Here is a 57,671-nt window from a genome sequence, read left to right as displayed (position 1 = left end):
TCCACGGCAAACTAGTGGTAAATATTAATCATAACGATCCCGTCAACTTACATCGGCCCAGTATCGATATAATGTTTGAATCTATAGCAAAAACTTCCGGTAAACGAAGTATCGGTGTTATATTGACCGGTATGGGCAGTGATGGAGTAAATGGATTACTTCAAATAAAGCGAAATAACGGAATTACTATCGCTCAAGATAAAGAATCCAGTGTGGTTTGGGGAATGCCTGGTGCTGCTATTGCATCCGATGCTGTATCTAAAGTCATTTCACTGAACAGGATCGCTGATGCGTTGGTTCGTATGAATCACTAACGCTAAAATGTTCATTTTATACGGTTTATTCTTGCGTAATTACACTTATATTCTATCATTAACAACAGGTGAACTAATCTAGAAGCCTTGTGTATGGCGAGGTTTGGAAATGTTTGTCAAAAAAGCACTTTAGCTGTAGGTAGTACCGTCACGTATAGCTTTAATAACGACCTGTTGATACATTTGGAGAACACATTTATGGCAGTAACCAGCTCAAACTCCGGTTCAGAGTTGAACATTAAAATAACCGGTAAGTTCGATTTTAGTTGTCATCAGGATTTCAGGGCTACTTACGAAGATTTGACGGATAAACCACAAAGATTTGTGATTGATTTGTCAGAAACAACCTATCTCGATTCTTCAGCATTGGGCATGCTCTTATTGTTAAGAGATTACGCTGGAGGAGACTCTGCCAAAGTTGTGATTGAAAACTGTAATCCCGAAATTAAAAAGATACTATCCATTTCTAATTTTGAACAGTTATTCTCGATCAGCTAATCGAAATGCAATATACCGATTCAATACTCTGGCGCTTTTAAACAAGCGCTTATGCGTGTTTGAAACGATTAATATGAAGTGTCGAATAATCATGTTTAACAGACTTGCTGTGTGATTGACTCTTAAAAACGCCTCCAATGAACCTTCTATTTATCACATCTCTCCTATCATTCGATCATAAGATTAAGCCATTGTGAAAATACTAATTGCGGAAGACAATTTTACCGATCGGCTCATTTTGCGCAAAATAGTTGAGCAGCAGGGCTATCAGGTGTGTGAGGCAGAAAATGGGGTGGAAGCCATTGAGGTATTTAATAAAGAACAACCGGATTTGATATTACTGGACGCATTGATGCCTAAACTTGATGGCTTTAATGTTGCCAGAAAGTTGAAAGCTGACCATCCTGAAGCATATATACCCATAATTTTTATCACTTCATTAACTGAAACTGAATCTTTGGTTAAATGCATTGAAGCCGGTGGTGATGACTTTTTTACCAAGCCATTCAATCGCGTAATTTTACAGGCAAAAATAACCGCTTTTAAACGCGCTAAAGCGCTTTATCAAACAGTGCTCGATCAAAAGCAGGAAATAGAGTTTCACACCCAACATATGATGCAAGAGCAACAAATTGCGAAACGTATTTTCGACAATATTGCGCATAAAGGTGCCTTGGGTGATCCTTGTATTCGCTATTCGGTTTCGCCCATGTCGGTATTTAATGGCGATATTTTACTTGCTGCAAAGCGACCGTTGGGCGGTATGAATGTATTTTTGGGCGATTTTACCGGGCACGGCTTATCGGCATCCATAGGTGCATTACCCGTTAGTGATATCTTTTTTGGTATGACAGCAAAAGGGTTTGAACTGTATGAAATAGTAAAAGAGTTAAATAATCGATTAAAATCCGTCTTACCAGTAGGCTTTTTCTGTTGCGCAATTGCAGCTGAAATTGATTTTGAAGATAATAATATTAAAGTCTGGAATGGTGGGCTGCCCGATGCTTATTTAATTAATAAACATACCGCTGAAGTAGAAGAAATTAAATCGAACCATTTGCCACTGGGTATAATTGGCGAAGAAAAATTTCAGGCTAAAATGGATGTTCGTCCGTTCAATGACGGCGATAGCCTGTTTTTATATTCCGATGGTGTTATTGAATCTGAAAATGAAGCTGGAGAGCTATTTGGCCTTGATAGACTGCTTGTTTCAATATGTGATGGCGCAAGCCGCGGTGAAGCCTTTGATACGGTGACTGAAGCCGTGAAAGCTTTTAGAAAAACAACAGAGCAGGGCGATGATATCACCTACATGGAAATTAAAAATCATAAGGAACGGGATGTTCAGGCCTATGAAGAAGTGGACGAAGTGTTTAGAAATGACGGCCCCAGTGATTCCTGTTTAAATATGGAACTTGGTCCTCGCTCACTTAAAAACTACAATCCTTTGCCCAGTATTTCACAGCACCTGATGGAAATTGGTAATCTGCGAAGTTATCGCACACAGGTAATGACCATTATCACTGAGCTGTATTCGAATGCGCTTGAGCATGGTGTACTAGGACTTGGATCTGAGTTGAAAAAATCAGCCGATGGCTTTGCTGAGTATTACCGCCAGCGAGAGGATAAGTTAACAAAGCTGGAACATGGGTATATTAATATCAAGGTGACCCATAAGAATCTAGACTCAGGTGGGCAGCTTGAACTGATTTTTGAAGACAGTGGCCAAGGGTTTGATTATAAAACGATGCAAGATAAAGCATCCTCTTCTAAATTAAGTGGACGAGGATACCCTTTGGTCATAAGATTGGCGGAATCTGTGGAGTTTTTTAATAATGGTTCCAGTGTCAGAGTAATATTTAGCTGGAAAGCAACAGGAAGTAAATAGTATGAAAGAAACCATTGAGCAATTGAAAGAGTTATTAGGTGATGATTTCAATGAGTTGGTTGTGGCTTTTGATCAGGACAATCGAAAACACCTGAGTAATATTGCTGAGCACATTAAATCGGCAAATCATGAACAGGTTGCCCATGAAGCACACAGTATAAAAGGGGCAAGCAGCAATCTGGGGGCTGTTGAACTGGCGGCCAAATGCGAGGCTTTGGAACACTCTGCGCGAGAGGGCGATCTGTCTCAGGCTAGCGAGCTGCTCACAGCTATTGAACATCACTTCGAATTAGCGGTTAAAGAGCTTAAATCGGCATAAGCCAAGATTTATAGTAATAAACACGCTTTAATATTTGAGCGCATGACTCTATATTGGCACCCGTATTGCACTATCTAAGTCATTGATAGACTTATGAGGCAGTACAGTGTCACAAACTATTCTTCAATCAACCTCTGTTACCAGCAATACAGCTCGTGATAAAAGCAATGAGACCAGCGCTCAGGGCAGTGCTAATTCTTTGAAATTTAAAGGAATAATGTCTGGCGTTAAGGATGGAGGGCAATCTGGCAATCAGCACGATGCAAGCTATAAAGTGCGGTCTAAAGAAGAGATGTCTGAAGGCCAGATAAGCGGCAAAAATATGCCGTCCAGAGAGGCTTCTGACTCAAATAATACTATTTTCGATAACGCTGCTTTCGATGAACTTTCTAATGGAGCGGATTCAGGGGTTAATACGGAGCAATTACAATCACCTAAATTAACCAAGCAAGCATTTATCGAGCAACTGTCCTCTGAGTTTGAACAGCAAAGTAATAATGTAATTGTTAGTCCTTCACTGAAGAGTCAAGTGGAAGCAGATGCAGTAGTAGATAGCAAAACTGCCCTTGATCCGAATAACGCTAAGGGGAATCAAAGTGCTCACTGGCCAAATCTACCTGGCCTGTTATCGGCAAACCTCAACTCAAGTCAATTATCGGGTAACCTGACTGGCAACTTGAGTCAGCCCTTAACTGCTCAGGCGCAAGCCAATGATTCGGGTAAACATCAATTCAATGTCAATCAAACCAATGGTCAGTTTCTCAATGATACTGTATTGAGTAATAACCTATTAAACACTCAGAAGCATTTATTCAGTGACTCTATGTCGCTAACATTTGGTGATCCCATGGCGGCTGATGATAAACATAAACTTGCATCAATCGTTCAGGGAAGTTTGAACAGTGATAAACCGTTAAAACTATCGGAACAAAAAGCGTCAATTAATTTTTCTTCATTAATTAGCGGTGAAACTTCAGGAGATGAGGTTTCCAAATTGTCTCGGCTTGAGTCGGGATTGCTGTTTGACGCAGAAAAACCCTTTGCAAATCTTAAATATTCATCGTTATCTGCAGGCCAAAATACTACTGCGTTTGAGCAAAGCAGTTTGGCAGCTAAGTCCATGTCCACTAATACATCAATGCATCCAGTGCTTTCATCCGAAAGTAATCTTGATGGTAAATCTACCGTGAAAGAGTCGACACTGAATTCATCACCTTTGGTACTGCACAGTAAAAACTGGCAATCTTCATTTACGCAAAAAATCAACTGGATGCGAAGTGGCGCACTTGAGCGAGCCGAAATTCAGTTGGACCCAAAGGAGTTGGGCCCACTTAATATTCGGGTCAGTCAGTCAAACGGTGAGCTTCAAATCACGGTACAAACTTCACACAGCCAAACCAGAGAATTGTTTGAGCTTAATCAGGAACGGTTAAAAGAAATGTTGCAGGAGCAGGGGATGAATCTCTCGCATTTTGACGTACAAAGTGAGCAACAAAACGCTGAATCTGATGATTCACTGTCCGAGAACGGTGAGCAAAACTCACCGTTGGCGAACAGCGATGTTGACGTGAATGAAGAACAATCGAAAACCATCCAAACCACTCAACTATCTCTGGGCCAGCTCGACTTCTTTGTATAACGATGCTGGCTTGGGCTAAAACGCCTGAGCACTTATGTGGCTCAGGTATTTCTGCTCAAATCAATTCTTATAGGCTTTTAGCAACCTGGTTTTTATTTAGGTTTCTTGTTAAATCCTTTATTGCACGCTAGTAAAAACCAGCCAATCTCATCAGCTAATCACACCAGTTAATCACCCTCCACTCACTCCATAAAATCACAATAAATTCTTAAGTTAATGAGTGTCGGAATTTTGTCACTTTTATTCAATAATAGTTTAAGCGATGTTTGAATCATCTTGTGAGTGCATACAATAGCTTTCTAATATACTGATATTAAAGGGAATATATTTAAAGTGCCTTTGGTGGCACTATGTTTGCATTCTTAGCCGCAGGTACCTTTTGTTTACGAAAATGAAAACGAACAATCGCCATGATTATTACAACAGGAGAGTCACATGGCTGAAGAAGAACAAGAACTCGAGTTAGATGTTGAAGAAGGTGGTGGCAGTAAAAAGAAGCTGATCATCATTATTGCTGCGGCTGTATTACTGCTGGGCGGTGGTGCTGCGTTTTTCTTTATCGGGGGAGACGATACAGCGGCCATAGATGAGCAAACCGAAGAGCAAACAGAGCAAGAAGCCAAGTTACCCGCTATTTATGTCGGTGTGCCCGGTGCGATTATTTCGCCAATTAAAGGCGAACGCAAAGATCGCATGGTGCAAATTAAAATGAGTTTTGTCGTACGTGGCCCTGAGTCAGAAGACAAAGTGAAAAAACATATGCCACGACTCAAAAATGACCTGTTAACACTGGTCAGTCAGTCTAAAGCCGATGTGATTATCACGCCAGAAGGTCGTAATAAGTTACAGCAGGATTTACTCACTGTTGTGCAACAAACCATGACCCAACTTGAAGGCGACAACCACATTGAAAAAGTTTTGTTCGTTAGCTTTGTGATGCAATAGTTATGGTTACTGACTTATTAAGCCAAGACGAAATTGATGCCTTATTACACGGTGTTGATGACGGTGATATAGACGTTGATGAATCTGAGGGAACGCCCGGAGAGGCGACACCCTATGACTTTACTTCGCAAGACCGCATTGTTCGCGGTCGCATGCCTACACTAGAAATGATCAATGAACGATTTGCCCGTCATATGAGGATTAGCCTGTTTAATCTGATGCGTCGCAGTGCTGATATTTCTATTAACGGCATCCAGATGATTAAATTTGGAGAATATGTACACAGTCTGTTTGTACCAACCAGTTTAAATATGGTCCGCGTTCGTCCGTTACGCGGAACCGCACTGTTTACTCTTGAAGCAAAACTTGTATTTATACTTGTGGATAATTTTTTTGGTGGAGACGGACGCTTCCACGCAAAAATTGAAGGACGAGAATTTACCCCAACAGAACGACGCATTATTCAAATCTTACTGGAACAATCCTTTATAGATTTAAAAGAAGCCTGGTCTCCGGTAATGAAGGTTGATTTTGAATACATGGATTCAGAAGTAAATCCTGCGCTGGCAACCATCGTTAGCCCATCTGAAGTAGTGGTTGTGTGCAGTTTTCATATTGAGCTTGACGGTGGTGGTGGAAACTTTCATGTCACCATGCCGTATTCAATGATTGAACCTATTCGAGAAAAATTAGACGCAGGTGTGCAGAGTGATCGGGACGATATTGATTCACGCTGGAGTGAAGCTTTAAAAGAAGAAGTGATGAGTGCAAAAGTGGGGTTATCGTCTACCTTGCTCGAGAAAAAAGTAACCTTAAGAGATGTCATGAAATTTAAAGCAGGCGACATCATTCCTATCGAGATGCCTGAAAAAGTCGTGGTTGATGTGGGTGGGCTGCCTTCTTTCAGAGCCCGTTATGGTCAATCGAAAGATAAAGCGGCTTTACAAATAATTGAAGATATACCACGCGGTCATATCACTAAAAATTTGATTGAGGATACTGAAGATGAGTGAAGAAAATGATGTAAATCAGGATGAAATGGCTGATGAGTGGGCGGCTGCAATGGATGAGCAAGATGACACTGAGTCAGCACCACTGGATGACTTAAAAGATGAAAGTAAAGGCGGTGGTCTTAATAACGAAAACCTGGATGTGATTTTAGAAATTCCAGTGTCTTTATCTATGGAAGTGGGTCGTACCAATATAGCTATTCGTAACTTATTGCAGTTGAATCAGGGATCGGTTGTTGAACTCGACAGGTTAGCTGGTGAGCCTCTGGATGTGTTGGTAAATGGAACACTGATTGCGCACGGTGAAGTTGTTGTGGTGAATGAAAAGTACGGCATTCGCCTGACCGATGTTATGAGCCCTAGTGAACGAATTAAAAAATTAAAGTAATCACCATGATATTTCGATTATTCGTTTTGTTTACAGGTTTAATGCCCTTATCTCTAAGTGCTGTTGAAAAAACCAGTGAAAAAATCACCAAAGTGCCATCGATGGCTGGTTCGGTGATGTCGGTAGTCATAGCGTTGATATTTATTATTATTGTAATTTTGGTATGTGCCTGGTTATTACGACGTCTTGGTGGTAATCAATTTCATGGCAACAATGCAATAGAAGTGAAAGCCAGTCATATGTTAGGCACCAAAGAGCGGCTGGTGATTATAAAAGTTGATGGTCGTCATTTATTACTGGGTGTCACCCCACAAAATATTCAACGCCTCGATGAATTATCTGACACTTGTATCCCTGTAAAATCTGACGCGCCTGTATCCTTTCAGCAAGCTTTTTCCAGTCAGGTAAAAAAAATGATGGGGAAAACTGATGAGCAGTAAACGAATAATTCAAGCCATCACTTTATTAGTGATGGTAGTAATTGGATCATCAGCTGCTTTTGCTCAAGAAGCATCGGGCGCATTACCAGCGCTTAAGGTGATCAATACTGCAGACGGAGGACAGGAATATTCCGTTACACTGCAAATATTAATCTTAATGACCATGCTGACGTTTTTGCCAGCCATTGTCATAATGATGACCAGCTTTATTCGTATCTCAGTGGTATTTGCCATTTTAAGACAGGCACTTGGTTTACAACAAACGCCTTCAAACCAAATATTGGTAGGACTGACTTTATTTTTAACCTTTTTTATTATGGCGCCGGTAATTTCACAAGTAAATGACACTGCCGTTCAGCCTTATTTGAATGAAGAGCTAACATCTATGCAGGCGATTGAAGAGGCAAAGAAACCTTTTCGCCAGTTTATGTTGTCACAAGTTCGTGAAAATGACTTGATGATGTTCTCTGATATAGCCGATGTCACCATAGAAAATAATGATTACAGTGTGGTGCCATTTTCAGTATTGGTGCCTGCTTTTATTACTAGCGAACTTAAAACGGCTTTTCAAATTGGTTTTTTGGTGTTTATTCCATTTTTGGTGATCGATCTGGTTATCGCCAGTATCTTAATGGCCATGGGTATGATGATGTTGTCGCCCATGATCGTTTCTTTACCCTTTAAAATTATGTTATTCGTATTGATCGATGGTTGGTCACTAATCATTGGTACTTTGGCTAGCAGCTTTGGCTAGTGCTATGAATTACTTTTTATCAACAACTGAATCAATAGAGGGGGTTCTATGACGCCAGAAATTGTTGTTGATGTATTCAGTCAGGCGTTTGCTTTGGTAATAATGTTAACCGGTACCATAGTATTACCCGGATTGATTGTTGGTCTTATCATTGCCATTTTTCAGGCAGCAACCAGTATCAATGAACAAACTCTAACTTTTTTACCGCGTTTGTTAATGACATTATTGGCCTTGTCATTTTTAGGCCACTGGATGGTCGGTAATCTGGTTGAGTTTGCTACTTCTCTTTATCTCAGTATACCAGAGCTTATCGGCTAATGGTCATTGAGTTTTCCGCCATTAATGATTGGTTGGTGCATTATATCCTTCCTTTTTCCCGGATCGCAGGCATGATTTTAGCCATGGTGGTTATTGGCACTCGCTCGGTATCACCTCGAATTCGATTGTTTTTAGCGCTTAGTGTAACTGTTGTTGCAGCACCAATGATTAAAACAGATGTTGCCTTGGATTTATTTAGCTTTCAGGCAATTATTCAAGTGATAACGCAAACCTTGATTGGAATAGGAATTGGGTTTGTTACTCGTGTTGTATTTGAAACTTTCGTGATTGCTGGTCAGGTGATATCAATGCAAACTGGTCTGGGCTTTGCATCGTTAATTGATCAGAATACAGGCGTCAGTGTTCCGGCACTTGGTCAAATGTTCGTGATGATGGCTACGCTAATCTTTTTAGCACTTGATGGGCATTTACGATTAATCGAATTGATGATTTTAAGTTTTGAATCATTACCAATAAGTGAGTCACATTTGTTTTTTGTGCAACTGGATAAATTTGTTTACTGGGTGGAAATGATTTTTTCGACCGCTTTTATGATGGTTTTGTCTGCCATTGTTGCATTATTAGTCATGAATTTAAGCCTGGGTGTTATGACACGTTCGGCGCCTCAACTTAATATTTTTGCCGTAGGCTTTCCAATCATGACTGTTGTCGGAATGACGATAATCTGGCTGTTATTAAAAAGCTTTTTGCCTCACTTTATCAATCAGATCGACCGCGGTAATCAAGTGGTCTGTCAATTACTGCTGCTGGAGTGTTAGATGGCTGAGCAAGACAGTGGTGAACGTTCCGAAAAGGCAACGCCCCGGAAAGAACAACAGGCAAAAAATAAAGGACAGGTTCCCCGATCAAAAGAGTTGACCACTGCTTTTGTGCTTATTATCAGCCCATTGGCATTGATGATGACATCCGGTGCGATCGCTAAAGGCTTTGTAAAAGTGGGTGATATTTCTATGTCCGTTGGTCGCAACCACTTATTTAATGACCAATATTTAATGGATGCATTAGCCGCAAGCATGTGGGCCGTTTTTTCTGCTTTGATAATTTTCTTTGCGGCTGTTTTTATAATGTCATTAGTAACACCTGTATTATTGGGTGGTTTTACCTTCAGTGTGGGATCGCTTGCTTTAAAAGGCAATCGACTATCTCCAAAAGCAGGTTTTAAACGTATGTTAGGTCCAACCGCTGCTATGGAGCTGGCAAAAGCCGTTGGCAAATTTTCTTTGGTCGCTTTTATTGCGTTTTTAATTATTGATTCAAACTTTAACAAATACATGCAGCTTGGACGATCAACACCACATCAAGAAGTGGTTGAAGCGATTAATTATATTTTGGTTGGCTTATTGTTGATTTCTTGTTCTCTTATCATCATTGCGATTATTGATGTACCGTTTCAAATGTGGAACCACTCCAAACAATTAAAAATGACCAAGCAAGAAATTAAAGATGAGTACAAAGAAACAGAAGGGCGGCCGGAAGTTAAAAGCAAAATAAGACAAACACAACGTGAAATGTCTCATCGTCGAATGATGGAAGCCATTCCTGAAGCTGATGTTGTAGTGACCAACCCGGAGCATTTTTCGGTCGCTTTAAAATACGATCAGTTTAGTGGCGGAGCACCCATAGTGGTTGCCAAAGGGGCGGATGAAGTGGCGTTTAATATTCGTAAAGTAGCTAATGCGCATCATGTACCTATTATGCAGGCACCTCCTTTAGCACGAGCTATTTTTTACACCACTAAACTTGATCAAGAGATCCCTGGCGAATTGTATTTAGCGGTGGCTCAAGTACTCGCCTATGTACTGCAATTAAATGAATATAAAAAAGGTAAAGCGGCACGACCCAAACCTATCCGTGATTATCCTATACCTGACTCTATGAAGTACTAGGAGCTGATGTGGCAGAATTAACCCAAAATAAATTGCGAGCATTAACGCCCAAAGGTGCCGGTACACCAATCTTGGTACTGATGATTTTGGCAATGATGACATTGCCATTGCCAACAATAATGCTGGATTTGTTTTTCACCTTTAATATCACTCTGGCATTAGTGGTAGTACTGGCAACGGTTTACACATTGCGTCCTTTAGAGTTCGCCGCATTTCCAACGGTATTACTGGTGACTACATTATTAAGACTGGCGCTTAACGTTGCTTCTACTCGTGTTGTTTTATTAAACGGCCATACCGGGCCAGGTGCTGCTGGTAGCGTTATTGAATCCTTTGGGGCTGTGGTAGTAGGCGGAAATTACGCCGTTGGCCTTGTGGTGTTTGCTATTCTGGTCATTATTAACTTTGTGGTTGTCACCAAAGGTGCCGGACGAATTTCCGAGGTTAGTGCCCGATTTACATTAGATGCCATGCCCGGTAAACAGATGGCAATTGATGCTGATTTAAACGCAGGCTTATTAACTCAGGAAGAGGCTCGTGATAGACGTGAAGAAGTATCAAAAGAAGCCGACTTTTATGGTGCAATGGACGGTGCATCAAAGTTTGTTCGTGGTGATGCTGTTGCCGGCTTATTAATTTTATTTATTAATATTCTTGGTGGTGTTGCCATCGGTATGAGTCAGCACGGACTGGATTTTGGTACCGCTATGCAGTTTTACGCGTTGCTGACCATTGGTGATGGTCTGGTTGCTCAAATACCTTCGCTGCTTCTTTCAACTTCGGCTGCGATTATGGTGACTCGTCAAAACAGTTCCAACGATATGAGTACTCAGGTTATCGGTGAACTGTTTACCAAGTCAAAAGCGTTATGGATCGCAGCAGCCATTCTTGGCGTTATGGGGATTATCCCGGGCATGCCCCATTTTGCATTTTTATTGTTAGCGATAATCGCGGCGGGTGTGGCTTATAATATTGATCAAAAGAAAAAGCGTATTGCCGATGAAGAAGCGCAACAAAAAATTGAAGAAAAACAGGTACCATCAAGCGAACCCGAGTTGAAAGAATTGAGTTGGGACGATGTGCCACCGGTTGATCCTATTGGGCTGGAAGTGGGTTATCGTTTAATACCGCTGGTTGATCAAGCTCAAGATGGCAAATTAATGGGGCGGGTGAAAGGTGTTCGTAAAAAACTGTCTCAGGAGCTAGGTTTTTTAATTCCGCCGGTACATATTCGAGACAATCTTGAACTGTCTCCTAATGCTTATCGCATTACTCTAATGGGCGTTGCCGTTGGCGAAGCCGAAGTGCATCCTGATCGTGAAATGGCTATTAATCCCGGCCAGGTGTTTGGAGAAGTACAGGGAATTAAAACGAAAGATCCGGCATTTGGATTAGACGCTGTCTGGATTGAAACCAATCAAAAAGAGCAGGCGCAATCGATGGGCTATACGGTTGTTGATTGCAGTACGGTTGTTGCAACCCATTTAAGTCAGTTGGTGCAAAGTCATGCCAGCGAATTATTAGGGCATGAAGAAGTTGAGCATTTATTGAAAAAGCTGTCCAAGTCGGCACCCAAACTGGTGGAAAATCTGGTACCCGATTCACTGCCTCTGGGCGTTGTCGTCAAAGTACTGCAAAACTTGTTGCTTGAGCAGGTACCTATCCGTGATATGAGAACGATCGCCGAAACTTTGGCGGAGTATAGTGTGCGGAGTCAAGATCCCGCCGCTCTAACATCGGCGGTCAGAATTTCATTAAGTCGCTTAATTATACAGAATATCAATGGGTTAGAAGGGGAGCTTCCGGTTATTACGCTCGATCCAAATCTGGAACAGATATTGCACCAGTCATTACAGGCGAGTAATGATGAGAGCGTTAACATAGAGCCCGGCCTGGCAGAAAAGCTGCAACGATCACTGAAAGAAGCGGCTGAAAAACAGGAGGCCGCAGGAAAAGCGGCAGTATTGTTAACCTCACCAGGCTTAAGAACCAGTTTGGCTCATTTTGCTCGATTTGGAATACCAGGACTGCATGTACTGAGTTTTCAGGAAATTCCGGATAACAAACAAATACGAGTGGTGGCAACGGTTGGGCAGTGACCCTTGTTAAACAGTAACGCTTAACGCCACTAAATAACTGAGATTAGAATAAGTATGAAAATACGTCGATTTTTTGCCAAAGATATGCGAACGGCTCTGAGCCAGGTGTCGGCCGAGCTGGGATCCGAAGCAGCCATTCTATCCAGTAACAAAGTCTCTGGTGGGGTTGAGGTGGTTGCCGCTACCGATTACGAAGAGGCGCTTGAGCACAGTCGACAGCCGCTTTCATCGACCCGTGGTTCGGCCAGCCAGACAACTGGACAGTCAACCGAACAATCCACTGGTGCTGCACAAAACCAATCAGCCCATAATCGATTGTCGAATAATTCATTGTCGCAAAATCCAATACATAATCAGACATCGGTTCATCAAGGTACGGCAGAGCAGCATGGGCTTAATCGTCAGAGTGACCTATATAACCCACTTCAAGATGATTCGTCAGCAGCTTCTACGCTGGCTAATGCAACCACTAATCACCTTAAACGCTTTCTAAATAAGCAGTCGGCTGGCGCTAAACAACGCGTAACGCCTGAGCCTTCTTATTCTGAATCTGAGCAAACTAATGTGAAGTCTATGCCTCAGGCACCAATACCTGAGCAACAACAATCATTTCCGAATATCGAGTGGTCTCAGGAGCCAACACTGGTTGCCATGCGCGAAGAACTCAACTTATTGCGTAATTTACTGGAAGAGCAGGTGTCTCAAATCGCCTGGGACAAACAGTCGCAGGCTTCACCGGTTAAAGTTGCATTAACTCGAGAATTTAAGCGAATGGGGTTAAACGAATCGATTTACAACGATATTTTTGCTCAGTGTGAAAATGAGCGTGATTACGAGTGCGCTTGGCAAAAAGCCCTGGCTTTATTATCAAAAAAGGTGATGGTGGGTGAAGATGAAATATTAACTCGCGGAGGTGTCGTGGCATTTGTTGGGCCAACGGGAGTCGGTAAAACAACGACTTTGGCAAAAATAGCCGCTAAGCAGGTTGTAAAGCATGGCGCAGACAGCGTTGCCATGATTACCACCGATAACTTTAGAATTGCAGCCCACGAGCAAATCCGCACTTTTGGTCGTATATTACAAGTGCCGGTTCGAATGGTGGACGATGAGCAATCATTGCGTGATGCACTTAATCATTTTGCCGATAAAAAGTTGGTATTAATTGATACCGCGGGAATGAGTCAACACGATGAACGAATGAATCAATTAATGCAGTGTCTGGCTCACGACAACATTAATATTCAACATTATCTGGTGTTGTCTGCCACGTCCCAGTCATCGGTATTAAAAGATGCCATTAAACTATTCTCGCCGTTACAACTGAGTGGCTGCATGATCACTAAGCTTGATGAAGCGGCCAGTCTCGGTGAAGTTATATCGACTATAATTGAACATCAACTGAATGTTATCTATACCACCGATGGCCAGCGAGTGCCCGAAGACATACGTGTTGCACGAGCGCACCATCTGGTTTCTAAAATGGTATGGTTGACGCGCAACCGACAACAAACTGAACAATTGGCCACAGGAACGCATTAGTGTTTGAACCGAATCAGAATCCGGATCCCAAAACTATGAATGACCAGGCAGCAGGATTAAGGTCAATGACAAGCTCAAAACCGGTAAAAGTAATCGCCGTGACCGGCGGTAAAGGTGGTGTTGGTAAAACTAATCTTTCGGTTAACCTTGGCGTTTATTTAAGCTCGCTTGGCCGAAATGTGATGTTACTGGATGCTGACTTAGGCCTCGCCAATGTTGATGTTATGCTAGGACTCAGGGTCGAGCGTAATCTAAAACATGTTTTAAACGGTGAGTGCGACTTAAGAGATATCGTGGTTACCGGGCCCTCTGGGTTAAAAATCATTCCTGCATCATCGGGCACCCAAAAAATGGCTGAACTTAGCCCGGCTGAACACGCGGGTATCATCAGAGCTTTCAGTGACCTGGGTCAAAATCTTGACTATCTAATCGTCGATACATCGGCTGGCATAACCGATAATGTGGTGTCTTTCACCCGTGCTTCGCAAGATATCTTAATGGTGGTGTGTGATGAGCCTACCTCTATAACCGATGCCTATGCTTTAATGAAAGTGCTTAATCGAGATCATCAGATTGAGCGTTTTCGTATTGTTGCGAATATGGTACGAAGTCCTCAGGAAGGTCGTGAAATATTTGCCAAGTTAACAAAGGTGACTGACAAATTTCTCGATGTAATGTTAGATTACGTAGGCAGTGTGCCATTTGACGAAAATGTTCGTAAAGCCATTAAAAAGCAAAAGCCGATTTTGGAGCTGTTTCCGCGGACGCCCGCATCGGTTGCGATAAAGTCGGTTGGTAAAAAAATTGAAACCTGGCCCATACCAATGAATGCAAGCGGTCATATAGAGTTTTTTATGGAGCGACTGGTTCACCAGGGAGCCTATTGACAAAACCAGCAGAGGATTACTTGTGTCTGGCATAGATACATACAAAAAAATGGGTGCTCAACAGGACGTGACGGTTCGTTATGCGCCTTTGGTTAAGCGTATTGCGCACCATTTAATGTCACGATTGCCATCAAGTGTGCAGGTAGAAGATATGATGCAGGCTGGCATGATTGGTCTGCTTGAAGCCTCTCGTAACTTTGATGCCACTAAAGGAGCCAGCTTTGAAACATTTGCTGGTATCCGTATTCGTGGTGCCATGATTGATGAAATACGCCGAGGTGACTGGGTGCCTCGTTCGGTTCATCGCAATACACGAAAAATAGCTGAAACCATCGCTAAAATTGAACAACAGACAGGGCGTGACGCTCGAGATACCGAGGTGGCTGAGGCGCTAGACGTTGAAGTGGAAGACTATCGGATCATGCTGATGGAGTCATCCACCGGTCATATGCTCGATTTTGAAGATCTCGGATTAACCGAAGACTATTTTAGTGAAGGTTTGTCCGATTCATCGCCGGGTAAAAATCCTTATGAAGGGTTACAGTCAGAAGATTTTAGAAACTGCCTTGCAACGGCCATTGGCGGCTTACCAGAGAGAGAACGACTGGTGCTGGCGTTATATTATGATGAAGAACTGAATTTAAAAGAAATCGGCGAGGTTATGGGAGTAAGTGAATCCCGTATCAGCCAAATAAACAGCCAGGCCATGATTCGTTTACAAAGTCGTTTAAGAGATTGGCGTAAATAGATAATTTTGACTAACTTTATCTATATCTGGCAGTAAGAATTTCCGCAATTAACGTAATAATATTAAAAGCCTGACACTAGGGGAGGTTTTTCTTGGACAAAGAAATGAAAATACTCATTGTTGATGATTTTTCAACCATGAGGCGTATTGTTAAGAATCTGCTAAGAGACCTTGGGTTTACCAATACTCAGGAAGCTGATGACGGACAAACCGCATTACCCATGTTACAGGCTGGAGACTTTGATTTTTTAGTAACAGATTGGAATATGCCGGGTATGCAAGGTATCGATCTGTTAAAAAACGTCCGTTCTGATCCTAATCTTAAAGATCTTCCTGTTTTAATGGTGACCGCTGAAGCCAAGCGTGAGCAAATAGTTGAAGCTGCTCAGGCAGGCGTTAATGGTTACATCGTTAAGCCATTTACCGCAGGCACTCTGAAAGAGAAAATCGACAAGATATTTGAAAGAATCGAAGGCAGCTAACGGAGCATCAGAATGGATACACAAGACAAACTGATGGCCGATGTTACGCTCGATCAGGCTCGCCATCTTATTAAATGCCTGGAATCTGGAAAAGTTGAAGAAGCGCGAGAAGCCATCGATGGCTTGTCTCAAATTCGGGAAGCCAGCCTATTCTGTGAAGTGGGAAAATTAACCCGACAACTGCATGAAGCCTTGTCGAATTTTCAGCTGGATAACAAGTTAACTGGCTTAGCTGCGCAAGATATTCCAGATGCTCAGGAAAGATTAAATTACGTTATAGAAACCACCGAAAATGCTGCCAATAAAACCATGGACTCGGTTGAGAAGTGTCTGCCCATATCGGAAAACATCAAGTCAACTGCTGACGAACTGCTTAATGACTGGGGAAAGTTATACCGACGCGAATTAAAACCCGGTGAGTTTCGAAAGCTGGCAGGGCGGGTCGAAACATTTTTAACTTCGGTGTCATCAGATTCAAGTCAACTTAATGGCTTGTTGACCGAAGTTATGGTGGCACAAGATTATCAGGATTTAACCGGACAGGTTATTCGACGAGTTATAACTCTTGTGCAAGATGTTGAAGAAAATCTGGTACATCTGATTAAAATGTTTGGTAGTACCGAAGAATATCAAAAGGCTCAAAAGCAGGACGTCAAGCATGAAGGTGCCGAAGGTCCGGTTATTGATAAAACTAGAGAAGATGTTCTGACCAGTCAGGATGACGTTGATGATCTTCTTTCCAGCTTAGGTTTTTAGGGGAGCTGTTGAATGTCAATCGACGCTGATGAAGAAATACTTCAAGACTTTTTAATTGAAGCCAGTGAAATTCTAGAAACTTTGTCCGAGCAGTTGGTCGAACTTGAGAATAACCCTGAAGATAAAGAATTGTTGAATGCTATCTTTCGTGGTTTTCATACGGTAAAAGGCGGAGCAGGATTTCTAAATCTGACCGCAATGGTTGAAGTTTGCCACATCACAGAAAATATTTTTGATGTATTAAGAAACGGTGGTCGTTCAGCTGATTCAGAACTGATGGACACTGTGTTACAAGCGCTCGATTTTGTTAATGCGATGTTCGATGAGGTGAAAGCTGGGGAAGAGCCGACACCCGCCCCCAGTGAGTTACTGCAATTATTAGAACAATTTGCTAAGCCCGATGATGGTTCTGCATCCAGTGAAACTGCAGAGGTTGCTGAACAACAAACTCCAGAACCTGAGCAAGATATGGATGCAATTTTTGAAGCAAACCGTGTTGAACAACCCTCAGGTTCCGCCAATGATGAAATAACCGATGATGAGTTTGAAGCTTTACTCGATCAAATTCATGGTTCTGGTGGATCCGATCCAACCGCTACAGGCTCCGCAGACAAACCTGATAATAAACCCGCTGCTTCGGCTGATGAAATAACCGACGACGAATTTGAGGCATTACTGGATGAGCTTCATGGCAAAGGCGTTTCGGCTGAAAACAGTAACCTTGAAAATAAAAGCGTTGAAAAAGAATCCGTAAATAAAGACACATCGGCCAGTAAAAACGCAACAAATTCTTCCTCCAGCCAATCAGATAGTGATGCCATCACCGATGATGAATTTGAAGCCTTACTCGATCAATTGCATGGGTCTGGCAAAAGTCCGGCAGCCTCAGCAAATAATCAAGCTGCCAGTAAAGATTCTAAGCCTGCAGAAAAGAAGCCTGCGTCTGTCAAGAAGGTAGAGCCTGTTAAAAAGCCGGAACCTGCCAAACCCGCTGCGAAAAAAGCAGAGCCATCAAAGCCTGCTGCACAAAATGAAAAACAATCGGCCGTGCCTGCACCTGCTGCACCCAAACCATCCGTTACCACTGAATCTACAGTGCGCGTCGATACCGCACGGCTTGACGATATTATGAATATGGTTGGAGAACTGGTATTAGCAAGAAACCGGCTTAATATGCTGGGACAGAATCATCAGGACGAAGAGCTGAATAAAGCCGTTGCAACACTTGATGTGGTCACCTCAGATCTGCAAGGCGCGGTTATGAAAACCCGAATGCAACCGATTAAAAAAGTATTCGGTCGGTTCCCGCGTGTGGTGCGTGATTTAGCACGAAGCCTTAAAAAAGAAATTTCACTTCAACTGGTGGGTGAAGATACCGACCTGGATAAAAACCTGGTGGAAGCCTTGGCCGATCCTCTGGTTCATCTGGTCAGAAACTCGGTGGATCATGGCGTTGAAAGTCCGGAAGAACGGGTCAGCAATGGTAAACCAAGAACAGGACAGGTTGTTTTATCGGCTGCGCAAGAAGGTGATCATATTTTACTGTCAATAGAAGATGATGGTAAGGGTATGGATCCTAATGCATTGCGTCAAAAAGCCGTCGATAAAGGGTTAATGGATTCGGATCAGGCCGATCGACTGGATGACACCGAATGCTTTAATTTAATTTTTATGGCGGGCTTTTCCACCAAAGACGAAATTTCTGATGTGTCGGGTCGTGGCGTCGGCATGGACGTTGTTAAAACCAAAATAACTCAGTTAAATGGTAGTTTAACCATCGATTCTCAACTGGGTAAAGGCACCAAAATATTAATCAAAGTGCCACTGACACTAGCGATATTACCAACATTAATGGTGACTGTAGGCAAACAAGTGTTTGCGTTACCGCTAGCCAGTGTGAACGAAATTTTCCATTTGGATTTATCACGCACCAATGTTGTTGACGGACAAGAAACCGTGATTGTCCGCGATAAAGCATTGCCCCTGTTTTATGTTGATCGCTGGTTACTGCCTCCTGGTCAGGCGACCAATGAAAAATCTGAAGAAGGGCATGTGGTGATAGTACAAGTAGGCACCCAGAAAATTGGTTTTGTGGTTGATGCGTTAATTGGACAAGAAGAGGTTGTTATAAAGCCATTGGGCAAATCGTTGCAAGGAACACCCGGAATGGCAGGCGCTACCATAACCAGTGATGGTGGCATTGCGTTAATTCTGGATGTGCCCAGCCTTCTAAAGTTTTACGCAAAGCGCTCATAATGCTGTTGTCAGGAGCCAAGTGTGACCATTAGAGTTCTGGTTGTTGATGATTCAAACTTTTTTTGTCGACGTGTCGCGCAAATACTTAGTTCTGATCCTCAAATTAAAGTAATCGGGGTTGCTAATAACGGTCAGGAAGCCATTCAAAAAGTACAGCAGTTAAAACCCGATGTGATTACTCTAGATGTGGAAATGCCAGTAATGGATGGCATTACCGCATTAAAGCAAATCATGCAGTTGCAACCCACCAAAGCTTTAATGCTATCGTCATTGACCTATGAAGGCGCTAAATTAACGTTAGATGCGTTGGATGCCGGTGCCGCTGACTTTATGTTGAAAAGTTACGAAGGGATTTCGCAAAGCAGTGGTCAGCTAGCCAATTTACTTCGTGAAAAAGTGAAAGAAATTGGCTTAAAAGGAAAAGTTGTTGCAACAAAAACAGCAACCACCCCTGTCCAGCAACCGTCAGCACCTGTCAGCAATTCACGTGGTCAATTTAAATTATTAGCCATTGGCGCCTCAACTGGTGGTCCTGTGGCTATTCAAAAATTTCTTACGTCATTACCGGCTAACTTTTCATTACCGATCACCATTACTCAACATATGCCAGGAACCTTTACCGGGGCTTTTGCTCAACGTATGAATAGTTTGTCAAAATTAGATGTCATGGAAGCTGAAAATGGTGTTTTGCTAAAACCGGGCAAAGTTTATATTGCACCCGGTGGTAAACAAATGTTGATCGAAGGAACTTCAGGTCATCCCAAAATTCGTATTAAAGATACCGATGCAAGATTACAATACGCACCTTGTGTTGATTTAACCTATGGATCTGCCGCTAAAGTGTTTGGTCGACAAGTGCTTGCAATTGTATTGACCGGTATGGGCGCCGATGGACGAGAAGGCGCTCGTATATTAAAACAATCCGGTGCGAAAGTATGGACACAAGATGAAGCCAGTTGTGTAGTGTATGGGATGCCCATGTCGGTAGCAAAAGCGGGCTTTTCAGATAATGAATTTTCCGCAGATAATCTCGCTTCACAAGTTTTACAAGTGGTTTAACAATGGATAGCTTAACGTTTGTCGGTCTGTTATTTGCTTTTCTGGCAATTTTTGGCGGCCAAATTCTTGAAGGTGGTAGCATAGAATCGCTGTTAAACTTTCCCGCTTTTGTCATTGTAATCGGTGGAACCTTTGGTGCGGCCTTAATTCAGACAAATTTAAAGGTATTAATACGGGCATTTAAAATGATCCGTTGGTGTTTTATTTCACCAATTGTCGATCCGGAACGCGGTATTAAAAAATTAGTAAACTGGAGTTTACGAGCTCGTAAAGCTGGATTACTGGGTTTGGAAGATTATATCGATCAGGAAAAAAACCATTTTGAACAAAAAGGGTTAACTTTATTGGTTGATGGTGGTGAGCCAGAAAAAATCAGAGATACATTACTGGTTGATTTAGAAGTTGGTGAGCGCGAATCAATAAAATCCGTTAAATTTTTTGAAGCACTCGGCGGTTATGCGCCGACAATGGGAATAGTTGGTGCGGTATTGGGATTGATTCAGGTTATGGGCAATTTATCGGATCCATCGCAACTTGGCAGTGGGATCGCTACTGCTTTTGTCGCCACTATTTATGGTGTTGGTTCCGCTAATTTATTGTTTTTACCCATAGCCAATAAATTAACCAGTATTGTGTTATCGCAAAGCTTATATCGAGAAATGATCATAGAAGGTATCGCGCTGATCGCTGAAGGAGAAAACCCAAAAGTGATCGAAAGTCGTTTATTTAGCTTTGTGCCCCGCTAGGACTTCACAATTGTTTTCACTTTCGTCACTCAAGGTGACATAAAAGATATCATTCGGTACACCTTATGCTGAGAAAACAAACCGTTGAGAAAAGTGAAAAAGTGGATCGTTGGCTGGTTTCTTACGCCGACTTCATTACTCTTTTGTTTGCTTTTTTTGTGGTGATGTATTCAATTTCTCAAGTAAATGAAGGTAAATATAAAGTTTTATCCGAATCTCTGTTATCAGCATTCGACGCAACGCCGAAAAGTTTATTGCCGATCCAAGAGGGCGAAATATCACGGGTTCAACCGAACAGTGAGAAGTCTGATGATAGCCAAAACGGTTTTAGTGAAGACGTTATAAATGAAAATATCATTAACGAAGATAACTTTGCCAGTCAGCAAGCGTTTCAACAAATTGAACAGCAATTGCAACAGCAACTAGCGCCATTAATAGATAATGATTTAATTTCTATTTCATCTTCTGAGAGCTGGCTGGAAATAAACCTACGAAGTGCTTTGTTGTTTGAAAGCGGAAGCGACACATTAGCGTCTAATGCCAGAGTAGTCATTGAAACCATATCGGATACCTTACGACAGAATAATCAATTAATCAGTGTTCGCGGTCATACCGATAATGTGCCCATTAATACTTCTCGTTTTTCCTCCAACTGGTCTCTTTCAGCCTCTCGCTCAGTTGCAGTGGTACGTTTGTTGCAGTCTTTTAATATTAAGTCTCAGCGATTAAAAGTTGAAGCCCATGGTGAATATCAACCAATTGCTTCTAACGCTACGGCTGAAGGGCGAGCAAAAAACCGGCGTGTGACCATAGCTGTATCTCGTTATCTGTATCAGGAGAGCGAGACAACAACCTCTGAGCAAGTTAGAGAACAGTCACCAGAGCAAACAGCTGGGCAAAGTCCGGTACAAGAAACACCCGGTCAATCATCAGAAGCGGATGCCGAGCCAACCTATGAAATTGTCAGGCTTCCTGGTGGAGGCTTGTTGATTCGCGGCAAACAATTGCCAGATGAGACAAAAAACAATGATAAAAATGATGATGAACAAAATAATCAATAATATTGGTTTTATTCATCCAGTGATTACTAAATACGACGTTAAAATGATACAGGACGAGATTTGAGAGTCTGGACCATCGCTAATCAGAAAGGTGGGGTTGGCAAAACCACCACAACGGCAACGCTTGCTGGCTTGTTAGCAGAGCAGGGTGCCCGTGTGCTTTTGCTTGACTGTGATCCTCATGCTTCCCTGACCAGTTATTTTGATCATGATCCGGATGCATTAGAGCATTCATTATTTGATGTGTTTGATAGTGATTTCACTAATGCAAATGATCTGCCCAACAATTTAATATTACCCACAGCACATACCAATATTTCGTTGATGCCATCGTCCATTGCTCTGGCTACTCTGGACAGAAAGATAAGTCAGAAACCCGGTAAAGGTTTGGTGATTAAAAAACTTAAACAGGCATTCAAAGGCGAGTATGACTACATGTTAATCGACTGTCCTCCAGTGCTGGGCATTTTGTTGGTTAATGCTATGGCAGCCTGTGAACAATTGATTATACCTGTACAAACAGAATTTCTGGCGCTTAAAGGGCTTGAGCGAATGATGCAAACCATCAATATGGTGACCAAAGCACAAAAGCACAGTATGCAGTATCTGGTGGTACCAACAATGTTCGATCGCCGGACTAAAGCTTCCATAGCAACTTTACGCAATATGCGGGATGAGTTTGGCATGCATTTATGGCCTAAAGTTATTCCAATTGATACCAAGTTTCGCGATGCCAGTAAGGCGCATCAGTGCGCTAACTTTTTATACCCCGATTGCCGTGGCGTTTATGCATACCGTCAGCTGATAAAAACATTAAAGCAAGCTGAATCGGCTGAGCAGGTCGCGTAACTATCATGAAACCTCCGCACAAAAAATCAAAAGATGTTGAGTTACTCGAAGACTTTATTGGCAATATGCTAATGGAAGAAGAGTCTGAAGATGAGCCCAACAGTCAAGTTAAATCAATCTCTAAAAATAAAGACATACACACAACGCGCACCAAAACTGCTCCCAACGAAACCGTAAAGGAAGCGGAAACGGTAACGCCACAAATTATTACTTTGTCGGCAACTCAACAAGCTGAAACAGACTATGATGATCTGACCGATGAACATCATCAGCGATTATTACAAGTTCAAAATCTGCTATCGCGTATGCCAGGCGTACAACAAGCGCCAATTAAACAAGAACCTTTAATACAGACCCAAGAAACAACCAAGCAACAATCCGTTAGTGAGCCTTCGACCAAAACAGTACAGAAACATTTTATTGCAACAGAGCCTGCCGTACAGACTGAGCCATCAAAGCCTGAAACAGATTTAACTGCAAAGCAGGAAATGCAGCATGCTCAAACAGCTCAAGTTTCCGATGCAGATGTATTCAGTGACGATGTGACACGTGAAGTTACTCGTGCCAGAGAAATGCTAGGTGACAGTTTCCAGACATTAATTTTTGAGGTTGGCAAACTACCACTTGCTGTACCACTGGCGAAACTGGGTGGTATTCATGTGTATTCTGAGGAAGATATAACCCCCATATTTGGTACACCAGACTGGTTTAAAGGTCTTATTCCTGCTGAGCAGGGTAATATTATGTTGGTAGATACAGCGCAATTTATTATGCCGGAAAAATATCCCGCTATAAAAAATCAACTTGATTATAAGTACGCTATATTGCTTGACGATACGCGCTGGGCATTAGCGTGTACAGAAGTCAGGGAAGCCAAGCATTTGAGTCTTGATGATATTCGATGGTCACAAAAAAATTCGAAAAACGAATGGTTTGCTGGAATGGTGGTTGAGTTTATGTGCGCTCTGCTGGAAGTCGACTCTTTAATAAATCTACTCTATCAACGTGGGCAATCACAAAAAAGCAGTTGAAAAGCTTACTTTTATTAAAAAAGGTCTATTATTGATACATATAGCGCTTTCAATCATGGTGACTTAAATAGTTGGAATGATATTTGCCTTTATCATCCAATAGGTCTTTATTTGATAGCGTATGACTGAAAACGACAATAAATTGACACTCGTATGGCGGGAGAAATATGGGCAACGGGGACTTTAAAAAGAAATCTGCACAAAGCGATGATGAAATTCTGCAATGGGTAACCTTCCGTTTAGCCAGTGAAACTTATGGCGTTAACGTTATGCAGGTTCAAGAGGTATTAAGATATACCGAAATTGCCCCGGTACCCGGTGCTCCGCACTATGTTCTTGGTATCATAAATCTACGAGGTAATGTTGTAACGGTAATTGACACATGCCAACGGTTCGGTTTGCCACCCATTGATATTAAAGATTCGACACGCATAGTGATTATTGAAGCAAACCAGCAAGTGATTGGTATCTTGGTGGATGCCGTTGCCGAAGTGGTTTATCTTCGTGCGTCAGAAATTGAAATTGCACCTAATGTTGGTAATGAAGAAAGTGCCAAGTTTATTCAGGGTGTCACCCATAGAGATGGTGAGTTATTAATCTTGGTGGATCTTAATAAATTACTGGATGATGAAGAGTGGAAAGATCTTGATTATCTTGACTACTAACAAACCATATTGTTGGACAAGCATTAATGGTGTTTGACTGGACCCTACAACAAATTATTATTGCAGCGCTTGTTGTGTTTCAACTGGTGTGTCTGTTTTATATTGCCGGGTTAAAATCGAGCATCGGAAAGTTGCAACAAACCGTCAGCCGGTTATCGGAAGAGCAACAAGCCATGCTAAGTGGCAGTGTTGGGCTTGGACGAAAATTGTTTGAAGTAGCGACGAATTTAAATCATCTTGAGCAATCACAAGCGGATCTGCAACAGTCCACGCCCAATGATAAGGCCATAGAACAAGCGGCGAAAATGTTGCAAAAAGGCTTATCGGTAGAAGATGTCATAGACAGCTGCCAAATATCTCGTGGTGAAGCAGAACTGTTACGCGATATGATGTCTGCAAACGCCATTCATTAATTTTTATTATTTCCTTTCTTTCAGTGGGCTCGATAGAATGCCTGCATATTTACTATGACCATTAGAAATAGAGGAATACTCGTGTCACAAAAGAAATTTAATGTCGCTATTGTAGGCGCTACCGGAGCCGTAGGGCAGGTTATGCGTGAAATACTCGAACAGCGTAACTTTCCGGTGAATAATCTTTACCTCCTGGCCAGTGAACGTTCATCCGGTGAACAGTTAAGTTTTAATAATAAAAACATTACGGTAGAAAACCTGGCAGAATTTGATTTTTCAAAAGTAGATATCGGACTCTTCTCAGCAGGCGGTTCCATCAGCAAAGAATTTGCTCCAAAAGCAGCAGAAGCGGGATGTATCGTGATCGATAACACTTCAGAATTTCGCTATCAGGATGACATTCCCTTGGTTATCCCTGAGGTGAATCCACAAGCGGTTGCCGAATATAAAACTAAAGGCATCATCGCTAACCCAAATTGTTCAACCATTCAGATGCTGGTTGCATTGAAGCCCATTTACGACGCTGTCGGGATAGAGCGAATTAACGTCGCAACTTATCAGGCGGTATCAGGTTCAGGAAAAGAGGCGGTTGACGAGTTGGCACGACAAACCGCTGAGCTGATGAACGGAAAAGAAGTAACGGTAAAGACCTATCCCTGGCAGATCGCCTTTAATGTACTACCCCAAATTGATGCGTTTCAGGATAATGGTTACACCCGTGAAGAGATGAAAATGGTTTGGGAAACGCAAAAGATCATGTCGGATAAGACCATAAAAGTTAATCCCACTGCCGTTAGAGTACCGGTGTTTTATGGCCATTCAGAAGCAGTCCATATAGAAACGTCTCAACCAATAGCTTCAGCGGATGCTCGAAAGCTACTTAGTGAATCTTCGGGCATAACCGTACTGGATAACCCTGAAAACAGTGAGTACGCCATGCCGGCGCTTCAAGGTGCAGGAAAAGACACTGTCTGGGTTAGCCGTATTCGAAATGATATCAGCCATGCTAACGGCTTAAATTTATGGGTTGTTTCGGATAATGTGCGCAAGGGTGCAGCGTTGAATAGTGTACAAATTGCCGAGCTGTTAGTTGAGAAATACTTGTAACCTATTGAAATATAACTTATTTCAGGTGTTTTTTAAGCAACTCCTTGAATGATTTGTCGTAACAGCTTGTTTTTATTGACTCTTGCCGCGTTTTGCTTGCGGTTATTGCGAGGCGCTATATTTTTGAGACTTAAGTCAAAAAAAGCGCGGCAGAGGAAAAAATTATTCCAAAAAATCCAATGTATTTGCTATAGTTACTGCGATATTATAAAGAATAATCTTAAGAGAATACTCTAACTCGTTAACGTATCAACAGGTTTCTATTGAGAGCCAGTAACTAAAGGGAACTTTATATGTTTCGCAAACTTAGCCTGGTTTTGGTTTCTGTCCTAGTCGCATTTTCGTTGGGTGTACATGCGCTTGGGTTGGGTGAAATAAAACTAAAATCTGGATTAAACCAACCCCTGAAGGCGGAAATTGAACTATTTTCACCGGAAGGTATGTCTGAATTTGAAGTTGCTGCTTCTTTGGCCAGTATGGCTGAGTTTGAGAAAGCTGGCATCGATTACTTTGGCTACTTAAAAAACATACGTTTCAAAACTGTTAAACACAGTGAAGAAGTGCTGGTGATAGAACTTTCAACGAGAGAGCCTATCAAAGAGCCATTTCTTAACTTTTTGGTTGAGTTAAACTGGCCAAAAGGGCGTATGTTACGAGAATATACAGTATTACTTGATCCTCCTGTGTTCTCAAACAGTTCCTCATCAACGGTTACTCAGGCTGAAACTGCTAAACCTCGCCAAGCGCAGACTGCCCCCCAAACGGTTCAACAAACACGCCAGCCCGCAGTTACACGTCAACCAAGCAATACTTCTGAAACAGTTTTTAGCGATAGTTCATACGGACCTGTCGGTAATGCAGAAACCTTGTGGAGCATTGCCGGTAAAGTTAGACCTTCAAATGCAACCATTCATCAAACATTGGTTGCTTTGTTTCGTGCCAACCCTGACGCTTTTGTGAATCAAAATATTAACCTTTTAAAAAAAGGTGCCGTTTTAGAGATTCCTGACGCAAGTCAAATCGCATCAACCCCACATCGTGCAGCACTAAAAGATATGGTTGCTCGTTTAAGGGGGGATAATACTTCAGATTCCGTACTCGATACTTCAGGACAACAGGCAAGCAATCAATCAGCTCGTCGCAGTGGTGACCGTTTAAAGTTAGCAACACCAGATTCAGGAACAGGTGATGCTTCAGGTACCGGTTCTAATTTAGATGGCCAACAGGTGAATCGTCTTAAAAGCCAGCTAGCCGAAACAAAAGAAGCAGCAGCAACCCTTGAAGCCGAAAATGAAGAACTGCGACGAAAACTGCAAAGCGCTTTAAGTCAAATAGAGCAAAGTGGTGATAATGCGCTTGATATTTCATCTACCGAAGGTGCGGCGCTAGCGAATCAAGATTCTGTATTTAAAAACACCGACGATAGCGACACTCAACAATCTCTTGATGATGAAAGCACCGGTACCGATGATGCTTCTATTGAAGACGAGGGTATGGCAGCAGGCAACACACAACAGTCTTCTGATGATTCAAGCGACATGGGTACTGAACAATCAGGTTTAGACAGTAGCAATACTGATAGTAATGATGCAATGACGGATCAGGAGACAGCATCCGATAGTTCTCCTACTAAGAAAACCACGCCACCATCAAGTTTAAGTACACCTCCAAGTTCAAGCTCAATATTAGACGATCCCCTTTATCTCTACGGTGGAATTGCTTTGATCGTCGTCTTATTGGGCGCTTTTGCTGTTTTCTGGAAAATGCGTCAGCGCATGTCTGATGAAGAGTATCAGGACGATCTGGTTGTTTCAGCAGGTGGCTCCAGTTTTGATACCGAAGAAAGTATGGATATGCCAGATGGTGATGACCTACTGAGTGATTTCGATTCTGATGATGTATTTGAAGGTGACGAGTCCACTGCCGAAGCGGATCCATTAGGTGAAGCGGATATCTACATCGCTTATGGAAAATACGATCAGGCCGAAAAGTTACTCAAAGATGCCATTGATAGTCATCCTGAACGAACAGACTTAAAAGTAAAATTGCTGGAATGTTTTGCAGAAGCAAAAGATAAAGACAGTTTTGAAGCCACAGAAAATGAGTTTAATAACAGTTTTGACAATGATTCAGCGCGTCAAGTTAGCGAAATCAAATCACAAGCCTGGCCGGGTGAATCGACCGTAGATGATGAGTTTGAATTGCCATCAACAGAAGAAATCTTTGGTGATAGTGATACGTCTTCATCTAAAGATGATTTTGACGATGACTTTTCGCTGGACGATCTGGATACAGAAAGTGATGTGTCTCTTGATGACACCGATGAACAACCTTCTATTTCAGGTGAAGAAGAGAGCTTTGATACTGACGAATTAGATTTTGATATTGAAGATCAGGCGTCAGATGATGACAAAGCTGATGCTGGTTCTGACGACGCATTCTCGTTAGATGAAGATCTACTCGATCTTGAGTCGGAAAAAGACTCAGCTTCCGATGATGACTTCTCTCTGGATATGGATGACGACACAACAAAACAAGCTGGTTCAGACGATGACTCTTTCAGTTTGGACAGTGACTCTGACGATGATGCCATTGATTTATCCGATGATATTGATATGGATCTCGACAGCGATGACTTTAATCTTGATGAAGACGACTCAATGGACGATGAGTTAATGGATGGCACTGATGAAGCTTCCACTAAACTTGATTTAGCACGCGCCTATATTGATATGGGTGATGCCGAAGGCGCTAAAGAAATCCTGAATGAAGTTGTTGAAGAGGGTGGTGAAGCGCATAAGTCTGAGGCGCTCAGCCTGCTTGAAAAACTTTAACTTCCACTAACAGCGGTACCAAGATATTTACCCATGATCGTAGCCGTCGGTGTTGAATACCTTGGTACCCGTTATTGCGGTTGGCAAAAACAACTGCACTCTCCGTCTGTTCAATCTTGCGTAGAACAGGCGCTTTCCAAAGTTGCCAATCATCCAGTTACCGTGTTTTGCGCTGGCCGTACCGATACCGGGGTTCATGCCTTAGGGCAAGTTATACATTTTGAAACAGAATCAAAGCGGCCAGAAAAAGCCTGGATACTCGGTGGCAATGCCCACTTGCCAGACGATATATCGATCAACTGGGCTAGGCCCATGCCGGATAATTTCCATGCCAGGTTTTCCGCACAGTCCCGGCGTTACCATTATATTATTTTAAATCGTCGGCCACGGCCGGCTGTATTAACGGGCCAGGTGACCTGGATCCGTGATCCGCTGGATGAAAAGGCTATGCATACTGCTGCACAGTCGTTAGTGGGAGAGCAGGATTTTTCCAGTTTTCAAGCCGCAAGCTGTCAGTCTCCCACAGCATTTAGAAATATTTTTCATATTAATGTCATACGGCGCAACGATTTCGTTTTAATTGATGTTACAGCGAATGCTTTCTTGCACCATATGGTGAGAAACATCGCAGGAACTTTGATCGATGTTGGTCGTGGAATACACAGTGTTGATTGGGTTAAGCAATTGTTAGAGAAAAAGGATCGAACAAAAGCGTCGCCAACGGCAAGTCCATCGGGCTTGTATTTTTTACAAGCAAATTATAGCCGGCAATTAAATTTACCCACACCAGACTCTTCGTTTGGTCCCTTCGACTGATACGACCAGATTATGACAAAATCTGCTTCTATCTGTCTTAAGGCGTGGTAAAATTCGCCGCAACTCCAATATTCAACACTCGATAGAGGAAAATATGAGCTGGTTAGAAAGACTGCTTCCTAAAAGAAACACTTCGGTCGATAGCCGTAAAAAGTCAATACCAGAAGGTGTATGGTCTAAATGCACAAAATGCGCTGCCGTACTCTATCGTTCAGAACTCGAGAGAAACCTTGAAGTCTGTCCAAAGTGCGGCAACCATATGCGTATTACTGCAAGGCGCCGGTTAGAAAAGTTTCTAGATCCGGAAAACCAGCAAGAAATCGCAAATGATTTAAAGCCTATTGATGCACTTAAGTTTAAAGATTCAAAAAAATACAAAGATCGTATGTCAGCGGCTCAAAAACAAACCGGTGAAAACGACGCATTAATTGTTATTGCTGGAGATTTATTAGAAATTCCAGTGGTTTGTGCGGCTTTTGAATTCAGTTTTATGGGTGGCTCTATGGCCTCAGTGGTCGGTGAAAAGTTTGTACGTGGTGCAAATTATGCCATTGAAAACAACTGCCCATTTATATGCTTTTCTACCAGTGGTGGAGCGCGGATGCAGGAAGCTCTCTTGTCATTATTTCAAATGGCTAAAACCAGTGCTGCCTTGGCAAGAATGTCCGAAAAGGGTATTCCTTTTATTTCGGTATTAACCGATCCAACCATGGGTGGTGTATCTGCCAGTTTAGCCATGCTTGGTGATGTTAATGTTGCTGAGCCAAATGCTTTAATTGGTTTTGCCGGCCCTCGAGTTATTGAACAGACCGTTCGTGAAAAATTACCCGAAGGTTTTCAACGCAGTGAATTTTTACTGGAAAAAGGTGCGATAGATATGATTGTTGATCGCCGAGAATTGCGAACACGTCTCGCTTCAATTTTATCGAAATTAACCCACAAAAAAGAACCATTGCGTCAAGTTTCTGAAGAGTCCTGATTTTGCGACAGCTCTCACAGTGGCTGGAACATATTGAGTCACTGCATCCTTCACACATTGAGTTAGGGCTCGATCGTGTGAAGGCTGTTGCTGAAAAACTCGACTTACTGCAATTTTCCAGTCCAGTCATTACGGTTGCTGGAACCAATGGCAAAGGCTCAACCATCGCAGTACTGGAAGCTTTACTGGCAGAAAAGGGCTTGTCTTCCGCTGTTTATACTTCCCCCCATCTTCTTCGTTTTAATGAGCGATTGCGGATAAAACAGTCCGAACTTAGTGATGAGTGCTGGTGCGAAGCTTTTGCCGCTATTGAAAAGGGTAAAGGGGATATTGGGCTGACCTATTTTGAGTTTACAACACTTGCTGCTTTTTACCTGATCAAACAACACTCCTGTGATTACGTACTACTCGAAATAGGTTTGGGTGGTCGTCTGGATGCGGTCAATATAATAGACAATCAGTGTTCAATTATTACCAGCATCCACTACGATCACGAGGACTGGCTTGGCCACGATTTAGAGTCCATTGCTTCAGAAAAAGCTGGTGTGATTCGAGCCAATACTCCGGTGATCGCAGGGGACAATCAAGTAAAGCAACTCATTAGTCCTTATACAGATACAAACAGCTGTTACGCAGCAGATAATATTGATGAGATTATTCCCGACTACTCGTTAACTATGGAGTTGCCGTTTCTTGGCAAACTGCATCCTAACAGCTTACGCAGTGCCGTTTTGGCTGCTGACCAGTTCAATTTATCGTTTAGTGAAGAAGAGCTTAAACGAGCTTTCTCAAATGTGGATATAAAAGGGCGCTGGCAAAAAGTATACGACTCGCCCAGCGTCTGGCTCGATGTTGCTCATAACCCACAGGCAATTGAAAACTTAATTGGTAAGTTGTCTCAACACCCAGAAATAACCGAGTGGGTTGCCATATGTGGCATGTTGAAAGATAAAAAAGCTTTGTTGGCACTTTCTGTGCTACAACCTCATATTAAACAGTGGCTATTGGTGCCAACAACCGGGCCACGTGGGTTGTCATCGGCCGAGTTAAAGCAAAAACTGCCTTTTTGTGATGAACAGAATAGTCAAATCTTTAACAGTGAAAAAGCGGCTATAGACAATGCCATTTCTCATTTGCCAAAAAATGTAGGCATTATTGGCTTTGGGTCTTTTCTTGTGGTGGCTAACATGGTTGAATACTTTCAACAGAAAACGGTTGGTTAATATACGATGGCAATGGATCAAACCATAAAGCAACGATTGATAGGTGCGATTGTATTGGTCGCTCTAGCGATTATCTTTTTGCCGGGGATCCTGGGTCAAAAAAAGCAGCAGAGCGAATTCAGTTCTCAGATACCAAAAAAACCGGAAACCTTAAAGAAACAGTTAAATTTGCCAAAGAGTCAACCGGTGAATGAGACAACGCCTTCATCAGATTCTGAAGTCGATGAAACCGCGTCAGGTGCAGAAATCACCAAACCTTCTTCTGATAAGTCATCGACCGCCGAGAAGTTAACATCAGAACACTCCAAGTCGACTCCTGGCAATGCTGATAAGTCAATAGATACCGATAGTTCGTCAAAGAGTTCCACCAAAACTGATAAAGTACTCACCGATCCAGTTAAGCAAACAAATACAATACCTGCTGCCCAACAGACCGACAAAACTAAGCCTAAAGCTGACAGTAAACCGGCTAAAACATTAACTAAATCATCCTGGCTAGTACAGGTTGGCAGTTTTTCTTCTAATGACAACGCCAATGCATTGGTAAAAAAGTTGGAGGCAAATCAACTGAAAGCCTTTGCCCGACCAGCCACACTGGATAACGGTAAGGTATTGTATAGGGTGTATGTCGGCCCCTGGCTTGAGAAAAAGCAAGCTGAACAAAGGATGGATAAAGTACGCACTATCACTCAGTTGAACCCAATTGTTATTGCCTGGGATCCCACGAAACATTAATCCGACACTGCTTTGATGATTGCTAGGCTTGAGCCTAATGCTCTGTTAAAATGCCGCCTGCTGAATACGAAGAAAGGTTCTCGAATTAGATGGTATGGTTTGACTGGGCTATTTTAATCTTAATCTTAATTTCTACCCTCATCAGTTTAGTCAGAGGATTCATCCGGGAGGCTTTTTCACTAGCGGGCTGGGTTCTTGCGTTTTTTGTTGCCAAGTGGTTCTACCTAGAGCTGGCAAGCTTATTGGCCGATCACATCTCTACCCCGAGCCTACGTTTAGGCATAGCCTGGGGCGGCTTATTTTTTCTTACTCTCACCATGTCTGGTCTTGTTAATTACCTGTTGAGTCAGTTCGTTGAGCGGGCCGGTTTAAGCGGCATGGATCGAATGATGGGCATGGCATTTGGGGCTTTGCGAGGCATTCTGGTGGTCGCCGTTCTGGTTATTTCATTAAAAGTGTTTACTCCTGTAGAGCAAGATTCCTGGTGGCAACGGTCACAATTAGTATCTCATTTTGAACTTATTGGCGGATGGTTCTATGATCATTTAAAGAACAATTCTCCAAACGTATCCAATAACATTAACATCTCTCTTGATTCTGAATAGATTTACGTTACTTAAGGCTTAATTATTATGTGCGGTATAGTTGGTATAGTCGGTAAATATCCTGTTAATCAAAATATATACGATGCGCTTACAGTGTTGCAGCATCGTGGGCAGGATGCCGCTGGAATGGTAACTCTTAATGAAGGACGTATGTTTATGCGTAAGGCCAATGGCCTGGTACGCGATGTTTTTCAAACACGCCATATGCATCGGCTGGCAGGCCACGTTGGTATAGGCCATGTTCGCTATCCAACCGCTGGTTGCTCAAGCTCTGCCGAAGCTCAGCCATTTTATGTAAACTCCCCATTTGGCATCGCTTTAGCCCATAACGGAAATCTTACCAACGCGGCAACCCTTAAGCAGGAACTCTATAAAACGGATAGACGCCACATTAATACCAGTTCCGACTCCGAAATTTTACTCAATGTTTTTGCCCATGAACTACAAAAATCGACCTCATTATCGCCTGTTGCAGAGGATATTTTTGAAGCAGGGCGCCAGGTCTACAAACGGTGTAAAGGCGGCTACGCAGCTGTTGCACTTATTTTAGGTGTTGGTATGGTTTGCTTTCGCGATGCTTCAGGTATTCGTCCATTGGTCATAGGTAAACGAGAGACTGATAAGGGGACCGAATACATGACTGCGTCTGAAAGCGTAGCGCTTGATGCACTTGGCTTTGATTTGATAAGAGATGTCGCTCCCGGAGAGCTGGTGTTTGTTGATTTTGAAGGTAACATGCACAGTAAAGTTTGCGCCGAGAACACACGGTTAACGCCTTGTATCTTTGAACAAGTATATCTGGCTCGTCCCGACTCCATGATTGACAATGTGTCTGTGTATAAAGCACGACTGCGAATGGGCGAGAAGCTGGCTGAAAAAATTCAACGTGAATGGGCTGATCATGACATTGATGTAGTGATCCCAATTCCAGACACGTCAACCACCAGTGCCATGCAGTTGGCACATGGCTTAAATTTAAAAATGCGTCATGGATTCGTTAAGAATCGATACATTGGCCGCACCTTTATTATGCCGGGTCAACAGATGCGACGTAAATCGGTTCGCAAAAAACTTAATGCTATCGAACTTGAGTTTAAAGACAAAAATGTTTTGTTAGTGGATGATTCAATTGTACGGGGAACAACCAGCCATCAAATCGTTGATATGGCAAGAGAGGCTGGCGCTAAAAAAGTATATTTCGCTTCTGCTGCACCACCGGTTCGGTACCCAAATGTATACGGTATCGATATGCCAACAGCATCGGAGTTAGTTGCTCATGATAAAACCATCGAAGAAGTTGAAAAGATTATTGGTGCTGACAAACTGATATATCAGGATCTGGATGACTTAATTGAAGCGGTAAAAGAAGGTAATGCAGATATCGAACAATTTGATACGTCCGTTTTTACCGGCGAATATATCACTGGCGATGTTGATCAGGCATACCTCGATAGACTTGAGCAAGAACGTAACGATGAGGCCAAGTCATCTTCAGGCGCACTAGAAGATGTCGATATGGTTATGGATATTCATAACGAAGGCAATGTATAGGCCTGTCAATTGAAAAGCCTAAGTCGATGGTTATTAAAAGCAATGGGGTGGAAGCTGGTTGGTGAACAACCAGCGTTAGACAAATACGTTCTAATTTTTGCCCCCCACACATCCAACTGGGATGTTATTTTATTGTTGCTCGTACGCTGGGCAAGTGGGTTAAAGCCAAATTTTATTGGAAAACACACACTTTTCTGGCCGCCGCTCAGCTGGTTTTTAACCGCTATTGGTGGTGAGCCGGTCAATCGAACGAAAGCTAAAAATGTTGTGGATCAAATTGTAGAAAAATTCCACAGCAAGGATGAGTTTAAATTTGCTTTGTCTCCTGAGGGCACTCGCAGCAAAAAAGATCATTGGAAAACCGGGTTTTATCGTGTCGCACTAAAAGCTCAGGTACCGATACAGTTAGTTTTTCTAGATACGCGCACAAAACAGACGGGCTTTGGCCCACTGCTGCATCCTTCAGGCAATATCGAAAAGGACTTTGAATGGTTGCGTGCGTTTTATCAGGATAAACAAGGGTTTCGGCCGCACTTACTATCAGAAATACGAGTAAACATTGCAAAAGAAAAAAACAAAAGCCAGTAAACTTTGCCCTTTGAAATCAGGCGTTGTTAGCCATATTCTTTTATGGCTTGGCTTTTGTATTGCTCCATGGTTACAGGCTGATGAACTAAAACGCTTACAGATCAGTCCTGAACTCCACTTAAGTAATTACTCGATTAATGATGGACTCTCCTTGAGTGCCGTTACAGCCTTTTCACAAACCGACGACGGCTTTATCTGGATAGGGACAGAAGAAGGGCTTAATCGATTCGATGGCTATCAATTTAAAGTATACAAACGAAACAGCAAAGAAAAATACACATTACCTGACAATCAAATATCTAGTCTGCTCACCGACTCTAAAGGAAGACTTTGGGTTGGCACGGATAAAGGCCTGGCTTATAAAACTAATGACAATAAATTTATTTCAGTACCCGTAGAAAAACCATTAAGCAGTTATTATGTCTCTGTAATGGTTGAAGATATCTATAGTAGATTGTGGGTCATTGTAAACGGTCAATTACTACTGTTTAATCCAAATGAACAATTATTAGTTGATTACAATAAAGAGTTGAACTTAAAAAAAATAATTCGCAATCGCAATATAAGTGGGTTGCACTCAATAGGTTCAAGTCTGTACTTTGGACAAGAAGGCTGTTTATTTAGTTTAGATCTAATCAACCAGGAACTAAAAGAACGATGCATTAAAGAGCTTAAAGCTGATGATTTTCCTATTTCTTCTATTAGTTCAAATAAAAAAGACACCCTCTGGATAGGAACTCATAATGGCGTTATTCGGTATAATTTATTAAACGAAAATTATAGGCATTACAAGTATTCAGTTGATGGAGAAGGTAAGTTATCAAGTAATCATGTTCAATCTGTATTTGTGGACTCAACCGATCGTGTCTGGATAGGTACATCAGATGGGCTTAATGTCTATGAACAAGATATTGATAGCTTTACTCGTTATAAAAAAAATCTTATTGATAAAAACGGCTTACTCTCAAATGATATTCTTGCTTTTTATGAGGATACTCAAGGTTTGATATGGATAGCTACATATGACAGTGGCTTTCATATATGGAATAAAAGTAATGAAATGTTTAACCATTACTTTACACGAAAAGATGCAAGTGAGTTAAAAGCCACCAATATGATTCATAGTGTTACAACTGACTTATTGGGCAATATTTGGATTGGCAGCTACGGAAGTGGATTATTTAAAATTGATTCTACTCGAACCACACTAGTAAAAATACAAAGTTCGACCGACTCTCAAATCTTATCCAATGCTTTAATAACAGATCTACATTTCGATATATACGATAATTTATGGATTACAACATTAAACGGAGTTTATACGCTTAACCCGGATAACAATGAAATAATTCGACTTCATAATCCTTTGTTAGACGAAACTGCGTTATCGATTACAGAAGATCGAAACGGTGAACTTTGGATTGGTTTGCAATCTGGCCTTGTAAAAATTCAGGGTGTTAAAGGGAAGCTTACTAGTAACCAGAAGTATCATGTTGTTGATTACACCAAGCGATTAAATTCAATTTTAAACACTCAAGACTTTTTAATTAATGCATTATACGAAGATGTCGAAGGACTTATCTGGGTAGGTACTGATAGCGGACTTGCAGCGTTTAAACCTGAAGATGATACTGAGTATTTATTTACAGCTGAGTTAGACAACGCCAAGAGTATAAGTAATAACTATATTCAAGTTATCTATGAAGACACACAAGGTGTCTTGTGGATAGGAACAGGAGATGGTTTAAATAAGCTTAATTTAAATAGAGGCAATATAGCAGAAAGCTCTTTTCAACAGTTTACAGAGTCTGATGGAATCGTAAATGACTCTATTTACGGAATTCAGTCTGGTAGTGATGATTCATTATGGTTAAGCACTTCTTTTGGCATCATTTTATTCAATTCAGCCAATAACACAACTAAGCACTTTACTGTTAAAGATGGGCTGCAAAGCAATGAGTTTAATGTTTGGGCCAGCCATAAAAGTTCTGATGGGGAAATTTTATTTGGAGGTGTTAACGGTGTTACTTCTTTTTACCCTGACGACTTGGTGTCTAAGCAGTTAAATCCGAGCGTGAAGTTGATTGAGGTTATGAAAAACAATAAGTCAGTTGACGTAAATAGTGAGTCTTTTCCGACAGTATATTTAAAGGATGAAGAGGACTTTTTAACCATTAAAACATCGGCGCTAAACTATCATAATGCAAGCTCCCAAGCTTATCGTTATAGACTTTCAGGCTTAAATTCTGACTGGGTTGAACTGAACGATACTCGAATTATTAACTTGTTTGGATTACATGCTGGTGATTATTTGCTTGAGATGCAAGTTAAACAAAGGAATAGTAATTGGGGGGATACATTTAATTTGTTAGCAATAGAAGTTAAAGATAATTTTTGGCAGTCTAAAACAGCAATTTTAATCTATATTTCTACTTTGATTTTTTTGATAGGCGGTATGATTTATTGGTGGTTGTTAAGGTTAAATAAACGAAGCGAATTAATAAAGCTGGAGCTTGAAGATAATAGAGAGTATATAAAGCAACTGCGTTTTGAACTTGAGTCATCAAAAGATAAAGGTGAAGAATTTTTAAGGTCGCTAAATGAAGTAGAAGAAAAAGTTAAGTATTATGAAAATAAAGTTATTGAATACAGTAAAAAAGATAAGCTTTCACAATTCTTTAAAAAGTCGTTTTTTGAAGAAGTTATTGCTAATGAAGATGATTTTTTTAAGAAAAACAATACCAAGCCGCCGGGTGGTTGTTTTATAGCCTTTTCTATTTCTAATTATGAGAAGCTATTAAAAACTGAGTATAAAGCAAACATAGAATCGTCTATTTCGGAGTTATGTGAGCTGATCAGTGACTATGTATCGGGCGATGACCTGATTGCTCGCTGGGATGATTCTACATTTATTATGCTCGACTCATTGAGTTTCGAAGAAACCAAGCAAAGAGTTTATAATTTTTTCAGGCTTTTAAATCAACGCTCTTTTGACTGTGGAAATGGCAGGCTTTTAAAGTTTGATTTTAATATTGCGCTAGTTCCTACACCAGTTGTTGAATCAAAGTCTTATTTAGTGAACCGTTTGACCAGTGCATATCTGGCAATTGATTTTCTTTATTATTCAAAACAAAGAAACGTAACTGGTGCTTATGCTATCACTAGTTCAATCGATCATCATCCAACAGAGTTTGAAAAGAAAGTTTCTCAAGGGATCGATGTATTACTCGATGAAAAATTTATAACGGTGACCAACTTGAAAGAGTTTTTCACTAAGGAGAAGTCGTGAAATATTTATTTACCTTATTATCGCTTACTTTTTTCATGAGCGTCTTTGCTGCTGAGAAAGATGCCATTATTGAAGGTGACTCGGTTAACTACCCGATAAAATCTAATGGCGGCATGGTTGCCTCGCAAGAGTTTAGAGCTTCCAAAGTAGCGGCTAATATTCTTAAAAATGGTGGTAACGCCATTGATGCGGCAGTCGCACTTGGATTTGCAAAAGCAGTAACTTTGCCCAAAGCTGGAAACCTTGGTGGTGGTGGTTTTATGCTTATATATCTTGCAAAAGAAGATAAAACCATCGCAATTGATTATAGAGAAATGGCGCCTTCACAAGCAACCGAAGACATGTTTTTAAACGATAATGGTAAAGCTTCAGCCACTAAATCCAGATTTACCACTTTAGCATCCGGTGTGCCAGGTACTGTAGCCGGATTGCTTCATGCGCTAGAACATTACGGCACTATGAAGAGAGAAGTGATATTAGAGCCGTCAGTAAAATTAGCTGAGCAGGGGATTGTTGCCGATTACCCATTTCTGGACTCTTTAAATGCGCGAAAAAAACGTTTAATTAATGATAAAGAAGTTGCCCGAATTTACTTTAAATCTCAGGGTGACAGTTATCAGCCAGGTGAGCTAATAAAATTTCCAGATTTGGCCTGGTCGTTAAAGCAAATCCAACAGCAAGGCAGCGATGCTTTTTATAAAGGTTCTGTCGCGGATAAATTTGTAGAGTACATGACGAAAAATCAAGGACTCATTACAAAACAAGATCTTGCCAATTATGAAGTTAAAGAGCGGGAAGCGGTTACTGGTACTTACCGTGGTTATAAAGTGGTTTCGATGCCACCGCCCAGTTCAGGCGGAGTTCATGTTATTCAGACGTTGAATATTTTGGAAAACTTTAATTTAAAGGATGCTGGCTGGGGCAGTGCTCAACACATTCATCTTTTAACTGAAGTGTTTAAACGTATTTACGCTGATCGAAGCAAACATTTGGGCGATCCTGACTTTTATCCTGTGCCTATGGAAACTTTAACCTCTAAATCTTATGCCAAACAGTTAGCAAAAAAAATTAATTTAACCGAAGCAACACCTTCCAGTGAAATTTCTGCCACAGAATTTTCTGGTAACGAAAGCCCACAAACCACCCATTTTTCAGTCATTGATCGTTGGGGCAATATAGTGACCAACACATACACCTTAAATTTTAGCTTTGGTTCAGGAAAAATAGTGGATGGCACCGGAATCTTTTTGAATAACGAGATGGATGATTTTTCTGCAAAGCCAGGTACGCCCAATGCATTTGGATTGATCGGGGGCAAAGCCAATGCCGTTGAACCTCGTAAACGTCCTTTAAGCTCAATGACGCCTACCTTTGTTTTAAAAGATAATATACCGGTTTTAATTACTGGCAGTCCCGGAGGCAGTCGTATTATCACAACTGTATTGCATCAAATCATTAATGTGATTGATTTTGATTTGAATATTAGCGAAGCAGCGCATCGTCCACGTTTTCATCACCAGTGGATGCCGGATCGATTATTACTCGAAGGAGGATTTTCACCCGATACGATTAGATTGTTACAGACAATGGGGCATAACGTTCAACCTTCTCGTGCATCTGGCAGTGTCCAGTCGGTGGGCATTGATCCCAGCAGCAAAACTTTTATCGGTGCATCGGATCCGAGACGTTCAGGCGCTAAAACCATCGGTGTTTTAGAGTCAGGTCAATTGATAGAAAATTAAATGGATAATTAAAATAACTATTATGGCCGCTTGGGTAAATTAACCATAAACCATGGTGGATTTCTAAGCGGCTAATTTATTGCACAAATACTATGAGTTAATGAAGATACGCCAATATGCCTAAGGTTACGGCGCCAATCCCAACGCCCAACCAGTGAAATAAGCCCCAGTGTTTAAACTGTTCCATTAATTGGTGGTTATGATGGTGGTGATCCCGTCTTGGTCGGTGGAGCAGCACATGCATTAAGGCACCGGAAACAAAAGCTTGTAACCAGGCAAAACTTTTCGAATTCATGGCAGATTCCATCTGAACACCGAGTACATAACCAAACACTGTAAACACTGCCAATCCAGACAAAGCCATCCAAACTGCCTTAAAACCGAATACCGGACGAATAATCCAGAGGACTGATAAAGCAACCGGGATCCTATGTAGCACAATGGCCAGGGGGAGCCACTTAGATGCCGAATCAATCGACTTAAACTCATTCAGTGACGCGCCATCGACCATGGTGTGTAATAACAAGCCACTAAAACCAATAATTAAGGTAATTTGATGTGTGCCATCAGCGGCTTTATGAAACAGTTTCTCAATTAAGGTAGGTCCGGTTAATCCCAAGAGTGCAAGAGGAATGCTCAACCAACCGCCATTGGCGTAAGAAAGCGGCATCAGCTCAGCCAACACAATGCCTCCCAATACAATCAGCAAAAAGCCTGACAAGGTATCCTCAAAATGAGGCGATTTGTCATACACTTTTGCCATAAACGGGGCAATGGCTAACACCATAATGCTTAAAATCAGAAATAGCATGGCTTTCTCAAAAAGGTCAGTTTACAAATAAAGAGGCGGCGCTATTGTACTTAAGATACTCTTTGGCCGCCAATATCACTGTTGTTTTTAAACAGTAGTGTTTAAACTGTAGTGTTTCAACAGTTAGGTTTAAATGGACTGCTTTAAGTCTAATTTATTACAAAGCAATCAGTTTCCCCGGGTTCATTATATTATTAGGATCAAAAACCTGCTTGATCTGTTTCATTAAAAGAACTTCTTCATGGCTTCGTGAATATTCAAGGTAGTCGCGCTTAACAAGCCCAACACCATGTTCTGCCGAGATACTGCCACCCAGTTGCTGAATGGTTTCAAAAATATTTGGATTTACAGACTTACATTTTGCGACAAATTCATCCAACTCTAGGCAAGCGGGTTTTAAAATATTTAAGTGCAAATTACCATCACCAATATGACCAAACCATATAATTTCAAACTCAGGGTATTTTTCTTTCACAATAGTGTTTATGGACTCTAAAAAACTGGCAACATTACTTGGCGTGACCGAAATATCATTTTTATACGGTATTTCATGACTGATGGATTCGGATATGCGTTCTCTTAGTGCCCATAATTGTTGCGCTTGCGTTTCACTCTGGCTTATTACGCCATCCACAACATGGCCATTTTCGAGCACTTGTTCAAACGCCGAAAAAGCCGTTTCACTGGTTTGCTCCGATTCGTTTTCAAATTCAATAAGTACATAGTATTCAGCCGGGGAGTCAAAGGGTTTTGGTAAGTCATGATGACTTAATACTTTATTAAGTGCTTTGTCAGAGAAAAACTCAAATGCGGTTAAATTAAGTTGCTGTTGAAAGGTTTCCATAACCGGGTACACGTCGCTTAGCTCGGATAAACCCAGTACCATTACCGTCAGATCTTTTGGTGGACGTGTTAATTTTATGGTGGCTTCCACAATAATGCCTAGTGTGCCTTCACTGCCTATAAATAAATGGCGCAAATCATAACCTGTTGCGTTTTTGATCAAGCCTTGATTTAAATTCAATAAATCACCATTGGCCGTAACCACTTTTAAGCCTAAAATCCAATCGCGAGTCATACCCCAGCGGATCACTTTAATACCGCCGGCATTGGTTGCTATGTTTCCGCCAATTTGGCTGGATCCGGTTGAGGCAAAATCAACCGGATAATAAAGCCCATTATCTTCGGCAGTATTTTGCAATTGCTCGGTGATAACACCAGCTTCACAAACCACGGTTTGATCAACTTTATTAACTTTGGAAATCTTATTTAATCGATCAAGGCTTAACACTAACTCGCCATTTGTTGCACAAGCACCACCACTTAAACCGGTTCTACCACCAGATGGAACCAGCGCAATTTTGTGTTCATTGGCGTACTTAACGATAAGCTGTACTTCATCAATAGTGCCTGGACGAACAATCGCTAAAGCATCAGGCGTAAACAATTTACTCCAGTCTTGCCCGTACTCATGGGTATCATCTTTACTGGTTAACACATGTGCTGTGCCAACAATTTTTTCCAGTGCTTGTATAATTTCTGTCGTCATTGGGTTTTCGCTTTCAATCGTAAAGTGTGAATAGGACTTGTAGATGTTAATGGAGTCACCTTGCCTTCGACCCAGTCATCAAAACCTGTTTCATAAAACGGCGAGAGAGGGTGACCAGATTGGCCACCTGGCATATGAAAAATTGCACTCTCAGGATGTCCAGGTGCGATCACCATTCGTTGTGATGCGCCAAAGCGAGGTGTTTGTACTCTAGGGCTGTGGGTATCTCCGGCCATTGGGTATGGCTTTCTATCTAAAAATACACCTAGCACAGGCACCGCCTGACTAATCGGGTGCTTGATACTCAACTGATTATGTATTCCCCATACTTGATCGCTTAGTTGTTGGTGATTTGAGGTGTAACGATCAATAACTTTATCAAAAGCAGCGTTAAACAGGGATGAATAATCCTTAAAATCTGACGGCAAATATTGCTTTGGCTGTTCAGTGATCAGAGTCCAGAGTGTTTGCTCGTATTGACTGGAATAAAAACTAAAACTGTACTTGGCATCTTTGTCCAGTTGCTTTGTCAGAGGAGAAAGTAATTGGTTTTTAACCTGATTTCGATAGGCTCTTATTAATGTGAATCCAGCTTGATCGCGATCCGACTTGCCATTCCATCGTTTAATCAGATCGATGGCTTCCTGATGCTGGTTACTTTTAAAAGGTTGCTTTTGCAATTCGGATAAAAGATGATCGCGCCATCGCCAATAAAGTTCAGCATCCGTATCCAGTTGTATTGCCAACAAGTCTCGCTCATTAGCATTTTCCAGTTTAATTAATTTATCACGAATTAATTTAGCTCTTACACCCAGTGCATAACCACCGTCGCCAACTTTTTTAAGATCATCTCCATCAACAACACGACTGTTTGCAGTCCACAATGCATTGTTATCCGGATTAATAACGTGCGGATAAAGTTGAGGAGAGAGCCATTGTATTTTTCCATCAACATGATGAATAGTTTTGTAAGGATCCGTCTGATCGGCACGCTCCGGTAACGGACCAATAATTGTCCAGCCGATGTTACCTTGAGTATCACCCACAACCAGATTTTGCGCTGGAATAGAAACATTCTTTGCCAGCTCAATGGCTTGTTCCACTGAGGTTGCCTGCTCAAAATTCATTAAGTTTAAATTTACGGCTTTGCTATCGTGGGCAACCCATAAAAAACTGTGTGCCTGATTATTGGCTTGCTGCAGCACAGGGCCAAAAATGGTTTCTTTTACTTTTAATGTCTGGCTTGGTTGACCTTTGATATTAATAATTTCATTGGCGTAGTGAAAATTGTACCAATTACTGTTGTGTTTATATTGACCGGGTTTATCTGAGCTTGTCGTTACAGAAATAACATCGGAATAATCACCATAACTATTGGTAAACGCCCAGGCAATTTTATTGTTGGTTCCAGAAATTAAAAGTGGCGTCCCTGGTAACGTTACTCCGCTTAACTGTATAGCTTGCTCTTTATGTTTATAACTTAAGTTTGCTTTAAACCAGATATTAGGTACACCATGGCTTAAGTGCATATCACCTGCAATAATGGCAGAACGGTATTGGGAGCGACTGCCGGCTATGGCAAAGTTATTACTGCCAGGTTTAGCATCATTATCAGCCTTAGAATTTTTCTCTACGGCTGATTCTTGATGATTAACAGTATCCGGTATCTGTAAACTTGGCTTCGGTGTTTGTTGCATAACATCCATAGGATTTATTGGCGCATCAAATACCGAACCTTTCGGCAATAAAAAATTAAAAACTGTTTCATCGAGGTTATTAAAGGCTGAGGTTAAAACGCGTTCCCGTTCAACACCACTGTCCTGCAGAGTTAGATACATGGAGTAAACCACTAGTAATGTATCAGCTGCTTGCCAAGGTTGGGGTTCAGTTTGCAGTAACCAATATTCAAATGGACTGGTATCGAGAGCATTTAATCCTGTGTTAACCCCTTGGGTGTAAGCATCTAATAGAGAGCGGTGCTCATCGGAAAGGTAGTTAAGAATTTGTTCAGCTCTGTGACGAAAACGATGCATGCGAACTTTTTTGTCGGCAGGTAGAGTCGCCGGACCAATAATTTCAGATAGCTCACCCGCAGCACGCCGTCGTAATAAGTCCATCTGAAAAAATCGTTCCTGTGCATGTAACCAGCCTAGTGAAAAGGCAAGGTCCTGGCGGTTTTGAGCCTTGATGCTGGCGGTGCCTAAAGCATCCCGCTTTATAGTGACCGGCTGCGACAGGCTGTCGATTTCAACTTCACCATCGTATTGCGGTAAAGACGACGACAATACATAGTAAATGACAAAGCTGACGATGACCGCCAGAGTTAAGGTTATCGCTATAAACCTGCGGATAAACCGGCTAATAAACGAACGCTTTTTTTGAGTTTTAAATACACTGCGTTTTGATTTTTTCATGACGTCTATAAACAACTCTAGTGTGGCACTGCCCGTAAAAATAACACAGTACCAGAATATACAATCAAATGTTTATAAGCGATGGTTCAAAGATGAATGTGTAAACAACCTGAATGCTTTTATCCGGCAGAATAAATATCGATGCCAATTACTAGACTTACATCAATAGAATATATTTTTACTAAAAATGTCAGACTTGGAATTATCGCTTGAATTAAAGGAATTATATCGCTGAATAAGGATTAAAAACAGGTTGGATTGAAGCAAGAATGTTTAATACTAAGAATAGGGGAGAAAGACCGGAGTGGTGGGCGCTACTGGGCTCGAACCAGTGACCCTCGCCTTGTAAGGGCGATGCTCTCCCAACTGAGCTAAGCGCCCACTCCGTCAGAACGGGGCGCATTCTATGAAACATTTATCTTGCGGTCAATGAAAAATTACATATTTTTTACGATTTATCGATCCGGCTCCGTTTAATTAATCACAACAGGTTGATAAAATAGCTGCTTCATTTGTTCAGGATAAATTAACCCATGTCAGTTGTTACCCGATTTGCCCCCAGTCCTACCGGCTATTTACACGTTGGTGGTGCCAGAACCGCACTTTACAGTTGGCTTCATGCTCAAAAACACAATGGCGAGTTTGTGCTACGAGTGGAAGATACCGATCGGGAGCGCTCAACAGACGCTGCCGTGCAAGCCATAATCGATGGTATGAACTGGTTGGGTTTAGAGCACACACAGGGACCGATTTTTCAAACCGATCGATTTGATCGTTATACCCAGGTTACCCAACAGCTGTTGACGGAAGGCAAAGCTTACCGCTGCTACTGTTCAAAAGAACGGCTGGAAGCGTTACGTGAACAACAGATGGCCGATAAACAAAAGCCCCGTTACGATGGTAAATGTCGTCGCCTGTCAGAATCTGAACAAGATCAAAATCAACCTCATGTGATTCGATTCGCTAATCCTCAAGAGGGGAGTGTGAGTTGGGACGATGCCGTCAAAGGCACTATCACATTTGCCAATCAGGAACTGGATGACTTGATTATTGCTCGTACCGATGGCAGTCCAACCTATAACTTTACCGTGGTTGTTGATGACTGGGATATGAAGATCACTCAGGTGATCAGGGGCGATGATCACGTCAATAATACGCCACGGCAGATCAATATTTTTCAAGCTCTGGGCGCAACACCTCCTGAATATGCCCATGTGCCGATGATTTTAGGTGATGATGGCAAAAAATTGTCTAAACGTCACGGTGCCGTAAGTGTGATGCAGTTTCGGGATAATGGCTACTTGCGACAAGCGGTTTTAAATTATTTGATCAGACTGGGTTGGTCACACGGTGATCAGGAAATTTTCACATTAGAAGAAATGAAGTCGTTATTTGATATTCATGATATTAACCGGGCTGCTTCGGCTTTCAATACTGAAAAATTAAACTGGTTGAATCAGCATTACATGAAAACATTACCGGTTGAAGAGGTAACAAAAGAGCTGCAGTGGCACATTGATCATCAACAACTGGACGTCAGTAATGGCCCAGCTATTGAACGTTTAATTCCTGTGTTTGCTGATCGGGTTAATACTTTAAGTGAGCTGGTAAATAGTGTGGGTTATTTTTATCATGACTTTGAAAGCTACGATGAAAAGGCAGCAAAAAAACACCTTCGTCCGGTTGCTAAAGAACCGTTAATGCATGTTCAATCCAAATTGTCTGGATTAACCGATTGGCAGCCAGAAACCATTCAACAAGCAATTGATGATACGGTGTCCGAATTATCCATAGGTATGGGTAAAGTGGGGATGCCACTTCGAGTGGCTGTCACAGGCGCAGGCCAGTCTCCAAACCTCGATACAACTTTGCATCTTATAGGTCAACAACGTACTTTAGAGCGCATTGCCAAAGCGATAGAATTTATTGAACAAAGAGAAGCTCAACAATAAATATTAGTGCCAATATCAATTGAAAAAGCCGCAAGTGATTGCGGCTTTTTTATGTTTATACGATTTACAATGTTGCTTAGTGAATTATCAGGGAATATTTCGCTCATCGACCAGCTGCTTTACCACATCAAGTGGTTTGAGAAACTTTAAAACAAACCGACTGGTTTTGCCGCGCAATTTAGGCGCGTACATATGTTTGGTTAAAATATCCTCGTCATTTTCGAGAAAGTAAGCACGCTCGTGCAATTTAAATCCAGCTTCTTTAACTTGAGTAATCACCGTATTGACAGAAATTCGGTGCAAATCGTGCCCGGTTGTAGTTGGTGAATCGGGTTCGGCATGGTGATCAATAATCGCCAGAATACCCCCCGGTTTTAAAGACTGATAAATGTTGTTTAAAAATACTTTGCGATCAATTTTTGGCCAGCTACCTTTCTTAGGTGAATAGTAAATATCGTGGTAGGCCAAAATTAAAAACGCGACGTCAACACTGTTTGCCGGCAAGCTTAAATCATTGGCTTCGGCCTCAATTCGTTTAACATTGGGCAGTCGATTATTGTAGTATCGCTTTTCCAGTGTCTCAGCGACGTACTTAATATACGCCTTGTTATTATGGGATATCACTTTACCTTCTGAACCAACAGCGTAAGAGAGCAATTCTGTGTAATAACCGCCACCAGAGAAAATATCCAGCACGGTCATTCCGGGGCGAATATCAAAGAAATTTAATACCTGTTCTGGTTTACGATTAATATCGCGCTCCAAATCTTTTTCAAGTCGATCGGGCGATTGTACGGACGTAATGATTCTGTCGCTATCGAATGCTGAAACAGGCAGTGTCAGCAATATGGATAAACTTAGCAGGCAGGACGAAAAGCTGGAACTGGAAAGTGTTTTCATAGATTGATTATGAGAAACCCTGTTGCATTGGTCGAATTCTGTTTGTAACACGATATTACATGCCTGACGGTTCAGGCTAAACAGGATTATAACAAAGATGACTTATCTGGTAGGGAAGTTACTAAGGATCCGAGTGTGAATATTGCACATTCAATGCCATAAAGGTAATGTGTTTTATTATAAACATTAAACTTATAGCTCGATTGTCTGATAAGCAGACTTATTTTCTTGCGTATAGCGTTAAAGCTTAACTTTCAGCCAAACTATACAATCAAACTATACAACTAAGTAACCTCTGATTAATATCCAACTAAAGTAAACCAAGTAATAGTATTCGGTAACTATGTTATGACACAAATAATCACAAATTATCTACGGCCATTACCCTTTTTAACAGGACTACTGGTTAGCTTAATTTTAATACAGCCTGTCAGCGCCAATACTGTAAAGTCAGTTTCTGCAGCGTCGAGTGTTGCTAATAAAACAACACAAAGCCCCTTAACCGTATTGCAATCGAAATTGGTTCAGGGGGGCTTTTTAATTGGCCAGGTTAAAGCGGGTACTCAAGTTGAGTTTCTTGACCGTAACCTGGTCGTTAATTCACAGCGGCAGTTTATTATTGGTTTCGGTCGAGATTTTCCTGACACAGCCACGCTGAAGTTAACACACTCAAATACGACGGAATCTGTTCAATTTAATATTCGCAAGCGGCAATGGAAAATAGAGCGCATCGACGGTTTACCACCGTCAAAAGTAAACCCCAAATCTGCAGCGGTGTTAAAACGAATTGCTGAAGATGTGCGGGAAATTAAGAAGGGACGTGCCATGGAGTCTTCATTAAATTACTTTTTGCATCCATTTATTTATCCGGCAAAAGGTCGAATCAGTGGTGTCTATGGCTCACAGCGTGTGTTAAATGGTGAGCCTAAGCGCCCACATTATGGGCAGGATATAGCAGCGCCGGTGGGCACGCCAGTTATTGCACCGCTCAGTGGTATTGTACGGGTGGCACATCCCGATATGTTTTATTCCGGCGCCACGGTTATTCTTGATCACGGCCATGGTTTAACCTCCACCTATTTGCATCTGGATAAAATACACGTCACCGTTGGTCAGGAGATTAAACAGGGTGAACTGATGGCAACCATAGGTCAAAGTGGCCGAGCCACAGGGCCGCATCTGGACTGGCGTATTAACTGGCATAACCAACGACTCGATCCTGCATTATTCATTGATGATACGTTAGAAAAAGCAGCGAATTAAATAATTGATAAATATTGTTTGAATGAAAAATGTATTTACGTAAAAGTGAATGAGAGATTAAGAGGGTTTTATTTACGGCTTGTAACTTAGAACTTGAGTAAATTAATTAGAGATAAAAAAACGGCGGATAAATCCGCCGTTTTTGATCGAAGCATTTAATACTTCAAATAACTATTGCTTTTTTGCCTCAGCAACTCGCTTACGAGCTAACTCATCAGCAACCACATTGGTGGTTTTGTCCTGCTTTTCAGCAGTCGCAAAAACTTCTTCCAGTGTATTGTAAATTTCATCCACTTTGCGAAGTGCAGCATCACGATCGTATTTTTCTTCAAACGAGACATTAATAATGCCGCCAGCGTTTAAGATGTAATCTGGCGTGTACAAAATGCCACGTTTTTTCAACTCATCACCATGACGATCTTCGGCTAACTGATTATTAGCAGCACCAGCAATCACTTTTGCGCGGATCTTAGGGATGGTCACATCATTCAAAGTTGCGCCTAATGCACAAGGGGCATAAACATCAACGTCTTGCTCGTAAATTTCATCTTTATCAATAGCGATAGCGCCACACTTGGACACAACAGTATCGATAGATTCTTTATTGATATCAGTGACCAGCAGTTTTGCGCCTTCATTACTTAAATGTTCGCATAAGTACTGACCTACATGACCAAGACCTTGAACAGCTATTTTTACACCGTCTAAAGACTCTCGGCCCAGTCGATGTTTAACCGCTGCTTTCATACCCATGTAAACACCATAAGCGGTTACCGGAGAAGGATCGCCACTTTTACCTTCAAGACCCAAAACATGATTGGTTTCTTTATGAACCATTGCCATGTCAGCTGGGGTGATCCCGACGTCTTCGGCGGTAACGTAACGTCCTTTTAGATTATCAACAAATCGACCAAACGCCCGAAAAAGTTCTTCCGACTTCATGGTTCGAGGATTGCCGATGATGACGGACTTACCGCCACCCATGTTTAATCCAGCCATTGCATTTTTGTAGGTCATACCCCGTGATAGACGTAACGCGTCAATAAGTGCGCCTTCGTCCGAGTTGTATTCCCACATACGACAACCCCCTGTAGCAGGGCCCAGAGCAGTGCTGTGGATAGCAATAATGGCTTTTAGGCCAGATTCGCTATCACTACAGAAAACTACCTGTTCGTGATCATCGTAAGCACGCAGATTAAAAACTGCCATAACATGTCTCCTAGTAATGGAACGAACAGGGGAGTCTGTGAGCGACTCCCCTTAAATACTTCTTATTAACCGAGGTTAAACTCAATGCCTTGTGCAAGAGCGGGTTTTTCACCCCAGAAAATCGTATTGGTTTGACGACGCATGTAAGCTTTCCATGCATCAGAACCGGCTTCACGACCACCACCGGTTTCTTTTTCACCACCGAACGCACCACCAATTTCAGCACCGGAAGTACCGATGTTAATGTTGGCAATACCAGTGTCGCTGCCAGCAGCGGATAAGAATTTTTCGATGTTACGCATGTTCATGCTGAACATGGCCGCCGATAAGCCCTGACGAACAGAGTTGTTCATTTCGATGGCTTCTTCGATGGTTTTAAATGTCATTATGTAAACGATTGGTGCAAAGGTTTCGTTTTGCACGGCCGGCCAATGGTTTTCGGCACGAATAATCGTTGGCTCAACAAAGTGACCTTTACCTTCAATGGCTTTACCGCCATAAAGTACTTCGCCGCCTTGCTCTACTGCGTCAGCAACGGCTTTTTCAAAGTTTTTAACAGCAACGTCGTCAATCAGAGGACCCATCAGCGTATCGTTATCCAGTGGGTTACCAATTTTCACCTGACCGTAAGCACCAACCATTGATTCGATAACTTTATCGGCAATGTTTTCATGCACTATTAAACGGCGAGTGGTGGTACAACGCTGACCGCCAGTACCTACCGCACCAAATGCGGATGATGGAATAGCGTTATCCAGATCGGCAGACTCATCGATGATCAAAGCATTGTTACCGGAAAGCTCTAACAGGCATTTGCCCATTCGCTCGGCAACTTTAACACCAACCATTTTTCCAACAACGCTGGAACCGGTGAAGGATAATTTCTTAACACGGGTATCGTTGATTATTTTGTCAGCCAGCTTGTTATCGGTACCGTCAACAAAGGTGTAGAACACTTCTGGGAAGCCATTGTCTTTAAGGACTTTGTTACAAATATTTTGTACAGCGATAGCTGTTAAAGGCGTCTTTGGTGATGGTTTCCATACGGTTACGTTACCGCATACCGCTGCAACAAAAGCGTTCCAGGACCATACGGCTACCGGAAAGTTAAATGCAGAAATAACGCCAACGATACCCAGTGGGTGCCATTGTTCGTACATACGGTGTTCAGGACGCTCAGAGTGCATGGTGTTACCGTAAAGCATGCGCGATTGACCTACGGCAAAATCGGCCATATCGATCATTTCTTGAACTTCACCGTCACCTTCGGCTTTAATTTTACCCATTTCCATAGAAACGAGGCTGCCCAGGGCGTCTTTATGTTCACGTAACGCATTACCTATTTGACGTACTACTTCACCACGTTGTGGGGCAGTTGTCATGCGCCATACTTTGAAGGCTTCTTCTGCGCGCTCAATGATGGTTTCGTAATCTTGCTCGGAAGCGGCGTTAACAGACGCAATCACTTCACCTGTCGCTGGGTTGATGGACTCAATAACACCTTGATCGGAGGTAGTGCTCCATTCGTTGCTGGAGAGTGAAGCGCCAGAATTTACGCTTTCAATACCTAATTCTTTCAATATATCCATTGATGTAACCTCGCTTAAATATAATAAATTTGTCAGACTGGTCTTGTGGGAGGTAACGGCGATGAATGCTCAATCGATTCATCAAGCTTTTTTGTAACCAATCAACTGCATTAATACTGTCTAAAAAACGCTCAAAAGTTACCCCCTTTCTGAGGTGGCGCAACCTTACCACTGTGACATTTAAATCTCTAGCTTAATTTTATCGATTGACGTATTTTTAACCACATTTAAGTGCCTTTTAATGAAAGAAGCGGTATTTTCATGGAATAATGGCTGCTTGTCTGGTCTGATGAGTTTGGTCTTTTTGACGCCTTGTGCAATGCATTAATTTACTGGTTTTTAACGGGAGTTATAATGATTTATTCAATAGATAATATTGCACCTAAAATCGATTTTAATAGCAGCTTTATCGCTGAAAGCGCCGATATTATTGGCCGGGTAACCCTTGGGCAACATGTCAGCGTCTGGTTTAATGCGGTGATCCGCGGCGACACTGACGACATTATTATTGGTGACAACACTAATATTCAGGACAACTCGGTACTGCATACCGATCCGGGTTTAAAACTTAAAGTCGGCAAGGGCGTGACGGTAGGGCACAAGGTAATGCTACACGGTTGCAGCATAGGGGATTACAGCCTTATCGGTATTAACTCTGTGATTCTTAATGGCGCGAGCATTGGCTCTCATACCTTAATAGGTGCCAATACCTTAATCACCGAAGGCAAAGAGATACCATCCGGTGTGCTGGTTATGGGCAATCCGGGAAAAGTCGTCAGAGATCTCACCAATGATGAAAAACAGGCGTTAGAAAACAGCGCCAGCGTCTATACTCGTAAAATCGATCAATACAAAAGCAGCTTAAAAAAGGTGTAACTTATGACGCCCGAGCAATCGAGTCACCCAAACGATGTCATTTCGTCATTAGACCTGGCTCGATTCAGTCCCTGGTGCCAGTCTCAAATAATTGAAATAGTCGATTACTGCCAAAAGCGTAGTTGGCGTGTGTGCCACATCAGTGAGCTGCAATCTCGTCAACTTCAACCGGTGCTATCGGTGTGGCAAATAAGCTACCAAGAGATGCAAAACACAAAGACAGCCTGGTTTATTAATGGTGATTTACCCATTGGGCATATACCTTATCAACAAGCATCTTCTGCCCGCGAAGCTTTATTGGGTTTCAGTCGTAAATATTTATTTATCGCGCAAAAATTACGTAAACAACAGCCAATGGAAAACAGACAACAATCACAGAAAGTATCTGTTAAGCAGAAGACGGTTAGTAATATTTCTGGAAATAAGGATACTGATGAGGTGGTTAAGTCTAATTCGCCAGAACAGCAAAGTCATAACACCTCTCACTATTTACAGAGCCTGGTGAAAGCTGCGGCGGATCTATTGGTGTTGTATCATGATGATGGCATTTGGCGGTAAACTTAGAGCGTGTTTATCATCGAATATTTAATAGATTTTTAAACATGACTAATCAAGCAAAACCGATTCAAAAGGAAAAAGATGCCCGTTGGTGAAATAGCAGGAGAGCTGCTTGGAGGAATTTTTAAGTTTATAGGTCGTCTCTTTATTGAAGTTGTCATAGAATTAATCATAAAAGGCTCGGGCTATTTAATTTGCCGCATGTTTTCTAAAGATGTGGATCCTGATGGCGTTTTAGTTATTCTAGTCGGCTTAATGTTTATTGGTATGGTTGGATGGGGCATTTACTTTGTGTACGACTATGTGCAACTTCAACTTGCAATAGATCATTGTCTTGACTCTGGAGGCGAGTTCACTGATGGTGAGTCGAATAATGACAATGGAACTTGTCAATAAAGTTGCACTGTAAAGATTAATGAGTTGCTAATTCCTACTATGAGAAAGACCGATAAAAAAATAGATAATGCCATTAGGAGCGTATTAACCGAAGCCTGTGATATTGCATTGGAACAGTACGCCGGTTTTCAATGGCTAACCCACTTTGTGAATTACAATCAGTTTCCAGAGTCCCTATTGATTGTTTGTGTTTATGATACTAACGAAAATCTGGTTAAAACAAATCAAGATGCTATGTGTGCACTTATTCAGGAAAAGCTGATAACTATCGATATTAAACTAAAAGATATACGTCGGCAGATAAGCTTTGATACTGAAGAAAACTGTTTGATAGAGCACGGTGGTAAGTGGAAAGATCGGTTTTCATAGTCGAAGCTTGGCGGGCTAAATAAAATAATGAATATTGAAGAAATAAATGAGAGTCAATGGGAGTCTCTTAAATCCATAAGGCTAGAATCACTTTTAGACTCTCCTGATGCATTTTGCATTTCATATGAAGAGGCCAATAACCTCACTGATAAAGAGTGGAAGCTTTTGGCGGCTGGTAAGCTTGGCTCTCAATTTTTAATCGCTTATGACTATAAAAATGCAATTGGTTTAGTTGGCATTCTAGACAAGAAAGAGACGTATGAGATTGTCTCCATGTGGGTTAAACCAGCCGCTCGAGAGCAGGGGGTTGGTAAAGCATTAATAAAAACATTATTAGACCATGCTTTATCCGTAGGTCATACAGAAGTAAGGCTTCAAGTTACTTCGAATAATACTAGCGCCAGGTGTTTTTATAAAAAACTGGGTTTTGTTGAGTTGGCTCAAACAAATGAAGTCAAAAGGAAAAGTGACGAAGGAATGATAGAAATGACTTGGTGTTACGATAATAAAGTAACCCAGATTAAGCAACTCAATTCCATTGAATAATACAGCGACCTCAATTTTGATCATACTTGCCATATAAGCTTTGTTTTTTCTTGGTGACTCATTTATTCCTCCTTGAAAACTACTAGTTTTAAACTACATGCACAAGTAGTTATTTGTCAGACAGTTACTCTTACTTCGCTTTATGTTTCGGTAACGTTATGATAAAAAGAGAATTGCTCATAGATATACTAAATTCGTTTCGTGGAAATAATAAAGTTGGCAAATGATACGGAAGCCAGTAACCTATTTATTATTTTTAATAATTAGATCTATCTCGGTGAATATGGATTCATTACTTGTGGTTTGCTGAATAGAATAAGCTGTTATGAGTCCAAATGAATAAGCAAGAGTTGATGATTTTGAGTCAGACCTCCTTGTTAGGAAATGTCTCGAAAAACATGCGCTACATATGTGTTAGTTTCGATTTTGACATTAATAAACTTACAGTTTCATGCTGGTTAGAATCAGAGCCAACCGAAAATGACAACGAACTAATGTTCGGATTTTGAGGCGACCTCGAGGGACATTCCCCTAAGCTATTGGATAAAGAAGTTGAATTCTTTCATGATGAGCGCTCGTATAGAGGAATTATACAGGCTATCAATAGGCGACAGATTTGCGTATTCGCAATGGATGACGGCTCATAGAAATTAGATTCGGCTGAAAGGCAGCCTCACAATTTAAACAAGCGTTAAGCGGCCGAGTGGCCCACAACTTGTAGACGCCTTTGGCATGTGAAATTAGGAATAAATATGTGGATTAAAGAAATAAATATAACTGGTGTTGGCGGGATAGAAAGCCTTGATTTAATCCTAGATCCTAAGATGAATATTATATGTGGGCCGAATGGAATTGGGAAAACGACTATTCTTGAGTCAGTTGCTCATACATTTTCAAGTGGAAGAACAAACATACTCAAGCGTAATGCTAAGTGTGAAAAAAGCCATATTTTCGCAAAAGTTGACATTGATGGCGATGAAAGAGTGTCAAATGTCGAATTTACAGAATTTGTGCCTAGCCAGCAGGCCGAAATACATGGACTCAATGACCTTTCGACAAAGTTGCTTTCACTAAAAATAAATAGGACCTTCGAGTATCAAGCTCTTCAGGCTGTGGGTAAAGATACTGAAAAACTACAAGGAAGCACGTGGGGAGAAGCTATAGCCGGCGTCAAGTTGAATGATGTAAAAAACTGGTTGGTTAATCGGTACCTTTATTCCCCTCATGGAACATTAACAGCGATTCAAATAGCTAACTATGAACTAGCCAGGGATAGCTTTTCGGTATTAAACCAAGAATTTAAATTTAGTCGAGTCGACGCTTCAACTAATGAAATATTGGTTAATACTCCAAGTGGTGAAATTTATTATGAATACTTGTCATCAGGATTTAAATCATGTCTCTCAATAATATTTGGAATAATAAAAGAGATTGAATTTAGATTTTCCGATCCGCAAATAAAAGCGAAAGATTTCGATGGAATCATCTTGGTTGACGAAGTTGAACTTCATTTGCACCCTGAGTGGCAGGCCATAATAGCTTCTGTTCTTACAGAGATTTTTCCAAAGGCTCAATTTATCTGTACAACTCACAGCCCTCATATAATTCAATCCGCACAACCTAAACAAATAATTGCCATTGAAGGAGTTGACGGCAAGGCAACTCAACGCCCTTTACCTAGTACCAACCATGGATTTAAAGGCTGGACAATAGAAGAAGTCCTAATGGACGTGATGGGGATGTGTGACTTGAGAACTAATCTTTTTACAGACACTATTGTAAGGTTTGAGTCTGCTATCGAAAAAGAAAATTATGATGCTGCATTGAGTGCATATGATTCTTTAGACTCTATGCTTCACCCAAACAATCATATGAGAAAGATGCTGAAATTTCAGCTTGCTTCAATTAAGGGGGTTGCAATTGATAAAGCTGAATAAATCAGAGGCGCCTGATTACCTAAATGATGAAACAGTTGAACGTTTGACAGTACTATTTAAAGATACCGGGAACAATGTGTGGAATCATGAAAAGATTAAAGATGCATTACTTTTAAGTAGTTCTAGCAAATGCGCATATTGCGAATGCAAGCTCAATGCTGAGAGTAATTATATGGAGGTTGAACATTTTGAAGATAAGGGCTCGAACCCAGAAAAAGTCGTGATCTGGGACAATCTCCTGCCTTCTTGTAAACGATGTAACGGCGCTAAGGGTGCTCATGATGTGTTGGCTGAGCCTATTATAAATCCTTTCTTAATTGATCCGAAATCTCACTTGGGTTTTAAATTATATAGATTAACTGATAAGACGAACGTAGGTAAAAATACAATCGATGTGCTTAACCTAAATCACTCAGAAAGGGCTGTATTTAAACGCTTTGAAATTGGCGAACAAGTTTTATCTTCTATCAGAGATGCTCATGACAGATATCAAGTCTGGCTGAAAAGGGGTAAAACAACGCGATCAAAAAATATACTACTTGGAGGCATTGAGGGCTTACTTTTAGAGTGCCAGCCGTGTTCATCGTACTCCGCAACTGCAGCGACTGTTTTACACTGCGAGCCAAGTTACACTAAGTTAGTAGAAATCCTTAAGGAAAAAGGACTTTGGAGCGACGAGCTAGAGAAGCTGCATGACACATCATTGGAGCTTGTGTTGGAGTGTGCTTAACACATATGAGCCTTCCTTGAGTCAATAAGCAATACTAAAGTTTTCGCTCACCGAGGTGGGCGAATATCAGTTAATCAGTAATTTCATTTACT

The 57,671-nt window shown here is 41.6% G+C and carries 54 protein-coding genes and 1 tRNA gene (1 of these 55 running past the window's edge); 48 read left to right on the top strand and 7 right to left on the bottom strand.

The features are described 5' to 3' along the window. The 38 genes from C8D97_RS11615 to ggt form a co-directional block, all read left to right on the top strand. A protein-coding gene (locus tag C8D97_RS11615; RefSeq protein WP_109763950.1) for a protein-glutamate methylesterase/protein-glutamine glutaminase crosses the window boundary here: on the top strand, window positions 1-314 show its end. The gene continues 715 nt to the left of window position 1, outside the view; only the last 314 of its 1,029 coding nucleotides appear in the window; its start codon lies off the left edge, out of view; the stop codon is at window positions 312-314. Window positions 315-512: 198 nt separating this feature from the next. Continuing rightward, window positions 513-812, top strand: a complete 300-nt coding sequence (locus tag C8D97_RS11610; RefSeq protein ID WP_109763949.1) for an STAS domain-containing protein — start codon at window positions 513-515, stop codon at window positions 810-812. Between the two features lie 193 nt (window positions 813-1,005). Further along, window positions 1,006-2,700, top strand: coding sequence for an ATP-binding SpoIIE family protein phosphatase (locus C8D97_RS11605; protein ID WP_109763948.1), 1,695 nt, complete (start codon window positions 1,006-1,008; stop codon window positions 2,698-2,700). 1 nt (window position 2,701) lies between these two features. Beyond that, entirely contained in the window at window positions 2,702-3,019 is a 318-nt protein-coding gene (locus C8D97_RS11600; RefSeq protein ID WP_109763947.1) for an Hpt domain-containing protein, read from the top strand. Window positions 3,020-3,125: 106 nt separating this feature from the next. Further along, window positions 3,126-4,658, top strand: coding sequence for a flagellar hook-length control protein FliK (locus C8D97_RS11595; protein ID WP_109763946.1), 1,533 nt, complete (start codon window positions 3,126-3,128; stop codon window positions 4,656-4,658). Window positions 4,659-5,093: 435 nt separating this feature from the next. Further along, window positions 5,094-5,603, top strand: a complete 510-nt coding sequence (locus C8D97_RS11590) for a flagellar basal body-associated FliL family protein (RefSeq protein WP_109763945.1) — start codon at window positions 5,094-5,096, stop codon at window positions 5,601-5,603. 2 nt (window positions 5,604-5,605) lie between these two features. Further along, window positions 5,606-6,616 carry a flagellar motor switch protein FliM gene (gene fliM, locus C8D97_RS11585; protein WP_109763944.1) on the top strand — a complete coding sequence of 337 codons (1,011 nt, stop codon included), beginning with the start codon at window positions 5,606-5,608 and terminating at the stop codon, window positions 6,614-6,616. Continuing rightward, complete coding sequence (gene fliN / locus C8D97_RS11580) at window positions 6,609-7,001, top strand: flagellar motor switch protein FliN (protein WP_109763943.1); 393 nt, start codon at window positions 6,609-6,611, stop codon at window positions 6,999-7,001. The genes fliM and fliN overlap by 8 nt, the downstream gene beginning before the upstream one ends. A 5-nt stretch (window positions 7,002-7,006) precedes the next feature. Further along, window positions 7,007-7,441 carry a flagellar biosynthetic protein FliO gene (fliO, locus tag C8D97_RS11575; RefSeq protein ID WP_109763942.1) on the top strand — a complete coding sequence of 145 codons (435 nt, stop codon included), beginning with the start codon at window positions 7,007-7,009 and terminating at the stop codon, window positions 7,439-7,441. Next, the gene (gene fliP / locus C8D97_RS11570) at window positions 7,431-8,195 is read left to right on the top strand and encodes a flagellar type III secretion system pore protein FliP (RefSeq protein WP_109763941.1); all 765 of its coding nucleotides are present in this window, start codon (window positions 7,431-7,433) and stop codon (window positions 8,193-8,195) included. Before fliO ends, fliP begins: the two co-directional genes overlap by 11 nt. Window positions 8,196-8,243: 48 nt before the next feature. Beyond that, window positions 8,244-8,513 (top strand): flagellar biosynthesis protein FliQ, encoded by a 270-nt coding sequence (gene fliQ / locus C8D97_RS11565; RefSeq protein ID WP_109763940.1) that lies wholly within the window; start codon window positions 8,244-8,246, stop codon window positions 8,511-8,513. Beyond that, window positions 8,513-9,292 (top strand): flagellar biosynthetic protein FliR, encoded by a 780-nt coding sequence (gene fliR, locus C8D97_RS11560; protein WP_109763939.1) that lies wholly within the window; start codon window positions 8,513-8,515, stop codon window positions 9,290-9,292. The genes fliQ and fliR overlap by 1 nt, the downstream gene beginning before the upstream one ends. Further along, window positions 9,293-10,420 carry a flagellar biosynthesis protein FlhB gene (gene flhB, locus C8D97_RS11555; RefSeq protein ID WP_109763938.1) on the top strand — a complete coding sequence of 376 codons (1,128 nt, stop codon included), beginning with the start codon at window positions 9,293-9,295 and terminating at the stop codon, window positions 10,418-10,420. Window positions 10,421-10,428: 8 nt separating this feature from the next. Beyond that, window positions 10,429-12,519: a flagellar biosynthesis protein FlhA gene (gene flhA / locus C8D97_RS11550; RefSeq protein WP_109763937.1), complete on the top strand. Its 2,091-nt coding sequence runs from the start codon at window positions 10,429-10,431 to the stop codon at window positions 12,517-12,519. A gap of 54 nt (window positions 12,520-12,573) precedes the next feature. Then, window positions 12,574-14,058, top strand: a complete 1,485-nt coding sequence (gene flhF, locus C8D97_RS11545; RefSeq protein ID WP_109763936.1) for a flagellar biosynthesis GTPase FlhF — start codon at window positions 12,574-12,576, stop codon at window positions 14,056-14,058. Window positions 14,059-14,123: 65 nt separating this feature from the next. Beyond that, the gene (locus tag C8D97_RS11540; RefSeq protein ID WP_170115229.1) at window positions 14,124-14,945 is read left to right on the top strand and encodes a MinD/ParA family protein; all 822 of its coding nucleotides are present in this window, start codon (window positions 14,124-14,126) and stop codon (window positions 14,943-14,945) included. A 49-nt stretch (window positions 14,946-14,994) separates the two neighbouring features. Further along, window positions 14,995-15,693, top strand: coding sequence for an RNA polymerase sigma factor FliA (locus C8D97_RS11535; RefSeq protein ID WP_109764119.1), 699 nt, complete (start codon window positions 14,995-14,997; stop codon window positions 15,691-15,693). 104 nt (window positions 15,694-15,797) lie between these two features. Then, window positions 15,798-16,175 (top strand): chemotaxis response regulator CheY, encoded by a 378-nt coding sequence (gene cheY, locus C8D97_RS11530; RefSeq protein ID WP_109763935.1) that lies wholly within the window; start codon window positions 15,798-15,800, stop codon window positions 16,173-16,175. Between the two features lie 12 nt (window positions 16,176-16,187). Then, on the top strand, window positions 16,188-16,931 hold the full coding sequence (locus C8D97_RS11525) for a protein phosphatase CheZ (RefSeq protein WP_109763934.1): 744 nt from the start codon (window positions 16,188-16,190) through the stop codon (window positions 16,929-16,931). A 12-nt stretch (window positions 16,932-16,943) separates the two neighbouring features. After that, window positions 16,944-19,187: a chemotaxis protein CheA gene (locus tag C8D97_RS11520; protein ID WP_109763933.1), complete on the top strand. Its 2,244-nt coding sequence runs from the start codon at window positions 16,944-16,946 to the stop codon at window positions 19,185-19,187. Between the two features lie 21 nt (window positions 19,188-19,208). Then, window positions 19,209-20,246 carry a protein-glutamate methylesterase/protein-glutamine glutaminase gene (locus C8D97_RS11515; protein WP_109763932.1) on the top strand — a complete coding sequence of 346 codons (1,038 nt, stop codon included), beginning with the start codon at window positions 19,209-19,211 and terminating at the stop codon, window positions 20,244-20,246. A 2-nt stretch (window positions 20,247-20,248) separates the two neighbouring features. Further along, the gene (locus C8D97_RS11510; RefSeq protein ID WP_109763931.1) at window positions 20,249-20,992 is read left to right on the top strand and encodes a flagellar motor protein; all 744 of its coding nucleotides are present in this window, start codon (window positions 20,249-20,251) and stop codon (window positions 20,990-20,992) included. Between the two features lie 65 nt (window positions 20,993-21,057). Further along, complete coding sequence (locus C8D97_RS11505) at window positions 21,058-22,053, top strand: OmpA family protein (RefSeq protein ID WP_109763930.1); 996 nt, start codon at window positions 21,058-21,060, stop codon at window positions 22,051-22,053. A gap of 60 nt (window positions 22,054-22,113) precedes the next feature. Beyond that, complete coding sequence (locus C8D97_RS11500; RefSeq protein WP_109763929.1) at window positions 22,114-22,902, top strand: ParA family protein; 789 nt, start codon at window positions 22,114-22,116, stop codon at window positions 22,900-22,902. Window positions 22,903-22,907: 5 nt separating this feature from the next. Then, window positions 22,908-23,933 (top strand): chemotaxis protein CheW, encoded by a 1,026-nt coding sequence (locus C8D97_RS11495; RefSeq protein ID WP_109763928.1) that lies wholly within the window; start codon window positions 22,908-22,910, stop codon window positions 23,931-23,933. Window positions 23,934-24,100: 167 nt separating this feature from the next. Next, window positions 24,101-24,598 carry a chemotaxis protein CheW gene (locus C8D97_RS11490; protein WP_109763927.1) on the top strand — a complete coding sequence of 166 codons (498 nt, stop codon included), beginning with the start codon at window positions 24,101-24,103 and terminating at the stop codon, window positions 24,596-24,598. 26 nt (window positions 24,599-24,624) lie between these two features. Further along, entirely contained in the window at window positions 24,625-25,011 is a 387-nt protein-coding gene (locus C8D97_RS11485; RefSeq protein WP_109763926.1) for a DUF2802 domain-containing protein, read from the top strand. 81 nt (window positions 25,012-25,092) lie between these two features. After that, complete coding sequence (locus C8D97_RS11480) at window positions 25,093-26,118, top strand: aspartate-semialdehyde dehydrogenase (protein ID WP_245411440.1); 1,026 nt, start codon at window positions 25,093-25,095, stop codon at window positions 26,116-26,118. Window positions 26,119-26,411: 293 nt separating this feature from the next. Continuing rightward, the gene (locus C8D97_RS11475; RefSeq protein ID WP_109763924.1) at window positions 26,412-28,952 is read left to right on the top strand and encodes a motility hub landmark protein FimV; all 2,541 of its coding nucleotides are present in this window, start codon (window positions 26,412-26,414) and stop codon (window positions 28,950-28,952) included. Window positions 28,953-28,985: 33 nt separating this feature from the next. Beyond that, the gene (gene truA, locus C8D97_RS11470) at window positions 28,986-29,768 is read left to right on the top strand and encodes a tRNA pseudouridine(38-40) synthase TruA (protein ID WP_109763923.1); all 783 of its coding nucleotides are present in this window, start codon (window positions 28,986-28,988) and stop codon (window positions 29,766-29,768) included. A 94-nt stretch (window positions 29,769-29,862) separates the two neighbouring features. Further along, window positions 29,863-30,747: an acetyl-CoA carboxylase, carboxyltransferase subunit beta gene (accD, locus tag C8D97_RS11465; protein ID WP_109763922.1), complete on the top strand. Its 885-nt coding sequence runs from the start codon at window positions 29,863-29,865 to the stop codon at window positions 30,745-30,747. Window positions 30,748-30,749: 2 nt separating this feature from the next. Further along, window positions 30,750-31,970 carry a bifunctional folylpolyglutamate synthase/dihydrofolate synthase gene (locus C8D97_RS11460; protein WP_170115227.1) on the top strand — a complete coding sequence of 407 codons (1,221 nt, stop codon included), beginning with the start codon at window positions 30,750-30,752 and terminating at the stop codon, window positions 31,968-31,970. Between the two features lie 12 nt (window positions 31,971-31,982). Further along, window positions 31,983-32,705, top strand: a complete 723-nt coding sequence (locus tag C8D97_RS11455) for an SPOR domain-containing protein (RefSeq protein ID WP_170115226.1) — start codon at window positions 31,983-31,985, stop codon at window positions 32,703-32,705. A gap of 89 nt (window positions 32,706-32,794) precedes the next feature. Beyond that, complete coding sequence (locus C8D97_RS11450; protein WP_109763919.1) at window positions 32,795-33,310, top strand: CvpA family protein; 516 nt, start codon at window positions 32,795-32,797, stop codon at window positions 33,308-33,310. A gap of 27 nt (window positions 33,311-33,337) precedes the next feature. After that, window positions 33,338-34,861, top strand: a complete 1,524-nt coding sequence (purF, locus tag C8D97_RS11445) for an amidophosphoribosyltransferase (protein ID WP_109763918.1) — start codon at window positions 33,338-33,340, stop codon at window positions 34,859-34,861. Window positions 34,862-34,870: 9 nt separating this feature from the next. Then, entirely contained in the window at window positions 34,871-35,449 is a 579-nt protein-coding gene (locus C8D97_RS11440) for a lysophospholipid acyltransferase family protein (protein WP_109763917.1), read from the top strand. Next, the gene (locus tag C8D97_RS11435; protein WP_109763916.1) at window positions 35,421-38,738 is read left to right on the top strand and encodes a ligand-binding sensor domain-containing protein; all 3,318 of its coding nucleotides are present in this window, start codon (window positions 35,421-35,423) and stop codon (window positions 38,736-38,738) included. The genes C8D97_RS11440 and C8D97_RS11435 overlap by 29 nt, the downstream gene beginning before the upstream one ends. Next, complete coding sequence (gene ggt, locus C8D97_RS11430; RefSeq protein ID WP_245411439.1) at window positions 38,735-40,480, top strand: gamma-glutamyltransferase; 1,746 nt, start codon at window positions 38,735-38,737, stop codon at window positions 40,478-40,480. The genes C8D97_RS11435 and ggt overlap by 4 nt, the downstream gene beginning before the upstream one ends. Before the next feature lie 97 nt (window positions 40,481-40,577). On the opposite strand, the gene C8D97_RS11425 is transcribed toward ggt, so the two are convergent. From C8D97_RS11425 to C8D97_RS11410, 4 genes are all read right to left on the bottom strand, one after another. After that, window positions 40,578-41,291 carry a hypothetical protein gene (locus C8D97_RS11425; RefSeq protein ID WP_109763915.1) on the bottom strand — a complete coding sequence of 238 codons (714 nt, stop codon included), beginning with the start codon at window positions 41,289-41,291 and terminating at the stop codon, window positions 40,578-40,580. Window positions 41,292-41,448: 157 nt separating this feature from the next. After that, window positions 41,449-42,840: an FAD-binding oxidoreductase gene (locus tag C8D97_RS11420; protein WP_109763914.1), complete on the bottom strand. Its 1,392-nt coding sequence runs from the start codon at window positions 42,838-42,840 to the stop codon at window positions 41,449-41,451. After that, window positions 42,837-45,254, bottom strand: a complete 2,418-nt coding sequence (locus tag C8D97_RS11415; RefSeq protein WP_109763913.1) for a penicillin acylase family protein — start codon at window positions 45,252-45,254, stop codon at window positions 42,837-42,839. Before C8D97_RS11415 ends, C8D97_RS11420 begins: the two co-directional genes overlap by 4 nt. A 305-nt stretch (window positions 45,255-45,559) precedes the next feature. Beyond that, window positions 45,560-45,635 (bottom strand) — tRNA-Val (locus C8D97_RS11410). Between the two features lie 152 nt (window positions 45,636-45,787). On the opposite strand from C8D97_RS11410, the gene gltX reads away from it, so the two are divergent. After that, complete coding sequence (gltX, locus tag C8D97_RS11405; protein WP_109763912.1) at window positions 45,788-47,206, top strand: glutamate--tRNA ligase; 1,419 nt, start codon at window positions 45,788-45,790, stop codon at window positions 47,204-47,206. Between the two features lie 87 nt (window positions 47,207-47,293). On the opposite strand, the gene C8D97_RS11400 is transcribed toward gltX, so the two are convergent. Further along, entirely contained in the window at window positions 47,294-48,106 is an 813-nt protein-coding gene (locus C8D97_RS11400) for a class I SAM-dependent methyltransferase (protein ID WP_109763911.1), read from the bottom strand. 348 nt (window positions 48,107-48,454) lie between these two features. On the opposite strand from C8D97_RS11400, the gene C8D97_RS11395 reads away from it, so the two are divergent. Continuing rightward, window positions 48,455-49,369, top strand: coding sequence for a M23 family metallopeptidase (locus C8D97_RS11395; protein WP_109763910.1), 915 nt, complete (start codon window positions 48,455-48,457; stop codon window positions 49,367-49,369). 171 nt (window positions 49,370-49,540) lie between these two features. Here C8D97_RS11395 and C8D97_RS11390 read toward each other — a convergent pair whose 3' ends face one another. Both C8D97_RS11390 and amaB read right to left on the bottom strand, forming a co-directional pair. After that, window positions 49,541-50,578 (bottom strand): Glu/Leu/Phe/Val family dehydrogenase, encoded by a 1,038-nt coding sequence (locus C8D97_RS11390; RefSeq protein ID WP_109763909.1) that lies wholly within the window; start codon window positions 50,576-50,578, stop codon window positions 49,541-49,543. Window positions 50,579-50,643: 65 nt separating this feature from the next. After that, window positions 50,644-52,167, bottom strand: a complete 1,524-nt coding sequence (amaB, locus tag C8D97_RS11385) for an L-piperidine-6-carboxylate dehydrogenase (RefSeq protein WP_109763908.1) — start codon at window positions 52,165-52,167, stop codon at window positions 50,644-50,646. Between the two features lie 354 nt (window positions 52,168-52,521). Here amaB and C8D97_RS11380 point away from each other — a divergent pair, with 354 nt between their 5' ends. The 8 genes from C8D97_RS11380 to C8D97_RS11350 all read left to right on the top strand — a co-directional run bounded on the left by C8D97_RS11380 (window position 52,522) and on the right by C8D97_RS11350 (window position 57,579). Further along, window positions 52,522-53,043 carry a gamma carbonic anhydrase family protein gene (locus C8D97_RS11380; protein ID WP_109763907.1) on the top strand — a complete coding sequence of 174 codons (522 nt, stop codon included), beginning with the start codon at window positions 52,522-52,524 and terminating at the stop codon, window positions 53,041-53,043. Window positions 53,044-53,046: 3 nt separating this feature from the next. Then, window positions 53,047-53,601 (top strand): DUF4826 family protein, encoded by a 555-nt coding sequence (locus C8D97_RS11375; RefSeq protein ID WP_109763906.1) that lies wholly within the window; start codon window positions 53,047-53,049, stop codon window positions 53,599-53,601. Between the two features lie 81 nt (window positions 53,602-53,682). After that, entirely contained in the window at window positions 53,683-53,997 is a 315-nt protein-coding gene (locus C8D97_RS11370) for a hypothetical protein (protein ID WP_109763905.1), read from the top strand. A 39-nt stretch (window positions 53,998-54,036) separates the two neighbouring features. Further along, the gene (locus C8D97_RS11365; protein ID WP_109763904.1) at window positions 54,037-54,366 is read left to right on the top strand and encodes a hypothetical protein; all 330 of its coding nucleotides are present in this window, start codon (window positions 54,037-54,039) and stop codon (window positions 54,364-54,366) included. A gap of 27 nt (window positions 54,367-54,393) precedes the next feature. Then, window positions 54,394-54,912, top strand: a complete 519-nt coding sequence (locus C8D97_RS11360) for a GNAT family N-acetyltransferase (RefSeq protein ID WP_109763903.1) — start codon at window positions 54,394-54,396, stop codon at window positions 54,910-54,912. 335 nt (window positions 54,913-55,247) lie between these two features. Next, window positions 55,248-55,421 (top strand): MafI2 family immunity protein, encoded by a 174-nt coding sequence (locus C8D97_RS18625; protein ID WP_483428596.1) that lies wholly within the window; start codon window positions 55,248-55,250, stop codon window positions 55,419-55,421. Between the two features lie 243 nt (window positions 55,422-55,664). Further along, window positions 55,665-56,849 (top strand): AAA family ATPase, encoded by a 1,185-nt coding sequence (locus C8D97_RS11355; protein WP_109763902.1) that lies wholly within the window; start codon window positions 55,665-55,667, stop codon window positions 56,847-56,849. Beyond that, entirely contained in the window at window positions 56,833-57,579 is a 747-nt protein-coding gene (locus tag C8D97_RS11350) for an HNH endonuclease family protein (RefSeq protein ID WP_109763901.1), read from the top strand. The genes C8D97_RS11355 and C8D97_RS11350 overlap by 17 nt, the downstream gene beginning before the upstream one ends. Window positions 57,580-57,671 lie beyond the last annotated feature (92 nt).

The sequence above is a fragment of the Pleionea mediterranea genome (genome assembly GCF_003148745.1).
Lineage (GTDB): Bacteria > Pseudomonadota > Gammaproteobacteria > Enterobacterales > Kangiellaceae > Pleionea > Pleionea mediterranea.
This window is presented reverse-complemented; position numbering and strand designations above follow the sequence as displayed.

Excerpts from the sequence above, each read along its gene's own strand:
- C8D97_RS11610 (WP_109763949.1), top strand. The coding sequence starts at position 513 with ATGGCAGTAACCAGCTCAAACTCCGGTTCAGAGTTGAACATTAAAATA.
- C8D97_RS11600 (WP_109763947.1), top strand. The coding sequence starts at position 2,702 with ATGAAAGAAACCATTGAGCAATTGAAAGAGTTATTAGGTGATGATTTC.
- C8D97_RS11590 (WP_109763945.1), top strand. The coding sequence starts at position 5,094 with ATGGCTGAAGAAGAACAAGAACTCGAGTTAGATGTTGAAGAAGGTGGT.
- fliM (WP_109763944.1), top strand. The coding sequence starts at position 5,606 with ATGGTTACTGACTTATTAAGCCAAGACGAAATTGATGCCTTATTACAC.
- fliN (WP_109763943.1), top strand. The coding sequence starts at position 6,609 with ATGAGTGAAGAAAATGATGTAAATCAGGATGAAATGGCTGATGAGTGG.
- fliO (WP_109763942.1), top strand. The coding sequence starts at position 7,007 with ATGATATTTCGATTATTCGTTTTGTTTACAGGTTTAATGCCCTTATCT.
- fliP (WP_109763941.1), top strand. The coding sequence starts at position 7,431 with ATGAGCAGTAAACGAATAATTCAAGCCATCACTTTATTAGTGATGGTA.
- fliQ (WP_109763940.1), top strand. The coding sequence starts at position 8,244 with ATGACGCCAGAAATTGTTGTTGATGTATTCAGTCAGGCGTTTGCTTTG.
- fliR (WP_109763939.1), top strand. The coding sequence starts at position 8,513 with ATGGTCATTGAGTTTTCCGCCATTAATGATTGGTTGGTGCATTATATC.
- flhB (WP_109763938.1), top strand. The coding sequence starts at position 9,293 with ATGGCTGAGCAAGACAGTGGTGAACGTTCCGAAAAGGCAACGCCCCGG.
- flhF (WP_109763936.1), top strand. The coding sequence starts at position 12,574 with ATGAAAATACGTCGATTTTTTGCCAAAGATATGCGAACGGCTCTGAGC.
- C8D97_RS11540 (WP_170115229.1), top strand. The coding sequence starts at position 14,124 with ATGACAAGCTCAAAACCGGTAAAAGTAATCGCCGTGACCGGCGGTAAA.
- C8D97_RS11535 (WP_109764119.1), top strand. The coding sequence starts at position 14,995 with ATGGGTGCTCAACAGGACGTGACGGTTCGTTATGCGCCTTTGGTTAAG.
- cheY (WP_109763935.1), top strand. The coding sequence starts at position 15,798 with ATGAAAATACTCATTGTTGATGATTTTTCAACCATGAGGCGTATTGTT.
- C8D97_RS11525 (WP_109763934.1), top strand. The coding sequence starts at position 16,188 with ATGGATACACAAGACAAACTGATGGCCGATGTTACGCTCGATCAGGCT.
- C8D97_RS11520 (WP_109763933.1), top strand. The coding sequence starts at position 16,944 with ATGTCAATCGACGCTGATGAAGAAATACTTCAAGACTTTTTAATTGAA.
- C8D97_RS11510 (WP_109763931.1), top strand. The coding sequence starts at position 20,249 with ATGGATAGCTTAACGTTTGTCGGTCTGTTATTTGCTTTTCTGGCAATT.
- C8D97_RS11505 (WP_109763930.1), top strand. The coding sequence starts at position 21,058 with ATGCTGAGAAAACAAACCGTTGAGAAAAGTGAAAAAGTGGATCGTTGG.
- C8D97_RS11495 (WP_109763928.1), top strand. The coding sequence starts at position 22,908 with ATGAAACCTCCGCACAAAAAATCAAAAGATGTTGAGTTACTCGAAGAC.
- C8D97_RS11490 (WP_109763927.1), top strand. The coding sequence starts at position 24,101 with ATGGGCAACGGGGACTTTAAAAAGAAATCTGCACAAAGCGATGATGAA.
- C8D97_RS11485 (WP_109763926.1), top strand. The coding sequence starts at position 24,625 with ATGGTGTTTGACTGGACCCTACAACAAATTATTATTGCAGCGCTTGTT.
- C8D97_RS11475 (WP_109763924.1), top strand. The coding sequence starts at position 26,412 with ATGTTTCGCAAACTTAGCCTGGTTTTGGTTTCTGTCCTAGTCGCATTT.
- truA (WP_109763923.1), top strand. The coding sequence starts at position 28,986 with ATGATCGTAGCCGTCGGTGTTGAATACCTTGGTACCCGTTATTGCGGT.
- accD (WP_109763922.1), top strand. The coding sequence starts at position 29,863 with ATGAGCTGGTTAGAAAGACTGCTTCCTAAAAGAAACACTTCGGTCGAT.
- C8D97_RS11455 (WP_170115226.1), top strand. The coding sequence starts at position 31,983 with ATGGATCAAACCATAAAGCAACGATTGATAGGTGCGATTGTATTGGTC.
- C8D97_RS11450 (WP_109763919.1), top strand. The coding sequence starts at position 32,795 with ATGGTATGGTTTGACTGGGCTATTTTAATCTTAATCTTAATTTCTACC.
- purF (WP_109763918.1), top strand. The coding sequence starts at position 33,338 with ATGTGCGGTATAGTTGGTATAGTCGGTAAATATCCTGTTAATCAAAAT.
- C8D97_RS11425 (WP_109763915.1), bottom strand. The coding sequence starts at position 41,291 with ATGCTATTTCTGATTTTAAGCATTATGGTGTTAGCCATTGCCCCGTTT.
- C8D97_RS11420 (WP_109763914.1), bottom strand. The coding sequence starts at position 42,840 with ATGACGACAGAAATTATACAAGCACTGGAAAAAATTGTTGGCACAGCA.
- C8D97_RS11415 (WP_109763913.1), bottom strand. The coding sequence starts at position 45,254 with ATGAAAAAATCAAAACGCAGTGTATTTAAAACTCAAAAAAAGCGTTCG.
- gltX (WP_109763912.1), top strand. The coding sequence starts at position 45,788 with ATGTCAGTTGTTACCCGATTTGCCCCCAGTCCTACCGGCTATTTACAC.
- C8D97_RS11400 (WP_109763911.1), bottom strand. The coding sequence starts at position 48,106 with ATGAAAACACTTTCCAGTTCCAGCTTTTCGTCCTGCCTGCTAAGTTTA.
- C8D97_RS11395 (WP_109763910.1), top strand. The coding sequence starts at position 48,455 with ATGACACAAATAATCACAAATTATCTACGGCCATTACCCTTTTTAACA.
- C8D97_RS11390 (WP_109763909.1), bottom strand. The coding sequence starts at position 50,578 with ATGGCAGTTTTTAATCTGCGTGCTTACGATGATCACGAACAGGTAGTT.
- amaB (WP_109763908.1), bottom strand. The coding sequence starts at position 52,167 with ATGGATATATTGAAAGAATTAGGTATTGAAAGCGTAAATTCTGGCGCT.
- C8D97_RS11380 (WP_109763907.1), top strand. The coding sequence starts at position 52,522 with ATGATTTATTCAATAGATAATATTGCACCTAAAATCGATTTTAATAGC.
- C8D97_RS11375 (WP_109763906.1), top strand. The coding sequence starts at position 53,047 with ATGACGCCCGAGCAATCGAGTCACCCAAACGATGTCATTTCGTCATTA.
- C8D97_RS11370 (WP_109763905.1), top strand. The coding sequence starts at position 53,683 with ATGCCCGTTGGTGAAATAGCAGGAGAGCTGCTTGGAGGAATTTTTAAG.
- C8D97_RS11365 (WP_109763904.1), top strand. The coding sequence starts at position 54,037 with ATGAGAAAGACCGATAAAAAAATAGATAATGCCATTAGGAGCGTATTA.
- C8D97_RS11360 (WP_109763903.1), top strand. The coding sequence starts at position 54,394 with ATGAATATTGAAGAAATAAATGAGAGTCAATGGGAGTCTCTTAAATCC.
- C8D97_RS18625 (WP_483428596.1), top strand. The coding sequence starts at position 55,248 with ATGAATAAGCAAGAGTTGATGATTTTGAGTCAGACCTCCTTGTTAGGA.
- C8D97_RS11355 (WP_109763902.1), top strand. The coding sequence starts at position 55,665 with ATGTGGATTAAAGAAATAAATATAACTGGTGTTGGCGGGATAGAAAGC.